Origin of the sequence: Streptomyces sp. NPDC046821 (assembly GCF_040645335.1) — a bacterium.
Lineage (GTDB): Bacteria > Actinomycetota > Actinomycetes > Streptomycetales > Streptomycetaceae > Streptomyces.
Window position 1 is genome coordinate 57672 of record NZ_JBEYYB010000011.1, and the last position, 56478, is coordinate 114149.

Below are 56478 nucleotides of genomic sequence, written 5' to 3' on the forward strand. Positions count from 1 at the left end.
CTCGGACTCGACCCCGCCGGTGTCGTGGCCGAGGTGGACCGCGAGGAGACCGCGCTGCGCGAGCTGTGGGGTGCCTTCGCGGAACAGTGGGGCTCGATCGTGGCGGATCACCGTTCGGCCGAGGCGCGTCCATCGGCGTAGTTCGGGAGACTCACGCGGGGCACACTGACCCCATGACCGCCTCGGATCCGAAAGACGACCTCCGCCAGTACCTTCAGTCCGCCCGGGACGCCCTTCTCTGGAAACTCGAAGGGCTCTCCGAGTACGACATCCGCCGCCCGCTCACGCCGACCGGTACCAACCTCCTGGGGTTGGTGAAGCACGTGGCCAGCGTCGAACTCGGCTACCTTGGCGACACGTTCGCGCGGCCGTCCGGTGAGCCGCAGCCGTGGCTGGAGGAGGGGGCCGAACTCAACGCCGACATGTGGGCCACCGCCGACGAGTCCCGCGAGGACATCGTGGGGCTCTACCGGCGGGCCTGGGCGCACGCGGACGCGACGATCGAGGCGCTGCCCCTGGACACGACCGGCAAGGTGCCGTGGTGGCCAGACGGGAAGGACGAGGTGACGCTGCATCACGCCGTCGTGCGCGTCATCGCCGACACCCATCGCCACGCCGGCCACGCCGACATCCTCCGCGAACTCCTTGACGGAGCCGTGGGGATGAATGAGGGCAAGGACAACATGGCGTCCACCGACGAGAGTTGGTGGACGGACTATCGGGACCGGGTCGAAAGCGCGGCCCGGGAAGCCGACGGGCGGGTGTGAGGCTCGGGGTGTGGGTGGGCACATGTCCACCCACACCCGGTGGGGACCGACCCCACCCCGGCGTCGCCCCCTAGTGGACCGAGAACCCGCCGTCCACGAAGATCGACTGCCCGGTGACATACGCGGACCCGCGCCCCGCCAGGAACACCGCCGCCCCTGCGAAGTCCTCCGCGAGGCCGTTGCGCCCGACCATCGTGCGGGCGGCCAGCGCCGCGACCTTCTCCGGGTCGCTCGACAGCCGCTGGTTGAGGGGCGTCATGACGAAGCCCGGGACGAGCGTGTTGGCCGTGACGCCGTGCGGCGACCACGCCTCGGCCTGCGAACGCGCCAGCGCTTCCAGAGCCCCCTTCGAGACCCCGTAAGCACCGCTCTGCACGAACGCGCGGTGTGCCTGCTGGGACGTGATGTGGATGATCCGCCCGAAGCCCCGCTCGGCCATCCCGGGACCGAACCGCTGGCCGAGCAGGTACGGCGCCTCCAGGTTCACCGCCATCGTGGTGTCCCACACCTCGTCGCCGATCTCGCTCATCGGAGGACGCAGATTGATCCCGGCGCTGTTGACCAGGATGTCGGGCTCCCCGAACACCGCGGCCGCCTGATCGGCCGCCGCGCGCACCCCGTCACGGGTACTGAGGTCCCCGCTCACCCAGGCCGCCCGGCAGCCCTCGGCCGTCAACGCGTCGACGGTGGCGGCGAGTTCGGCCTCCTTGCGGGCCACGATCACGACACTGGCTCCGGCCCGCGCGAGAGCTTCCGCGATGCCTCGGCCGATGCCGGAACTACCGCCGGTCACCAGTGCCGTTCGGCCGTCGAGCGAGAAGAGTTCGGAGAGATAGGTGTGCGTCGTCATACACGCACCCTAGTAGGCGTGATCACGATGACGGAGTCGGTCCCAGGGATCGGACACCGGCCGGCACCCTCAACCAGACGCCTCGATCGTCACCTTCACATGCTTCATGATGGGCTGGCCGCTCTGCGTGCTGTAGTCGGACAGCGCGCACAGCACGTTCATCTCGGGCATGTACCCGGCCGCGCAGCCGCGTGGGATGTCGTACGGGACGGCGAGGTACCCGTTGAGATTGCGGTGGGTGCCGTCCTTCGCGGTGCTGGTGATGTCGACGGGGTCGAACTCCGAGATTCCGCGTTCCCGCATGTCGTCCTTGTTCATGAAGACGAGCGTGCGCAGGTTCTTGATGCCGCGGTACCGGTCGTTGTCGGAGTAGATCGTGGTGTTCCACTGGTCGTGCGAGCGCATCGTGCCGAGAGCCAGCGTGCCGGGGGTGGGGACGACGTCGGGAAGCTGCGCGGCGGAGAACTCGGCGCCGCCGGACGGCGTGAGGAAGACCAACTCGCGGGCCGGCTGACGCAGGCGGAAGCCGAGCGGCAGGCGTACCCGCCGGTTGAAGTCCTCGAAGCCGTCCAGGACTTGGGCCATCGTGTCGCGGATACGGTCGTAGTCCTCGACGTACCACTCCCACGGTGTGGAAGTGTCCGGCAGGGCCGCGCTCGCGATGCCCGCGACGATCGCGGGCTCGGACAGCAACTGGGGCGAGGCGGGGCGCTTCATGCCGACGGAGAGGTGGACCATGCTCATCGAGTCCTCGACCGACGTGCTCTGGAGCCCCTTGCGCTGATCGTCCTTCTCCGTGCGGCCCAGGCACGGCAGGATCAGCGCCTGGCGGCCGTGGACGAGGTGGCTGCGGTTGAGCTTGGTGCTCACCTGGACGGTGAGGTCGCAGTTGCGCAGAGCCTCGTACGTGACCCGGGTGTCCGGCGCGGCGAGGGCGAAGTTGCCGCCCATGCCGACGAACACCTTCACATCACCGGCGCGCATGGCCTTGATGGTGCCGACGGTGTCCAGGCCGTGGGCGCGCGGCGGGTCGATCTCGCACACCTCGGCCAGCCGGTCCAGGAACGCGTCGGTGGGCCGGTGGTCGATGCCGCAGGTGCGGTTGCCCTGGACGTTGCTGTGGCCGCGCACGGGGGAGGGGCCCGCGCCCTCACGGCCGAGGTTCCCGCGCAGCAGAAGCAGGTTGACGATCTCGCGGACGGTGTCGACGCCGTGCTCGTGCTGGGTGAGGCCCAGGCACCAGCTGATGATGCTGCGGTCGGCCTCGCGGTACACACGCGCCGCCCTGAGGATGTCGGCGCGGCTCACCCCGGACTGCTGCTCGAGCTCCTCCCAGGGCGTGTTCCGGCACAGCTCCCGGTACGCGTCGAAGCCCGTGGTGTAGCGGTCGACGAACTCCTGGTCCAGCGCCTTGGGGTCCTTCTCGGCCTGCTCGAAGACGGCCTTGGCGATGCCGCGAAGGAGCGCCATGTCACCGCCGATGCGCGGCTGGAGGTTCAGGCTGCTGGTCTTCGTCTTCTTGTTCAGCGCCATGCCCACGAAGTCGTGCGGGACGATGGTGCGGGTGGCCGCGGCCTCGACGATCGGGTTGATGTGGACGATCCGGGCGCCCCGGCGGTGGGCCTCGGACAGGGCGGTCAGCATCCGGGGCGCGTTGGAGGCGGCGTTGACCCCGATGATGAACAGGGCGTCCGCGCTCTCCCAGTCTTTGAGGTCGACGGTCCCCTTGCCGGTGCCGAGTGACGCCTGCAGGGCGCGACCGCTGGCCTCGTGGCACATGTTGGAACAGTCGGGGAGGTTGTTCGTGCCCAGCTCGCGGGCCATCAACTGGTAGAGGAAGGTGGCCTCGTTGCCGAGGCGGCCCGACGTGTAGAACGCCGCCTGGTTCGGGTCGTCCAGCTCCCGCAGCGCACGGCCGGCCAGCTCGAACGCGTCCTTCCACTTGATCGGGACGTAGTGGTCCGTATCAGGGTCGTAGACCATCGGCTCGGTGAGGCGGCCCTGGTCCTCCAGCCGGAAGTCGCTCCAGCCGGACAGCTCGGTCACCGAGTGCGCGGCGAAGAACTCACGTCCCACGCGCTTGCGCGTCATCTCCCAGGTGACGTGCTTGATGCCGTTCTCGCAGATGTCGAGCTTGAGACCCTTGGTGTCGTCCGGCCACGCGCACCCGGGACAGTCGAACCCCGTGTTCTCGTGGTTCATCCGCATGATCGCCCGCGGCCCGTCGATCAACTCCCGCTCGCGCACAAGGAATTGCGTCACGCTCTTGGCAGCGCCCCAGCCGGCGGCGGGGTGGTGGTACGGGTGGAACTCGGGTTGCTCCTGGGGGACCGGCCCCATGCCGGGCCCCCGCTCTTCCTTCTTCTGCGCGTCGCTGTCGGTGGCCAAGAGTCTCAGATCCTTCGGCGGCATCGTTCAGGGCACAAGTCGACCGAGCAAACCTCCTCGGTAGGCTAGGTGCCCCGCCCGACGCCCGCCACTCGGCGCCGTTGCACCGGCGCGCTCACACCGACGTATGGCCTTTCAGGTAGTTCATTACGGCCGGAGGCAGCTCGGTGGCGGTCCTGACGGCTTCCGCGAGCGACACCCAGTGGATCTGCTCCCGGGCGAGGTGTGCCCCGTCCGACGGGTCCTCCGTCAGCAGCTGGCACACGACCGACGCCGCTCGCACCTCGGTGCCCTGCGCCGTCCGCCGTTCCAGCGTCGACGAACCGTCGACCAGATAGCCGGTGAGCTCGTAGACCAGGCGCGCCGCGCAGGCCTCGGCCGACTCGGCGGGCTGTGGAAGGCCGGACGGCAGGGCCGTGCCGCCGTTCTCCTGCCCCACCAACAACAGGCGTCCGTTGTGGATGACCACCGCCTGCACCCGGCCCTGGGCCGTCTGCTCCAGCGTCATGCCCCCACCGCCCTCTCCTCTTGTCAAACGCCCCGCCCGCACGCCGGGCCATGCGTTCATACCCGGGGACGGTCGTTTCACGCGGTCGGCGGGCAGCCGGAGTCGCTCTTGGTGTGTTGCTCGGTCTGGTCCATCGGGTCGTTGCAGAGGTCGGCGACTCTGGTGTGGACGCGCAGTACGGTCTGGGTGAGCGACAACTCGTAGTCGCACGGCCTGAGTTCGTCGTCCACGAAGCCGCCGGACAGCGTCGTCGCTGACCGGGCTCAGCCACAGCGGGTCGGCCTGGCCGATGGCCTCGTCGCCTGCGGCCCGGATTTGGTCGTCCGGGGGCCTATCTACCGGCCGGTCACGCAGTGCGAGAATGGCCCCATGGCAGGGGATGAGACTTTTGAACCCGAGTCGGAGCGGGTGACGCGCACGCTGCGCGATCAGATTCTCGACGGGGTACGCGCGCCGGGCAGCAAGCTCGTGGAGCGCGAACTGGCGGCGGAGCTCGGGGTGAGCCGGCTGCCCGTCCGCGACGCCCTCAAGGATCTCGTGAACGAGGGACTGGTCACTCCGCGTCCGCGGAGCTGGGCCGTGGTCCGCGAGTTCACCGCCTCCGACATCGAGGACCTCGACGAGGTCAAGGCGGTACTCGAGACACTGGCGTTCCGGCTGGCCGCCCAGCGGCGCACCCGGGCGGGACTCGCGCGGCTGCGCGCGGACCTGGACGCCGAGCTGACGGCGGCGGCCAAGGGGGAGGCCGTCCCGGCGCGGAGGGCCGCGGCCGACTTCCACGAGACGGTGACGGCGCTCGCCGACAACGAGCTCCTCAGCGAGCTGGGCCGCACGCTGAGGAGCCGGATGCGCTGGCTCCTCGGCCAGCACGACGACATCGCCGGCGTCGCCAAGGAGCACGAGGAGCTCTACGAGGCGATCGAGGCCAGGGACGTGCCCAGGGTCGATGAGCTGGCCCAGAAGCACCTGGCGACGGGACGCAGCGAGGCCGCCGCACACCGGAAGCGGGGGCCCGAGGAGTAGACGCCGCTCTCCTCGCGCACCGGCAAGGCGCTACGCGCGTCGCGACGTGATCGCAGAGGGGCCGGGAAACATGAAGGAGCCCCCTCCCGCCAGGCGGGAGGGGGCTCCTTCATGTTTATGCGTTACGACGTAGCCGTCGCGCTCTTCGCCGTCACACTTTCGAAGACGACGTAGGCGATCAGAGCGACCACGAGGCCGCTGACCGCGTCGGAGAACTGCGGCGCGAACCAGTGGACGAGTCCACCGGCCGCCGCGCCGACCGCCCACGCGGCGAACGCGGTGGGACGCACCTTCGAGGCGGCCCGGCCCTCGAGCTTGCCCCGCAGGACGACCTGGTCGGCGATCAGCACACCACCGAGCGGCGGAACGAAGACGCTGAGGACGACCAGCCAGTCGAGGAAGTGGTTCCAGACGCCGGCCAGCGCGGCGACCGTGCCGATGGCACCCAGGATGATCGTCATGATGCGCATCTTGGAGCCGGTCAGGTGCGACCAGCTGAGCGCACCGTTGTAGAGGCAGTGGCTGCAGACCGACCCGAGGTTCACGAACACGAAGATCGCGGCGAGAACCTGGAGCACGGCACCGTGACCGCTGGTGAGGATCGGCAGGAAGTTACCGCCCACCGTCTGGGCCGAGGCGATGGCGCCGGCCGCGACGATGACACCACCGGTGATCTGGGCGACGAGGCTGGCTATCGGGAACGCGGTGGCGGTCGCGATGACCGCCTCCTTGCCGTTCTTGGACCAGCGGGTGAAGTCGGCCGTCATCGTGCCGGAGTCGGCGAAGGTCGCCATGATGAGCGAGACCGCCGCACCGAAGGTGATGGCGGCACCGCCACCGACACCCTTGTAGCTGAACACCGCGCCGAGGTCGTGGTCCCGGGCGACGATCACCAGGGCGATGATGCCGACCAGGATGAACAGCGGGGCCGCGATCGCGCCCAGCCACGACAGGGCACGGATGCCCAGGAACGTGATGCCGATGAAGACGACACCGGCGATCGCCGCGACGAGCTGCTCCTGCCAGCCGAACGCCTGGTGGAGCGTGGCTCCGGTGGCTCCGGTGTTGAACGCGAACCACCCGACGACGACGGTCGCGAGGAAGCCCGCGGCCACCACGTAACCGACCTTGCCGAACGTCTTCGTCGCCTGCAGCGAGAAGCTCTCACCGGTGCTGCCCGCGCGGTGGCTGAGCAGACCGACGTAGACGAGCATCACGAGGTTGGCGGCGAGGATGGCGGCGAGTCCGTGCCAGAAGCCCATCAGCGCCACGACGACCCCGCCGGGGACGGCGTTGGTCAGGATCATGGGGAATCCGAACCACACTGCGGACACGGTGAGGAGGGACTTGCGGTGCTCCTGCGGAACAGCAGTGTGCTCGAACTCCGGGTCCAGCTCATGGCTGGCCTGTACCGGCTCCGCCACGGCGGGGTCCTGTCTGGTCATTGTTGGGTCTCCTGAAGGAACCTGGGCGCCGTCAGGCGACCGTGTTGGCGAGAGCGACCGCGGCCTTGGCGAAGGCCTCGGCCGGCGGGTGGGTGATACCGGCGCCGATCATGCCGATGCCCGCGTCCTTGTGGGCGATGGCGGTGTTGATGATCGGCAGGATGCCGGTGGCGAGGACCTTGCGGACGTCGATACCGGTGGGCAGGCCCTGGAAGTTGAGGGCCGGGATCGTCACGTTCGGGTTCTGCGCCGTCGTGATCTCACCCATGTCACGGGTGTAGCCCATGGCCTCCTGCACGGTGCCGCCGACGAGGGCGACGATCGCGGGCGCGGCCGACATCGCGAAGCCACCGAAGCCGTAGGTCTCGGTGATGGCGCTGTCGCCGATGTCGAGACCGGAGTCCTCGGGCTTGTAACCGGCGAACATCGGGCCGACGACCTTCTGCGCCGGGCCGGTGAACCACTGGCCGGGCAGACCGGCGACGCGGACACCGAAGTCGACGCCGTTACGGGCCATGGTCGTGACGATGGTCGAGTTCTCCACGCCGTTGGCGGCGTCGAGGGCGGCCTTGGCCACGGCCATCCAGGTCGGACCGGAGAAGTAGTCGGAGGACGCGACGAAGTCGAAGACCTCCTTCTTCTGCTCGGTCGTGAAGGACGACTGGAGCATGCCCGGGGCGAGCGCCTGGAAGAGGAGCAGCGTGCCGGCGCCGTTGCGGTTGTGGCACTCGTCGCCCATGTGGATGGCCTGCGAGAGCAGCAGACGCAGGTCGATCGGGCCGGTGAACTCGACGGCTTCCTTCAGCATGGGGCCGAAGACGTCGCGCATCCAGATCAGGCGGTCGACGACGCTCTGGTCGTTCGCACCCATCCGCAGGATCTTGGCCATCTGCTCGGACAGGTTGGTGTACGCGATGTTGCCGTGCGTCTCGTTCTTGACGATGTGCACGTACATCGACGCGGAGGTGACACCGGCCATCGAGCCGACCGAGTCCGCCTCGTGACAGGGCTTGAAGGTGATCTGGCCGGAGGCGGCGACCTCGGCGGCCTCGTCCAGGTCCTTGGCCAGGCCCTCGAAGACGATGGCACCGGTGACGGCACCCTTCATCGGGCCGTTCATCCGGTCCCAGGTGATGGGCGGGCCGGAGTGCAGGATCGTGGTCGCCGTCATGCCGGGCACCACGTCCAGGGCACGGCCGAAGCCGATGAGCATCGGACGGGCGGCCAGGATGCGCTCGACGGCCTCGGCGTTGGCGGCCTCGATCTTCTCGGCGACACCCGGTACCTCGAGCGCGTCGAGCGCGGCGAGGGCCTTCGCGTCACCGCCGGCCGGCGGCGCCCAGTCGAGGGTGGTCACCTGCGCACCCTGCGCGCTGATGTCACGGTCGAACATGGCGAGGCCGACGTTGACCACGCTCAGATCGCTGCCGAACAGCGCGGCGGCGGGCGTCAGTTCGGTGTTCTCGGTGCTCATGCCTGTGCCTTCTTCGCGATCTCACGGGCGAACTGGCCCGTCTCGGTGGAGCTGAGGGTGACGGTGACGCCGGCGGCGCGCAGGGCGTCGGTCTGGGCGACGACCGAGGGGGTGTCCAGGTCGGTGCCGAGGACGTAGGCGATGACCTCCAGGTGGCGGCCGGCCTCCTCGGCGATGCGCTGGGCCTCCTGGATGGCGGGCAGCGTCGTGCCGACCGGGTCCTCGTGGGAGCCGAAGCCGAGGACGAAGTCCATGACGATGGCGGCGACCTCGGGGTCCTTCGCCTCCTCGACGATGCGGCCGATGCGCAGGGCCGGGTCGATCATCGGGTGCGGACGACCGTTGGTGAAGTCGTCGTCGCCGAAGTCGAGGAAGGTGTGACCGCGCGAGGGGGCGCCGGCCGGGAGGCGGAAGTCCGCCTTCTTCTGGATGTTGGACCAGACGTCGAGACCGGCGTCGCGCACGGCGTACATGGTCTCGTCGCACAGGGTGCCACCGCAGAACAGGCCGCGGACGTACTTCTGGCCATCGGCGAGGCGGGCGACGACGGCGTCGGCAGCGGCCTCGGCGTCGAAGTCCTCGGCGGCGGACGGCGCGCCACCGGCGAGCTCGACGGCCTTGCGGGCGGCCTGGAGGCTGCCTGCGGCGAAGTGACCGCCGGCGGCGGTGACCGCCTCCTCGGAGCCGTCGATGAACCAGACGACGACGGGCTTGCCCGCGGCGGTGACCTCGGCGAGAACCTTCTTCTCGACGGAGGGGGCCGGCGGCTTGGAGACGAGGACGATGACGTCGGTGGCCGGGTCCGCGGCGAGCGCGCGGATGCCGTCGACCATCATGATGCCGCCGACCTGCTCGGACAGGTCACGGCCGCCCGTGCCGATGAGCTGGGAGACGCCGCCGCCGAGCGCGTGCACGCGGACGGAGACTTCCTGCGAGCCGGTGCCGGACGCGGCGACGATGCCGACGTTGCCGGGGCGCACCTTGTTGCCGAAGCACAGGGCGACGTTGTTGATGATCGCGGTGCCGCAGTCCGGGCCCATCATGAACAGGCCCTTGCTGTGGGCGAGTTGCTTGAGGGCGATCTCTTCCTCGACCGGGACGTTGTCGCTGAAGACCATGACGTGCAGGCCGTTCTCCAGCGCCTTGCGGGCCTCGCGGCCGGCGTAGGCGCCGTTGACCGCGATGATCGCGAGGTTGGAGTCGGGGTTGCCGGTCGCGGCGCTGTCGATCGTGCGGTACGTGACCGCGCCCTCACCGCTCGACGCGGGGGCCTTCTGGACCAGGAGCTCCTCGACCTCCTTCAGTAGCTCCTCGTTGTCGGCGCCCTCTTCCGCGTCGACGACGATCATGAGGTCGCCGGTGCCCGCGGCCTCGAGATCCGCCGTGAGGAGGCCGAGGCTGCCCAGCACGCCCTTGTTCATCTCGGTGCCCATGGCGACGAACGCCTGCTGCACGCCGGGCAGTTGGTTCGCCCGGGTCGAGATGGACATCAGCGATACCGAGTCGAAGTAGGTGTTCTTCTTGACGACTGCTGTGATGCTCACAGCGAACCTCGCAGTTCTTTCTCCAGGCGAAGCCCGGTCACGAGACCGGACAAGATGTCGGTGCCGGACGTGTGGCCGATGGCCAGCACGTTCCGTACCGGGATGCGAAGGGCTTGCGTAACCCGTGCCCCGTTATATCCGGAGGTGCGGGACAGCATGTGCACCAGGTCGAGGACAGGAGCGCGGGCTCTTCCCCGCAGTGCTTCCTCCAGTGTTACGGCACTCAGCCGTGTGGTGCGTCCGGCGTGCTCGCGCAGAACCTGCGCCAGCACCCGCCCGAGCGGGGTGAGCCCGCTGCCGGGTAGGGCGGACAAGAGAGCGGGCGCTGTAAGGAAATCGTCGCCTGCGGGCGTCAGTCCGGGGCCGAGTCCGAGAAGCGCGAGGATCGCGTGACGTATGCCGGATTCATCCGCGGATGTGACAGATCCCACGAATTTCTCGCGCCCGTCGGCCAGTGCCCGGGTGACGGCAACTTCCATGGGGGACGCGGCGGGTGAGGGGCCGAGCATCCCGCCCGGCGACCCGTGTTCCCGCACCAGCTCGTCGAGCGCGTCGGCCGCCACGGAGAGGTCGGCGGGGCCGAGAGCGGCGAGCGACGGGAGAATGGGATGCCATTCCTCGGCGCCCGCCACCTGTATGCGTGTGGGTGTCCCGGGCGCGCCGAGCGCGATGGCCTCCGGCGTGAACTCCACTGACTGGCCCGCCGAGATGGCGCGGTCCGACCAGTGCTCCACGTCGATGACGAGGGTGCGTGGCGCGTTGTCACTGCCGCGCGCGGAGAGGGAAATGAGCATGTCATCCGGCATGAGTATGTTGACGGTGCGACGGAAGACACCTTCCACCACACCCTGCCCGTGGAACGTGCGCAGGTGTGCCAGCAACGCGGCATCGCCCGAGCGTGCGCACAGTGTGCCAGTGGTACCCGTGGATGTCACTGCAACCTCCTCTCCTTCTACTGTGTACACCGAGCCGTCGATTCCCTTTGACGTGCGCTTACTGGTATACCATTTGACTATAGGAAGCGAACAAGTCTGTGGAGGGAATCTGATGCGCATCGTCGCGGCTCTCGGAGGCAACGCGTTGGCCCGGCGGGGGGAGCCGATGACGGCCGACCACCTGCGCGCGAACGTGCGGGCCACCTGTGAGGCTCTTGCTGGTCTCGCTCGTGAGCACGAGCTCGTCATCACGCACGGCAACGGACCGCAGGTCGGTCTGCTGGCACTGCAGAACCTCGCCTACCAGGATGTGGCGGCCTACCCGCTGGACATCCTCGGCGCCGAGACGCAGGGCATGATCGGTTACGTCATCCAGCAGGAGCTCTCCAACGCTCTCGCCGGTGAGCGCGAGGTGGCGGCCATCGTCACCACGACCGAGGTCGACGAGGCGGACCCCGCCTTCGACCGCCCCACCAAGCTCATCGGCCCCACCTACTCCGCCCAGGACGCCGCCGAGGCCGCGTCGGAGTACCGGTGGACCATCGCCCGTGACGGCGCCGCCTTCCGGCGTGTGGTCCCGTCGCCCGCCCCGAAGCGCATCGTGCAGTCGCCGCTCGTGAGCGAGCTGCTCGAGAACGGCAAGCTCGTCGTCTGCGTCGGTGGCGGTGGCGTGCCCGTCAAGATCGACAGCCGGGGCCACCAGATCGGTATGCAGGCCGTCGTCGACAAGGACGCCGCCAGCGCGACCCTCGCGGCCGAGCTGAAGGCCGACGTCCTGCTCATGCTCACCGACGGCGACTTCGTCAGTGAGAACTGGGGCACCCCGGAGCAGCGGGACATCCTGACCGCGTCCCCGGAGGGCATCTCCGAGCTGTCCTTCGCCGAGGGCTCCATGAAGCCGAAGGTCGAGTCCGCGGTGAAGTTCGCCAAGTCCGGCGGCAGCGCGCTCATCGGCCCGCTGGACCGGATCGACGACCTCATCGCCCGCCGCGTGGGCACCGAGATCCGCAACGACGTCCCCGAGGGCATCGTCTGGGTCTGACGTGACCCGGTCGGGTAGGCCTCGGCCGACCCGATGAACACTCTGGCCGCACCCGCCGAATTCCTCGACTTTCAATGGTCGAGGGTCCTGGATCCCTTGGATTCATCGGACTCAATTCGGCGGGTGCGGCCTTTTCCATGCCGCTATACCGCGTTTGTGTGCACGGCCCAAATTCAATGGGGACTTCTGCAATAGGTGAGCACGGGAAGTATTTGCGCACGCATAGAATGCACAAAGAAGGGGCCCGAGAGGCCCCTTCTACGTGTGATGCGCCCTTTTGGGGCGGGATTTCCTACTGCTGGAGGGGCTCCCGGAGCGCCATGTCAGGGCCCGACGACTGCGGCCGCGACGGCTCCGTCCCCGGGCGCTCACCGGCGCGGACCGGCGGCTCGGTGGACAGGTCGGGGCGGGGCGACTTCGGGGTGCGGGGGCCGGCCAGTGTGGCCGTACCGACGGCCGCCGCCAGGAGGACGACCAGCGGGACCCAGATCGCCGTGGCGAAGCCGTGCAGGGTGGCGGCCCGCGCACTGCCGCCGAACGTGGCGGCGGCGCTCGCGGCGACCGTGTTGAAGACGGCGGACCCGATGGAGCCGCCCATCTGCTGGGCCGAGTTCACCGTCGCCGAGGCGATGCCCGAGTCCTGGGCCGGCACGTCGGACGTGGCGCCCGTCATGATGGCCAGGAAGCTGCCGCCCATGCCGACGCTGAACGTGACGAGCGCGGGCAGGACGTTAGCGGCGTACGTCGAGTCGGAGTCCAGGAGCGTGAGCTGGAACAGGCCGCAGGCGGCGATGGTCAGGCCTGCCGTCATCATCACGCGCGGGCCGAGCCGGGGCAGCAGACGCGTGCCGAGCTGCGTGGCGGTCGTGGTGGTGACGAGGCTGATGGGCAGGAAGCCCAGACCGCTCGCGATCGCGGACCAGCCGAGCACGGTCTGCAGGTAGTAGGTGAGGTACAGCGCCACGGACAGCTGGCCCGCCATCAACGAGGCACCGGCCAGCAGCGCGGCGACGCGGCGCCGGTCGCGTACCAGGCGGGGCGGCAGCAGCGGGGACGCGGCGCGGGTCTGCCACCAGGCGAACGCCGTGAGGAGGACCGCGCCGCCGAGCAGCGTGCCGAGCACGGCGGGGGACGTCCAGCCCAGGGCCTCGGCCTGGCTGCACCCGTACACCAGCGTCGTCAGGCCGCCGCAGCCGAGGATCGCGCCGGCGATGTCGATGCGGCCTGCGAGGCGCTGCGTGAGGTCCCGGGGCGTCCAGGCCGTGCCCAGCAGGGTGAGGAGGGCGATGGGTACGTTCACGAGCAGACACCAGCGCCAGCCGAACCACTGCGTGAGCAGTCCGCCGAGGACGACGCCGAGCGAGGCGCCGGCGCCGCCGAGCGCGCCGAAGACGGCGATGGCCTTACGGCGCTCGCGCGGGTCGGTGAAGGTCGTGGCCACGAGGGCGAGCGCGGAGGCCGCCAGAAGGGCGGCGAAGGCGCCCTGGACGGCTCGGGCGGCGAAGAGGGTCTGCGCGGTGGGCGCGAAGCCGGCCGCCGCGGAGGCGACCGCGAAGCCCACCAGGCCGGCGGCGAAGGTGCGCTTGCGGCCCGCCTTGTCGGCGATGCGCCCGGCGAGGAGGAGGAGTCCTCCGAAGGCGACTGTGTAGGAAGTCACCACCCATGGACGGTCACCCACGGCCATGTGCAGTTGAGACTGCATGGAGGGCATCGCCACGTTCACGATGGTGCTGTCGAGCAGGATCATCAGCTGGGCGAGGCCGAGGACGCACAGCGCCCACCAGCGCCGTGGATCCGGGAGTTGCTCCTGAGGGGTTCGGGATGTTGGGGAAGACGCTGGCATGTACTTTTTGTATACCAAAGTTAGGCTGAACGTAAAGGTCAGGTCCAGGGGATGGACGTACTGGCAGTAATGGCATACAGAAGCTTGACTCGTCGGTAGCTCCCGTGTTGGCCTGAGTGTCGGTTTCGCCCGCGTGCGTGGGCAAATTTGCCCACGCAATGAATGCCGCATGAACACGAGGTGGCCCGGGTGTTGTCAAAATTTCAATTCACCTATTGACCGCCTGCCTACCCACCCGTAATCTCACTTTCCGAAAAGAGGAAGTGTTATTCCGCAATACGGAAAGCCGGGTGTGCCATGGCCGCCGTGCACGAAAAGCAATCTCTTGACGCGGTCGACGCGGGCCCGCGGACCAGTCCCGCGCTGTACAGCCCCGACCTCGCCCCCACCAAGAAGGAAGGGCGCAAGTGGGGCGCCTACAGCGTCTTCACCCTCTGGGGCAACGACGTCCACAGTCTTGGTAACTACGCCTTCGCGATCGGGCTCTTCGCGCTCGGCATGAGCGTCTGGAGCATCCTGGCGGCCTTCGTCATCGCCTCGGTGCTGCTGTTCCTGCTCCTGACCCTCTCCGGGTACATGGGGAGCAAGACGGGTGTCCCGTTCCCCGTCATGAGCCGCATCTCCTTCGGCATCAAGGGCGCGCAGATACCGGCCATCGTGCGCGGTGTCGTGGCCATCGCCTGGTTCGGCATCCAGACGTACCTCGCGTCGTCCGTGCTCGGAGCCCTGGCCAAGGTGCTCTTCCCCGGACTCCGCTCGCTCGACGAGAACTCGTTCCTCGGACTCTCCACCCTGGGCTGGGCGACGTTCCTCACCCTCTGGGTCGTCCAGGTCGTCATCGTCAGCTACGGCATGGAGCTCATCCGCAAGTACATGGAGTTCGCCGCTCCGACCATCCTCATCACGATGACCGCCCTGGCCATCTGGATGTTCGTCCGCGCCGGCGGCTCGATCGCCATCTCGACCGGCCACGCCCCGAGCGGCTTCGGCATGTGGCGCCAGATCTTCGAGAGCGCCGCCCTCTGGGTCGTCATCTACGGCACGTTCGTGCTCAACTTCTGTGACTTCACCCGCTCCGCCAAGAGCAACCGCTCCATCGTCCGCGGCAACCTCATCGGCATCCCGGTGAACATGCTGTACTTCGCCGTCATCGTGGTCGTGCTCAGCGGCGCCCAGTTCAAGCTCGACGGCAAGGTCATCACGGGTCCCGAGGACATCGTCCGGTCGATCCCCAACACGTACCTGATGGCAGCCGCCTCGCTCGCCTTCATCACCCTCACCATCGCGGTGAACCTCATGGCGAACTTCGTGGCGCCCATCTACGCCCTGGTCAACCTGTTCCCGCGCAAGCTCAACTTCCGCCGCGCCGGCATCGTGAGCGCGTCCATCGGCCTGGTCATCCTGCCGTGGAACCTCTACGACAACCCCACCGTGGTCAACTACTTCCTCGGCGGCCTCGGAGCCCTGCTCGGCCCGATCTTCGGTGTCGTCATGGCCGACTACTGGATGGTCCGCCGCACCAAGGTCAACGTGCCCGACCTCTACACCGACGAGCGTGACGGCGAGTACTTCTACCAGCGCGGATTCAACCTGCGGGCCATCGGCGCCTTCGTCCCCGCCGCGGCCGTGGCCGTCGTCGTCGCCCTGGTCCCCGCCTTCAAGTCCATGTCCGGCTTCTCCTGGTTCATCGGCGCGGCCCTCTCCGCCGTGATCTACCTGATCGCGGCCGACCGCAAGAAGCAGACCCTGGACGTGGACGGCGAAGCGATCGCCGTCGCCGCCGCCTGACCCACCGCACCACATCGGCCCCCACGCCGACCCTCAGCAAGGAACAATGCACAAATGCGTATCCTCGTCGTGAACGTCAACACCACCGCCTCGATGACCGAGAGCATCGGCGCGCAGGCCGCCTCCGTGGCCTCCCCCGGAACGGAGATCGTTCCCCTGACCCCGCCGTTCGGCGCGGAGTCCGTGGAGGGCAACTACGAGAGCTACCTCGCGGCCATCGCCGTGATGGAAGCGGTCCGCGCCTACCCGCACCCCTTCGACGCGGTCATCCAGGCCGGTTACGGCGAGCACGGCCGCGAGGGCCTCCAGGAGCTCCTGGACGTCCCGGTCGTCGACATCACGGAAGCCGCCGCCAGCACCGCCCAGTTCCTCGGCCACCGCTACTCCGTGGTCACCACCCTGGACCGGGCCGTGCCCCTCATCGAGGACCGGCTCAAGCTCGCGGGCCTCACCGACCGCTGCGCCTCTGTGCGCGCCAGCGGCATGTCCGTGCTCGAGCTGGAGAGCAACGAGGAAGCCGCGGTCGAGGCGATCGTGGAGCAGGCGGCCCTGGCCGTCGAGCAGGACAAGGCCGAGGTCATCTGCCTGGGCTGCGGCGGCATGGCCGGCCTCACCGAGCAGGTCGTGAAGCGCACGGGCGTCCCCGTCGTGGACGGCGTCGCGGCGGCCGTGACCATCGCCGAGTCCCTCGTTCGCCTCGGCCTCACCACCTCGAAGGTCCGCACGTACGCGACCCCGCGCCCCAAGAAGATCCGCAACTGGCCCCCGGCCAACCTGACGGACGGCGAGGCGTAAGTCCCACGCCCGCCGGTTCCAGGAATCGGCAGACGTCTCGGGCCGTGCGTCCGGGTGTGCGGGAGCACCCCGGGCGCACGGCCTTTTCTTCTGCCATGACCCGTGCGGACTACGCGCCGGGAAGCAGCCGCCGGATCGGGGAAGGGACGGAGGGTGCCTCTGGGATCCGAGCGGCTGAGCGAGCTGCTGAGCCGGGTGCCCGATGTCAGCCTGCGGGCTCTGGACCGGGTGCCCGGCGGCAGCGTGCTCGTGAAGGGCCTGCGGAACCCGGTCGTCGTCCAGATGCTGCGGGCCACCGCCGCGGCGACCATCGCCTACGTCATCGCGCTCCGCCTCAGCCGCGAGCCCGCCCCGCTCACCGCGCCCCTCACGGCACTCCTGGTCGTACAGGTGACCCTGTACGCGACCGTGAAGGTGAGCATCCGCCGTATCAACGCCGTGGTCGTCGGGGTGTTCATCGCCATCGCGTTCAGCGCGCTCGTGGGGCTGAGCTGGTGGAGTCTCGCGCTGATCATCCTGGCCTCGCTCACCATCGGCCCCTACGTCCGCGCCAACGAGTTCGTGCCCGAGGTCGCGATCAGCGCGATGCTCGTCCTCGGCGTCACCCGGGTGGCGGCAAGCGCCTGGGACCGCGTACTCGAAACGCTCATCGGCGCCCTGACCGGCCTCGCGTTCAACCTGTTCTTCGCGCCTCCCGTGTGGGTGGACACGGCGGGCGACGCGCTGCAGGACCTGGCCCGGCGGATGCGACAGCTGCTGCTCGACCTCGGCGACCAGCTCGTGGACCCGACGCCGTGGCCGCTCGCCGCGGAACGGCTGCACGAGGCCCGCCGCCTCGACCAGGACATCGCCGAGGTCGACGTCTCCCTCCGCCAGGCCGAGGACAGCCTCCGGCTCAACCCGCGCGTAAAGGAAGGACGGCTGCACCGCGTCGTCCTGCGCACCGGCCTCGACACCCTGGAGATCTGCACCGTCGTCCTGCGCGTCCTCGCCCGCACTCTGACGGACCTGGCCAAACAGCGCGAGGAGGAGTGGCTCCTCGAACCCGAGGTGTCCCTCGCGATGCGTGAACTGCTCGGCCGCGTCGCGGACGCGGTCATCAGCTTCGCCGTCCTCGTCGCCACCGGCACCAGCGAGGAGTCGGAACGGGCCGAGGAACACCTGGTGAGCAATCTCGCAGCGGCTGGGGTCCAGCGCGAACGGGTGGCGCGACTACTCGTGGACTCCCTCCGGGAGGACCCCAGCCACTGGCAGCTGCAAGGCGCCCTGCTCACCGAGATCGACCGCATCCTCGCCGAACTCGACACCGAACACCGCTCGCAGCGCCTGATGGAGGAACTGGACCGCAACAGCCAGCAACTGCACGACCGCTTTCCGGCTCTCGCCGGGCTGCGGAGCTGGGCGCGCAGGCACCGGCCCCGGGTACGCGGTCGCCGCTGAGCTACATGTCTCAGACGGACAGCTTGCGGATCTCGTCGTGGATGTGGGCGACGAGCGGTTGTGCCAGATGGCGATGGGTGTGGTCGGTGATCGCCGTGACGACCGATCCGCCGGCGTGCCGCATGAACGTGAGCGCGAGAGGGTGGCCGGGACCGAGCGGAGGAAGCCCCGCCATCGCGGTCAGCCGTGCGCGGCCGAGCGTGAGCTCACCCGCGTGTGTGGCCACGCTGCTGCACAGCAGGGAGAAGTAGCGCGGTGAGTCGACGTAGTGGCTCATCGCGCTGCCCAGGGCGGTCACCTTGCGCGGCTGCGACGCGACCATGGTGGCCTGGGCGCGCGCCCTGGCCCCGATCGCGCCCTGCCTGATGAAGGCGTCGACGGCGGCGAGCCGCGCCCGCGCCTCCCGCTGGGTGGGGAGCGGAACGCGCACGGTCGCGTAATGGTTGCCGAGCAGCTCCCTCTCCTCGTCGGTGCGTACGTCGACGGGGACCAGGGCGCACACTCCCGGCAGGTACGGGAAGCGGCCGGTGAGGCCCAGGGTGCGCAGGGCTCCGGAAGCGGAGGCGAGGAAGACGGCGTTGGCGGAGGCCCGAGAGGCGGGTCCGGAGGTGACGTAGTGGGGCGGCTTGCGCGCGGCCTCCAGGTCCTCGCTCGGTACGTGCCGGAAGGCGATGACGCGCTGCGGGTCCACGTCGCCATGGAAGGGCAGGGTCCGCGCCTTGGGGATTAAGTCGCCCAGATTCCAGGCGAGTTGACGGGCGCGTGAGGACGAGGCCGCGGGCGGCGGGACGGTCGCTTGGCGGTGCGCGTCCGCGGTTTCGTCGAACAGGGCGCGGAGCACGGTGGCGATGGACCGGCCGTCGAGGAGGGCATGGTGCGCGCGCAGCAGGAGGACGAAACCGTCGGCGGACGGGACGAGATGCAGGTGCCACAGTGGGCGACGGTCGTCGAGCGGTGCGGTGAACAGGGTGGCGATGTGTCCCTCAAGGCCGGGGGCCGGGACGTGGGGGCTTTCGCTGATGTGGTGGTCCGCGTCGAACTCCGGGCCGGTCGACCACTGGGGCCAGCTGTCGGAGTCGGGTACGTGGGGCATCTGACTCAGCCGCTGGTAGGGCGCGAGGCGCTTGCGGGCGAGGGCGCGCAGCGCGGCCAGGGTGGGAGGCGGGCCCTCGAACCAGGTGAGCAGCGCGCCGGTCATGTTGGAACCGCCCTCGCTCTGCTGACGATGCAGCCAGGCGTCCAGGGGAGGCATGGCGGTGACGGTCGACTCTGCCGGGGGTGCGGTGAGGTGTGGCGTCGCGGACTGGGTCACGAGGTTTCCTCAAGTCGATGGTCGATGGTTGATGTGTGTTGTCACGTGTGGGTGGGGGCTTACGGCAATTGGTATCCGCGTACTCACGCGAGCCGGGCGACCGCCTGGGCCACGGCGCCGGCACCGTCCTCGCGGGCCAGGCGCGCCGCCGCCGCCGTGGCGTTCCGGGCCAGCCCGTGAGCCCGCACGGTCCGCGTGAGCGCGTCGGCCAGCCGTGCCGCCGTCAGCTCCGTGCAGGGCAGTGCTCCCGCGCTGACCCCGAGCTGTCCGAGCCGGGCGGCCCACCAGGGCTGATCGGTCATCACCGGTACCGGCACCGCCGGTACGCCGGCTCGCAGCCCGGCCGCGGTGGTGCCGGCGCCCGCGTGGTGGACGACTGCGGCGGTCTGCGGCATCAGCCAGCCGTGCGGCACTTCACCGACCGTGATGACGTCGTCGTCGACCACGGAGAGCCCCGCCCAGCCCGACTGGACCACTCCTCGCAGCCCTGCGCGCCGCAGCGCCTGCGCAGCGATCTGCCCGAGCTGCTCGGGATCGCCGGGCATCATGCTGCCGAAGCCGATGAGGACCGGGGGAGGACCTGCCACGAGGAAGTCCGTTACCAGCGTGGGTGGTTGATAGTTCGGGCACTCGTGCGGCCACCAGTAACCGGGCACGTGCAGTCCCGGTCGCCAGTCCGACGGGCGGGGGACGACCCAGGGACTGTAGCCGTGCCAGATGGGCCACTGCTCGCGCTCACGCGCTGCTCGCAGCCGATGGCCGCTGCGGTGGGTGATGCCCAGGCGCTCGTGGGTGGCGCGGTGGGCCGTGCGGTAGAGCGTGTCGAAGAGCAGGTTCGCGGTGTGACCGCGCAAGCGGTTGGTGCGGGCCGGGCCGCGCCAGGCCGTCGTACAGGGCGAGAACTCGACGGTGGGAACGTCGGGTTGGAGGAAGACGCCCATGCTGGGGATGCCGTGATGGCGCGCGACGGCCGAGCCGATCGGGGCCGCGATCGTCGACAGAAGGATGACGTCGGCCTTCGGATCCACCGCCGTGAGCACGTCGTCGACCAGCGACAGCATGGCCTGCTCGGTGTCCCGGGCCAGTGACCGTAACGACCCGAGCGCCCGAACCGCGCCCGACGGGCGCGACGGAGACACGGCCGCTGCGGTGAGATGGGTGTGCGCGCCGATCAGCGCCTCGAAGGGGTCGGCCTGCAGCGGTTTCATGCGGAGGCCGCAACACTCCACCAGCGGGGCGAACTTGGCGTGCGTGACCAGCTCGACGTCGTGGCCCTCGGCGAGCAGCCGGTGCGCGAGACCGGTGTACGGGGCTACCGATCCGGTCGTGCCCACCGTGATGACTTGGATCCGCATCGAGTGGAGCTCTCCTGTGGGATGTCGGACGGGTCTGTGTGTGGGGGGACGGCTCTCAGGGTGTGACGCAGAGCCGGGACGTGCGCTCGACCTCGCGGCAATAGGCGAGCTGGTCCAGGGGCTCGCCCATCAGGAAGTGCGTGATCAGACCGGCGAGTTCGACCGGACGCTCCAGCGGAAGCATGTGGTCGGCGTCGGCCACCCGCGTGAACCAGCTGTCGGAGCACGTGGCAGCCAGCTCCCGGCACAGGTCAGGCGTCGTGAACGCGTCGTGCTCACCGGTGGTGACCAGCACCGGCATGGCCGGGGGCCGGCTGGTGTCGAGCATCTCGTGCCGGAGCAGGCGCATCGTATTGGCGAGGTGCTTCTCGACGTCCTCGTCACTGAGGTTGAGCAACCGGCGCACCAGGAACCGGCGTACGCGCGCGCCCGCGGCGACGGAGTCGATCCGGTCTGCGTTGACCATGAACGCGACGGTCTCCTGCGCGAACTCCTCCCTGCGCCCCTCGGCCAGCAGGTCCAGGGTTCTGCGCATGGCGACGCGGGCGTGTCCGGGAATGGACGTCATCGTGCCCACCAGCACCATTTTCTCGACCAGTTCGGGCCGCCGCTGCGCGAGCCGGTACGCGATCGCCGTACCGTACGAGCCGCCCACGAGATGGACCGAGGACAGACCCACCTCGTCGATCATGTGCGCCAGGGCGTCCGCGAGGAAGTCGGCGCCGTGCCGGTCCGGAAGGACGTTCCCCGCACCCCAGCCCGGCAGATCGACGGTGAAGACGTCGGCGTGGGCGAGCAGCTCACGCTCCAGACGCCCCCAGCTCTCCTTGGTCTGGAACGCGCCGCCGACCAGCACCAGGGGCGCCATGCGCGGGGAGGCCGCCGGCACCAGACGTGACTCGCAGCGGTAGCCCTCCCACTCATGGCGGGACACGACGGCGGCGGAACGGGTACGGGTGTTCGGGGCGGCCAGTACGGGATCCATCAGAGACACGGAGCGTTGACCTCCGCCCTATGAATTGCCGTAGCGCAGCAAGGGATCGACTCTGATGATGTCCTGACATAAACGTACATTGACATGCCATCAAGGTAGCGCCCGATAGAAACAATAGGTTCCATTCGCTGGAAATTTGCTGAACCATGACGGGTTGCCGGGTGAGCGGGCGCGGCGCGGCGGGCACGGGAGGCGGGTTGTGCGAGGTGGGAGGTGTCGTCAACTCCCGTATCGTTGGCAGACACTCTGAACTTCGGCCGTCAACCGTGCTTTACGCATGGGGAGTTGGGGCGGTTCGTCCGGCGGGCGCGGGAATGTGACAGCTGTTCTGGAGGCCGGCTTGGATCCGGCCCTCACCATGTGATCGCATGTGCGGATGCAATCGAACGAACCTTCCGTGGACGACACCGCGCAGATCCCGGCGACCGAGGACGCGGCGAGCGCGAGCGCGGACGAGGGAAAGAGCCAGGAGCCGAGCCCGAGCCAGGGCGAGACTCAGGGTCAGGACAAGACTCAGGACCAGAAAGCCCGCCCCAAGAGCCGTCGCCGCGTCATCGTCCGCCGGACCGCGAAGACGGTCGTCGGCCTCGGCGTCGTACTCGCCTTCCTGGCCCTCGGTGACCGTTGGGCCGTGCTCTACGCCGAGAACGTCGCGGCGAGCGAGGCGCAGAAGGCCCTGCACCTGCGTGCCGCGCCCGAAGTGCACATCGACGGCTTCCCCTTCGTGGCGACGGCCCTCACCGGCGACCTCGACCACGTCGAGGTGAACATCCCCGACATCTCCGCCGGGCCCGTCTCCGTCGCGCAGGTCAAGGCGAACGTGGACGACATCCACATCGACGGCCTCCCCACCTCGGTCAAGGGCGTGGTCCTGGGCAAGGTGCGCGGCGACGTGTTCCTCGACTTCGAGGACCTGAACCGTGAAGTCGGCGCCTCACAGATCCACTTGACCCCCGGCCGCGAGAAGAACACCGTGGACGCCCGCGGTGACATCCCGGTGGGCGGTACGCAGATGCAGGTCCGGGCGCGCGGCGAGGTGCAGCGCGTCGGCGACCGTGGTGTGGCGCTGACCGTGTCCGGCACCCGCCTGGTGATTCCCGGTGTCCTCACGTACACCCCGGGCAAGGGCGGCGGGCTCCAGCTGGCCGCGCCGGCCGCCGGCAAGGTGGACGAGGGCGACTTCAAGCAGACGACCGGGCAGCGTCTCGTACCGGGCCGGATGATGAAGGGCAAGGTGCTGGACACGCTGATCGACCACCCGGCACTGCTGAAGCCCGCCGGTATCGATCCGTCGCTGCTCAAGGGCCTGCAGAAGACGCAGGAGCCGAAGGTCGCCGAGGCGATGGAGTTCTCGGCCGAGCTGCCGAAGGACATGCCGGGCGACCTGGGCCTGCGTGACATCAGTGTCCGCAAGGACGGCATCGCCGTGCAGCTGACGGGCACCGACGTCCCCGTGGGTTAGTGCTTCGGCCGCCCGCCGCGTCCGGGCTCGGGTGTGCGTGTGGCGCCCGGGCGCGGGCGGGGGCGGCCTGCTGACGCCTCGTCCGGGCGGTCGTGTGCGGATCAGGAAGACCAGTGCCGCTGATCTTCCTGAGAGCCCGTCCTGCTAGCGTCTGCACCGTTGTTGAGGGTGTGTCACCGGCACGCCGGACGGGGAGGACGAACGCACCATGATGGGCCACTCGCACGCGATGAGCGGTACCTTGCTCTTCGCAGGCACCGCACCCTTTCTGCCACCCCTGGTGATGCACACTCATCTGTCTCCGCAGGAGATCCTGATGGGCACCGTGCTCTGCGCGGGCGCCGCGCTGCTGCCGGACCTGGACCACCACGACGGCACCATCGCCAACTTCCTCGGCCCGGTGTCCAAGACGCTGTGCCGCTTCGTGGCCTGGATCTCCGGCGGCCACCGCCACGCCACCCACTCGCTGTTCTTCGTGGTCCTGATGACCGTGGGCACCTGGGCCGGAGTGACGTACCTGGGCAGGCCGTTCACCCTCGGCATGACCTTCTTCCTCCTCGCCCTGGCGGTGCGGGCGCTCAACCTGTGCCCGCCCGGACACGGCTTCTCCGCCTGGGCCACGATCGTCGCCATGGCGGGGATAGGCACCGCGGTGATCGCCAAATTCATCCCCTCCGCCCCCGGTTGGCTCCCGTACGCCGTCGGGCTCGGCTGTGTGGCCCACCTGCTCGGCGACTCGATCACCAAGCAGGGCGCGCCGTGGCTCTGGCCGCTGAAGAACCGCTACGAGATCGTCATCATCAAGAGCAGTGGCAACAAGCTGGAGACGGAGATACTGGTCCCGATCATGGGGGTCGCCACCGTCGTCCTGCTGTGGTTCACGGCTCTGTCGCCGCACCCTCTTCATTTCGCAGGCCTTCACTAGCCCGCGTCACCGGATCGCCCGGCACGGCCCGGGTGATCCGGCTCTCGGCCCGCTCGGTCGAAGCGGCCCGCTCGGTCGAACCAGCCCGTTCGATCCGCTCGCCGTCCAGCGCCGCAGCCACCTCCGACAGCTCCGGCCTCGGGTCCAGGGCGGAACGGATCTCCTCCAGGCCGAGGCCGTCGCTGTCGCCGTCGAGGAGGTGCTTGCGCACGAACCTCTTCGGATGCAGGTCAGCGAGTTCCAGATCTTTGAACTCAGGGCCCAGTTCCGAGCGGGCCTCTTCCTTGGCCGCCTCGGAGAACGCGCGGACCTTCCGCAGGGACGCGGCCGCCTTCTGTATGACCTCGGGCAGCTTGTCCGGGCCGAACAGCAGAACGACCATGATGCCGAGGACGAGCAGGTCCGGGGCGCTCACGTCGAAGAACATCAGCGGGTCCGCCCTTTCGCTGAAGAGAAAGACGGAGGTGACGGGCTCATGGCCGCACGACCTGGGTCTCGTCCGCGCTGACGTCGGCGGCCGGCGCCGGCGGCGGCCGGCGGGCGGTGTCGCTCACCTTGATCAGTACGGCGACCAGCAACCAGTTGGCGACCATGGACGAACCGCCCTGGGCGAGGAACGGCAGGGCCTTGCCGGTGAGCGGGATGAGCCCGGTGACGCCGCCCACGACGACGAAGACCTGGAGAATGAGCGCCGAGGCCAGGCCGCCGGCGAGCAGCTTGCCGAACGGGTCGGCCACGGTCAGGGCGGTGCGCAGACCTCGCTCGGCGAGCAGCGCGTAGAGCAGGATGACGAGCGTCACGCCGGTCAGCCCGAGTTCCTCGCCGACCGTGGTGAGGATGAAGTCGCTGCGCCCGGCGAAGCCGATGAGCTCCGGATGGCCCTGGCCCAGGCCGCTGCCAAGGAGGCCGCCCGAGCCGAAGCTGAACAGCGCCTGGGCGGCCTGGTCCGACACGAGGCCCGGCGGGCGCTGGTTCGGCGGCAGGAAGATGTCCATGGGGTGCAGCCAGGCGACGACACGGCCGTGCACGTGCGGTTCGAAGGAACCGACCACGAAGGCGCCGATGGCGAACATCACGACACCGAACACCACCCAGCTCGTGCGCTCCGTGGCGACGTACAGCATGATCACGAACACGCCGAAGAAGATCAGCGAGGTGCCGAGGTCCCGCTCGAAGATCAGGACGAGCAGGCTCAGGATCCACACGGCGGCGACCGGCCCGAGCTGGCGGCCGCGCGGCAGGTACATGCCCATGAAGCGCCGTCCGGCGAGCGCGAGGGCGTCCCTGCGCATCGTCAGGTACCCGGCGAAGAACACCACGATGACGATCTTCACGAACTCGCCGGGCTGGAAGGACAGCGGCCCGATGAAGACCCACCGCTTGGCGCCGTAGACGTCGCCGGGAGAGAACGTCGGCGCGATCAGCAGGACCATGCCCACGGCGATCGTCACGTACGGATAGCGCTGCAGCCTGCGGTGGTCCTTCAGCAGCACCACCACCCCGGCGAACACCGCCACCGCGATGGCGCACCACATCAACTGCCCCGGGGCCGAGGCCGACGCGTGGTGGTAGTGGGTCTGGTACGCGATGTCGAGACGGTGGATGAGGACGAGCCCGAGGCCGCTCAGCAGAGTGGCCAGCGGCAGGATCAGTGGATCGGCGTGCTGCGCGAACCGGCGTACGGCGACGTGGCACACCAGCGGCAGCACGGCCGCGGACGCGCACGTCAGGGCCATGCTGGGCGGTAGCTTCCCGGTGAGGGCGAGGGCAGTCTCGGCGTAGCCGTAGCAGCAGATGAGGATGGCGCCGATCAGCGGCACCAGCTCCATTCCCCGGTCGCTCAGGTGCCCCGGCCGGCCCGTCCGCACAGCCAGTTTCGCCGGTCTGCGGCGACCACTCATGCCTTCTCCCTCGGTGCTCGTTCGGGTGCGTCGCTGTGCGACCCGTTCAGGGAGACGGAGATCGGATTTCGTTGGTTGCGCAATGGCGCAAATGAAATGTGGCCGAGGGTGGGCGGGGTCCCGCTGAGAAGCGCGGGGATCAGCGGCGTAAGGGCGTCACCGCACCGCGGTCACCCCGGACATGACCGGCGCCGCTGTGGACGCGCGGATGACCGGGCGGGACGGCAGGTGGGACGTCACCGTGAGGCGCCGGCCCGCGAGCAGGTCGATGAGGCGCGTGAACGCGAGCGCGCCGACCTCGTCGAGCGGGACGTCGAGCGCGGTCACCGGGGGAGTCGTGGCCCGCAGGCTGCTCAGATCGTCGGCGGCGGCGAGGCTGATGTCCTCGGGGACCCGGCGGTTCACCGCCAAGAGCCCGTGCAGCAGGCCCAGGGCCAGATAGCTGTTGTAGGCGAGGACGGCCGTGGCGGTCCGGGGGAGATCACGCGCCGCCGCGATGCCCGCGTCGAACGTCGGAGGCAGCGGACCGAGGACATGCAGCCGGGCCGCCGCCTGTGCGGCCCGCTCCGCGAGGGCCGCACGCCGTTGCTGGTCGGCCCAGGAGCCGGCGGGCCCCGAGATGTAGGCGATGTCGTGGTGGCCCAGGTCCAGCAGGTGGTCCAGGAGCTGGGTCAGGCCCGTCGCCGTGTCGGCCACCACGGCGGGCAGCCGGCCGACCTGCCGGTCGACCAGGACGAGGGGCAGGCGCTGCGAGCGCTCCCGCAGGGCCGAGTCCGTACCGACCGGGGTGACCATGATCAGTCCGTCGGCCTGCTCCGCGAGACGGTCCGCAAGGGCGGCCTCGCGCGCGTCGTCGTACTCGGACACGGCGATCAGGAGGTGATGGCCGGACTCCTCGGCCTCCCGCTGCGCGCCCGTGACAAGCGGGGCGAAGAACGGGTTGGAGAGCGTCGGAACGATCAGGCCGACCATGCCCGTCCGGCCCGTGGTCAGCGCGCGGGCGGCGGCGTTCGGATGGAAGCCGAGGCGCTCGGCGGCCTCGCGCACCCGCAGCCGGGTCGACTCCGCGACCAGCTCCGGGCGCTGCAGCGCCCGAGAGGCCGTGGCCTTGGAGACCCCCGCCGCGCGCGCCACGTCCATCAGCGTCGCCATTCCCGTCCCCCTGTCCGACGTGCCCGCCCCGTGCTCACGAGCCCCAGTGTTCACGAGCCCCAGTGTTCACTTTCTCTTTATGGCGTGTCATGATACCTGCAACCGGTCTCTGCAACCGGTTTCAGAGAACGGTTGCAGAGACTGGAACAAGCCGGGTGCCCCCACCGCCCACGCCCCTCCCCGCGTCGATGCCGCCGCAGGCAGCCCTGCCCGACCCCTCATCCCCGCAGAGGTCCCGTATGCCATCCCCCGTCCCCACGGCCGACGAGCAGACCGTCGTCCCGAACGAGCCGCCCGCCTCTCTCGTCGAGCGACTCTTCAGCGTCCGCGGTCGCGGAAGCACCCACCGCACCGAACTCGTGGCCGGCGCCTCGATGTTCATGGCCGCCGCCTACGCCGTGGTCGTCGTCCCCGGTCAGCTGGCCGAGGCCGGTGTCCCGCACGGCGCCGCGACCACCGCCGTGATCATGGCGATCGCCCTCGCCACTCTGGCGATGGGCCTGTTCGCCAACCTGCCGTTCGTCGTCGCGCCCGGTCTCGGCGGCGTGGCGCTGATCGCGTTCACCATCGTCGGCCAGGACCACGTCCCGTGGGACACCGCGCTCGGCATGGTGTTCTGGTCCGGCGTGGCCTTCCTCGTACTGACCCTGCTCGGCATCCGTGACCTGGTCACACGCCTGATGCCGATGAACCTCAAGTACGCCATCAGCGGCGGCCTCGGCCTCTACATCGCCCTGATCGGCTTCCGGGGCGCGAACCTCGTCGTCGGCAACGCCGACCGCGCGGCCCTCAACGTCGGCGACCTGTCGAAGCCGGCCGGTCTGCTGGCCCTCGCGGGCCTGCTGCTGCTCACGGTCCTCGTGTCGCGGAAGGTGCCCGGCGCCTTCCTCATCACCATCGCGGTCGTGACGATCGCCGGCATTCCGTTCGGCGTCACCCACGTGCCGGACAGCCTGTTCTCGGCGCCGGACTCGCCCGGCCCGATGCTGTTCCACATCGACATCCTGGGCGCCCTCAAGCCCGAGTACTTCCCGTACATCTTCGCGTTCTTCGTGTCGGAGTTCTTCTCCATGACCGGGACGCTGCTGGCCGTCTCCGGGCGGGCCGGGCTCCTCAAGGAGGACGGCTCCATCCCCGGTTCCCGTCGTCCCTTCATCGTCGACTCCGTGTCGGTGATGGGTGGCGCCGCGGTCGGCGCGCCCTCGATGACCGCCTACCTGGAGTCGACGGCCGGCGCCGACTCGGGCGGCAAGACCGGTCTCTCCTCGGTCTGGGCGGCCTGCGGCTTCGGCCTCCTGCTGCTGGTCACGCCGTTCGCGACGCTGATCCCCTCGGCGGCCACCGCGCCCGTCCTGATCTACATCGGTCTGACCATGCTCGGCGCGCTCAAGAACGTCGACTTCAAGGACCCGACCAACGCGATCCCGGCCGCGCTCACCGTGGCGACCACGCTGTTCTTCGGCAACTTCGGTACGGGTATCGCGGTCGGCCTCGCCGCCCACGTCCTGGTCAAGACGGCCGCGGGCCGGATCAGCGAGGTGGCCTGGCCGCTGTGGATCGTGATGATCCCGCTCGGCTACTACTTCTACACGCTCGTCCCGTAAAGCGGCCGGGGCACAACCCCGTTCCGCGGAGCCGCCGGGGCGCATCCCGCCCCGCTCGCCAGGTGATGACCACGTCCGAAAAGGAGCACGACGACATGAGTGAACAGCACGACCTCCGGATCTTCGGTGGGACCGTGGTGTCCACCTTCACCGGCGAGGAGTTCGCCGCGGACGTGTACGTCCGGGGGAACGAGATCAGCGCGGTCCTGCCGCCGGGCACCCCCGCCGAGGCACGTGAGGACATCGACGCCACCGGTATGCGGATCGTCCCCGGGTTCGTGGACGCCCACATGCACATCGAGAGCGCGTTCCTCACGCCGCAGCAGTTCGCCGCGGTGACGCTCGCCCGGGGCACCACGACCGTCCTCGCCGACCCGCACGAGATCGTCAACGTCGCGGGCCGGGACGCCATGCGCTGGATGATCGAGGCCGGCGAGGACACGGCGCAGACGCAGCTGTGGGGCGTGCCGTCGTGCGTCCCCGCGCTCGAAGGCCTCGAGCACGCCGGTGCGTCCCTGTCCGCCGACGACATCGCCGAGATGCTGCGGTGGCCCGGCGTCGCGGCGCTCGGCGAGGTCATGGACTACCGGGCGGTCGTCGCAGGGGACCCGAAGATGCGGGACGTGACCGCGGCGGCCCGCGAACAGGGCACGATCCTCGACGGCCACTGCCCGAACCTCAGCGGCGCCGAACTCAGCGCCTACCTCGCCACGGGTGTGGACTCCGACCACACCAAGAACCGCACCGAGGTGGTCCTCGAGAAGGCCCGTATGGGCATGACGATGATGCTCCAGGAGAAGTGCCTCGACGAGGAGATCGCCGAGGCGCTGCTCGCCCTGCCGCAGCTGCCGCCGCTCTGCCTCGTCACCGACGACCTGGCGGCCGATCACATCGTCACCAAGGGACACCTGGACCACATCGCCCGCGTGGCGGTGGCGGCCGGGTTCCCGGCCCACGTCGTCCTGCGCGCCCTGACGTGGACCCCCGCGCAGCGGCTGCGGCTGTACGACCGGGGCGTCGTCTCGCCGGGCAAGCGGGCCGACCTGGTCCTGCTGCGCGGTGAACTCGCCGCGTTCGACCCGGCGCTCGTCCTCGCGGGCGGCCGCCTTGTCGGCCGGGACGGGGCGGCGGTGCACGAGACCCCTGCCACGGACGCCGGCACTCTCGCGAGCCGTGTCGACGTCGAGCCCCAGGACGCCGACGGCTTCCGCTGGCGCGTCGACCTGCCGGACGGGACCCACACGTTCCGTGCGATGCGTGTGAACGCCCGCGACACCTACACCGAGGCGGCAGAGGTCGAACTCCCCGTGGCCGACGGTGAAGTGGACTGGGAGGGCAGGACGGTACTGGTCCGAGTCCGCAACCGCCACGGGCGTGACGGAGTCGTCTTCGCGCCGCTGCTCGGCCGGGACCTGGCCCACGGCGCCGTCGCCACGACGTACGCGCACGACAGCCACAACCTGGTGACGATCGGTACGTCCCGTGCCGCGATGGCCGCCGCGTCGGCCACCGTGGTCGCCGACGGCGGCGGCGTCGCCGTCGTCCGCGGCTCCGCCGGCGAGGACGTGGCGGCCCGGATGCCGCTGCCCGTGGGCGGCGTGCTCTCGGACCGGCCGGCCGCGCGGGTCGCCGACGAGGCGGGCGCTGTGCGCTCCGCGCTTGAGGCGTGGGGGTGGGAGCACCTCAACCCCTTCATGAGTGTCTCCACGCTGACGCTCGCGGTGTCGCCGGCGCTGAAGATCACGGACCGCTCGCTCGTGGATGTGGTGCGGCGGGCGCCGGTGGGGGCGACGGTGTCGGCCTGATCGGCAGGCCCAGGCGTTGAGTTGACGGGGGTGGCACCGGGTGGGTGCCGCCCCCGTCAGGCATTCCGCATGTGGGCGGGGACCCGGGTGCCGGAATACGGCGTACCCAGCCGCAAGTTGACCCGCCCCAACGTGCGCAATGATCAGCCGCGTGTGCGCAACGAATGCGCGTTGGCGCGGAGGCGCCACCCTCGTAGCCTCCTTGCAGCCCCCCCGCACGACGCTGGTTCGCCGATACCTCCAAGGAGCAGCAATGACACTCTCCCGACGTGCCGTCGTCACGGGAATCGCAGGTGGGTCGGTCATGGCGGCCGCAGGCAGCGCGTACGCCGGTACCGGGGACGACGCCGTGCAGAACATCCTGAGCGCCGCCGGTGCGTGGCGGCAGACCGCGGCCGAGCGCGACATGCTGTACCGGCAGGCCTTCAACATCGCGCGCGACCGCATCGACTCGGTGCTGCGCGGGCGGGGTCAGGAGCGCCGCGGCCGCAGACCCCTCGCGATCATCTCCGACGTCGACGACACCGTACTGTCCTCCGACACCTACTGGGCGCGGCTGATCTCCGCCGGCAAGCAGGCCTTCGACGACGACATGTGGGACGCCTGGGTACGCGAGAACGGCCCGACCGCCACCCCGGGCGCCGTCGAGTTCACGCGCTACGCCGAGAGCAAGGGCGTCGAGATCTTCTACGTCTCCTCCCGCGATCAGGGCCCGGACACACAGGAGTTGGGGATCGCCAACCTGCGTCACGCAGGTCTCGCCTTCGCCGACGACGCACACGTGACCATGCTGCGGGAGTCGTCCAACAAGGAGCCCGCACAGCAGGCCGTGGCCAGCGGGCACGAGGTGATCGCCTACCTCGGCGACAACCTCAACGACTTCCGCCGCCGCTACTACGTCACGTCTGTCTCGCAGCGGAAGGCACTGGCCGCCGAGGACGCCGAGCACTTCGGGCGCGACTTCATCCTCTTCCCCAACAACACCGACGGCCACTGGATGCGGGCCGTCTTCGGGGAGAGCGAGCCCGCCGACACCCCGGCCTACCGCGCCCGCATGTTGCAGGCCGCGGAAGGACTCGTGCGCTGACCTCGCCCGCAGCGGTCGCCGATCACGCCGTCAGAGGTGATGGTGGAGTCATGGGGGACCGCCCCGAGGAGGTTGCACATGTCCATGATGGACAAGCTGAAGAACATGGTGAAGGGCCACGAGGACCAGGTGGAGAAGGGCATCGACAAGGCCGGCGACGCCGTCGACAGCAAGACGGAGGGCAAGTACAGCGGCCAGGTCGACCAGGCGCAGGACAAGCTCAAGAACGAGTTCGGCAGGCAGGGGGACCAGGGTCAGCCGCCGCAGTCCTGACCGCAGTCCTGACCTCTGAGGCCCGGTCGCGGCCGAGAACTCACGCGTACGACCGTGCTCGCGGAGCGCGACGCCCCACCGGCGTCGCGCTCCGCCGCGCTGTTCCGGCACGCTGTTCCGGCACGGAACGGACGCGAGAGCGCGCAGGAGCTTCACGATCGACGGGCACTCGACGGGCACATTGTCTGGACAGCGTCGTCGCCGGGTCGTACCTTGACGCATCTTCGAGTGGACGTCAGCAGGGGTGCGGGCACGCACCCGTGCCGAAGACGTGGGAGGAACCCCGCATGGGTCCGTACCTGCCGGACACCGTTCGTCAGTACGCCACCGAACGCCCCGAAGCACCCGCGGTCACCGAAGGCGACCGCACCCTCACCTACGCCGAGCTCGACGATCGCGCCAACCGCGCGGCCCAGGCCCTGCTTGCCCTGGGCCTCGACGAGGGCGCCCACGTCGGCTGCCTGGCCCGGCCGGGCACGATGTCGGCGGAGATCGTACTGGCCTGCGCCAAGACCGGACTCGTGGCGACGCCGCTCAACTGGCGCCTCACGGAAGGCGAGTTGACCGCCGTCGCCCGCGACGCGCAGTTACGGGCGGTGGTGACCCAGGGCGAGTTCCTCCCGGGCGCACGCGCCGTCCGAGCCGTGCTCCCCGGCATCCCGCTGATCGTCGACGGCGAACCGGCACCCGGTGAACTGGCCTACGGGACATGGCTGAAGGACGCCTCCGACAGCGACCCCCTCCACGCCGGCACGGGCGGCACCGTGTTCCTCCAGCTGTACACCTCCGGCACGACGGGCCTGCCCAAGGGCGTGCAGCTGACGCTCGGCAACGTCGAATCCGGGCCGTCCCAACTGGCGGAGATGGGCTGGTCCGACCGGAGCGTCTCGCTGAACGCGATGCCCGTCTTCCACATCGCCGGCACCGGCTGGCTGCTTGTCGCACTCAGCGCGGGCGCGCACTCCGTGACCGTTCCGGACCTAGTGCCGCAGCGGGTCGTGGACCTGATGGAGCACCATCGGATCACCCACGCCTTCTTCGTCCCGGCGGTGCTGCACCTGCTGACACAGCTGCCCGACATCCGTGAACGCGACTTCTCCGCACTCCGAACGATCGTCTACGGCGCCTCACCCATCACGCCGGTACTGCTCCGCCGCTCGATGGAGATCTTCGGCTGCGGCTTCTATCAGAAGTACGGGCAGACGGAGACGGCCGGCGCGGCGACCCGCCTTCTCCCGTCGGACCACGACCCGGACGGCCCGCGCGCCCATCTGCTCCGCTCGGCGGGCAACGCCCTCCCGGGCGCCGCCGTAGCGATCGTCGACCCGGTGACGGCGGAGCCGCTGGCCTCCGGCGAGGTCGGCGAGATCGTCACCCGCTCCCACCACGTGACGCCCGGCTACTGGCAACGGCCCGACGAGAACGCCAAGCTCTTCACGCCGGACGGCTGGCTCAGAACAGGCGACGCCGGCTACCTGGACGCCGACGGATACCTGTTCATCACCGACCGCATCAAGGACATCGTCATCACCGGCGGGGAGAACGTGTACCCGGTCGACGTCGAGTCCGCCCTGGCCGAACACCCGGCAGTCTGCGACGTCGCCGTCTTCGGCACCCCGGACGAGACCTGGGGCGAGGCGGTCACCGCGGCGGTGGTGCTGCACGACAACGCCGACGAAGTCACCGCCGCCGACCTCATCGATTTCACCCGCACCCGAATCGCTTCATACAAGAAGCCCCGCATCATCCACTTCGTCAAAGAACTCCCACGCAACCCGAGCGGCAAGATCCTCAAACGGGTCCTGAGGGAGAGCCTGGGCGGCTGAAGCCCTCACCCATCGGGTGCCGTCCGGCGAACTCGTTGGCCAGTATGCCCATCAGGACGACATCGTGATGCCGACCGGCGAAGAACACGTGGTCGCGGAGACGTCCCTCCTCGACAAAACCGAGCCTGCGGTGAAGCGTCAAAGACGCCTCGTTGTGGGCGAAGACCCGCGCCTCGCACTTGTGGTAGCGCCGCTCGGCGAACATGAAGCGCAGCAGCATCACCACGGCTTCCGACGCGTAGCCCTTGCGCCGTTGTCCAGCACCCATCGTCACGCCGTACTCGAAGCGGCCGGCGCTGGGGTCCGCGTGGTTCGAGCCGACGGCACCCACCGCCTCCCCGGTGTCGACGGCCTCGATCACCATCCGGAAGCTATCGCCGTCGGTCCCCGCGGAGGCCTGCTCCTTTGCCCAGAGGCGGAAGGCCTCGGCTGAACGGGGCGGGCGCAGCAGGTCGCCGTGTCGCTCCTCGTCCTCGGCGAAGCGCATGAACGCGGGCCAGTCGTCGGGCTCGACACCACGAAGGCGCACCCGTTCACCCGTCCAGAAGGAGGTCATCCCGTATTCGATCACGCTGCTTCGCAAGCGGTCCACAGGGCGCGTTCCAGCGCCTCACCACCTTGATCGTCAAGCCGAACAGCCGCCCTCCCCCACGGGCCTGGCCCTGCTCGGCGCGCTGTCCGGCAGTCTCGCCAGGACTGTCGCCGACGAACGCGACCGCGAGGCCTCCGTCGTCACCTTCCTGGGGACCGCCTCCGGAGTGGCCATCGCCGGGATCGGCTCACCGTTCTTGGGACTCCTCGTCGGTGTTCTCGCTCACGTAATGCTCAATGTCGCCCTCGCCCGCCGAGAGCCGGCCGGCCCGCACGGCGAGGACCGCGACCGTGACCTGGAACCGGCCGCCGGCGCCGAGGCGCGTCACGCGTGAGAATGCTCTGCGGGCCGCCACTCCCGTGCGGGGAGTGGCGGCCCTTGTCACAGCGGGGGAGTCATGCTGAGGGAACTCCCCATGGTTTCACTGGAGTTGGGAGGCGTCAGCCGTCCGACTCAGCCGACGGGATGTACGCACCCGGCACGTCCTGCGGAGCGTAGAGCTTGCTCTCGCCGGGGTACGGCTTCGACCACTCGTGCGTCTGGTACCACGTGAAGTGGTTCATCTGCGCGGGGTTGGCGAAGTCCGGCTTGGCGTCGCGGCCGCTCAGGCGCTGCTTCGACTGCCAGGCTTCCCACGTCGCCGCGAGCGCCCGCTTGTCCGCCGGGACGGTCGCCTTGGGCGCGGGCGCCGCCTGCGGGTTCTGCGCCGCCGGGGTGTCCGTGCCGCACGAGGGCGGCGTCTTGAGGCCGTCGGTCAGCGAGGTCCGGTTCGGCAGGGCCTTGAACGGGGTGAAGTCCGCGTTCTTCGTGAACGCCCCGCGCATCGGGCTGGCCGCGCTGTCCTTCTGGTTCATCGGGCGGATGCCCAGGATCTGCTCGATGGTCCGGATCATCGTGATCTGGGAGTAGTAACGGCTGTCGACGACGCCGTGGCGCGCGTACGGGCTGATGATCTGGATGGGGGCGCGGTGGCCGTCCACGTGGTCGAGCCCCGCCTGCGAGTCGTCCTCGACGATGAAGATCGCCGAGTCCTTCCAGTACTTGCTGTGCGAGATCTCCTCGACGATCCGGCCGGTGGCGAGGTCGTTGTCGGCGACCTGGGCCGCCGCGTTCGCCGGGCCGCCGGTGTGGTCGCTGGAGAGCCAGAACATGTTGAAGTTGGCCGGCCCGTTCTTCTCGAAGTCACGCTTCCAGATCTCGGACCGGTAGACGTCCGGGACGCTGGTGTCGAACTGCGGGAACCCGTGCACCGTCACGTCGTTGAGCGACGGGATCGGCGACGACGAGTTGAGCTGGTAGGCGGTGTCCTGGCCGGTCGCCGCCATGTTCTTGCTGTCGCAGTACAGGTTCTGCCAGCTCGCGCCGGCCGGCTTGGTCAGGAACTGCTGGAACTCGCCGAAGTTCCGCACGGACTTCCCGGCCGCCTGGGCGCCGGTCCAGATGAAGCCGGTCCGCTGGTGGCCGAGCGCGTCGTCCTCGGTGTCGTAACTGCGGGCGTACTCACCGGCCGTGGACTCGGTGTACTCCGGATTGTCCGCCTGCATCAGCCAGTTGTGGCCCTCGGCGGAGTTTGTGCCGATGTCGTACGTGTTGTCGTACAGGCCGAACTGCTTGGCCATCGCGTGCTGGTTGGGCGTCACGTTCTCGCCGAACTGCGCGAGGGACGGGTCGCCGTTGCCCTCGGGGACGTCGCCGAAGACCTGGTCGTAGGTGCGGTTCTCCTTGACGATCATGAAGACGTGCTTGATCGTCGAGGGGTCGCCGAGCCGCAGCGGGACCGGCACCGGCTTCGCGTCGCTCTTGCCGTCGGCCCGCGCGACCGAGTTGCCGTTCCAGCCGTTCTGCTGGAACACCTTCCCCGTCTGGGACTTGATGACGTCGTCGCTCGGCAGCTTGAACCGCTGGAGGCTGGACGTCGTGTCGTGGGTGGCGTGGCCGGCGGCCTTGGTGGGCCGGCGGGCGTCGATGCCACGGGTGTTGGACACGACCACCTGATCGCCGACGGTGGTGATCTCCGAGGGGAAGTAGTCCGTCGGGAGCAGACCGACGTAACTCACCGGCTCCTGCGGGCTCTTGTACCGGTACACGGCGACGGCGTTCGCGCGGCCGAGCGTCACCAGGAGGTGGCCGTCGTCGGTCAGCGTCGCCGCGTCGGGCTCGTAGCCGACCGACGCCTCGGGCCACGGCTGGGTGGCGATCGTCTGGACGACCTTGTCCTTCGTCGTGTCGATGACCGACACGTCGTTGGTCGCCGTGTTGGTGACGAACAGCGCGTTCTTCTTCGCGTACAGGGCGGTCGGGTGCAGACCGACATTGATGCTCTGGACGGCGGCCGCCGGGTCCGCGAGGTCGATGACGCTGACCGTGCCCGTGGTGGTGGAGGCGGTCTTCGGGTCGGCCGGAACCTGCGTGTTGTACGAGTTGATCGTGCTCTCGCCGGGCTTCGCCGGGCGCCCGCCCTCGTTGCTGACGTAGAGCTTGCTGCCGACCTTCGCGAGGTCGCGCGGCGCGTTGCCGACGGCCCAGCTGCGCTGGATGGCGCCGGTCGCCGCGTCGATGGCGACGACCTTGTTCTGGCCGTTGACGGCCGAGTACACGGTCGAGCCGTCGGGGGAGAAGACCGCCTCGCCCGCCAGCGCGTGCCGGGGTCCGTCCGCCGGGATCTTGACGGCCGTCGGGTCGGCGAGACTGCCGTCCGCCTTCACGGTGAACCGGGTGTAGCCGTCGATCTGACCCAGCCACAGCTGCGATCCGTCGGGCGAGTACGTCGGGCCTTCCTGGCCCACGTCGTTGCCGCTGATCTTAAGGTCCGCGTCCGCGGCCTTGCCGACGTACTGCTGCACCTTCCACGTCTTCAGGTCCACGATCGACAGCGCCACTCCGCCGTCCGTAACCGAGGCCGCGAGGTGGGTGCCGTCCGGGCTCACCGAGGACGACATGATCTTGCCCCGGTCGAGGACGAGACGGTCGCCGTACGGAGCGATGTACTGGTTGCTGGAGACGACCTGACCGCGATCGGTCACCTGGCCGACCTGGTCCGTGCCGAACTGCTGGGTCTGGGCGAAGGCGGTGCCCGCGGCGGCCACGGCGAGCGCGGTGACGCCGGCCACTGCCAGAGGTATCCGACGTCCGGTGCGTCTGACGGGAAGGCCGGAGAGGGCTCCCGCAGGACGCCTGCGACGGCGCGTTACCTGCATTGACGTGTCCCTTCTGGACGGGGGTGATCTCCGGGAGGTGGAGATCTCAGGGGTGGAGCGGTGCGGGGGGTGGGGTCTTTGGGGGTAGCCCGGGGGATCTGGGGTGGCCCGGGCTGTGCGGTGGCCGGGGGCTACTTGGACAGCAGCTCGACCGTGCCGTCGAACTGCCAGAGCGGGTTGGGCTCGTCGCCTGTCGGGGTGCGCACCAGGAAGTAGCCGTTGACTTCCTTCGGGCCGTCGCCGTCGGCCATGTACCGGCCGTCCGCGGTGACGTCGAGCTGGTATATGGCCGAACCGGTGGCCTCGATGCCGGGGAGATGCCACGACACGACGCAGCGCCAGTCGTTGCCCGGCCCTTCGGCGCCGTCGCTCACATCGCCCTTGGTGCACGCCGCCGAGGCCTTCAACTGCTTCTCGGTGACGTCGGGGCGGTTGAGCTGCGTGGTCTGGAGGCGGTACAGGTGGGCGAAGGCCGTGGCGACCGAACGCTGCACCTTCTCCTGCCCGATCCCGGAGCCCGTCCCCGTACTCGTCGGCATGAGCGCTGCGACGGTCACAGCGGTGAGGCCGATGAGAGGGAGTGCGGCGGTGGTGATCGCGCGGCGCCCCGCACCGTCGTGGGCCGGGTTGGTGAAGTCCCGCCGCAGGAAGATCCAGTACGCCAGTGCCGTCGCGGTCACGGCCCACAGCAGGCTCACGGCTACGGCGATGAGGAGCGGGCCGAGCTGCGCCGGAGCGGTGAACAGGCCGTTCCAGGCGATGAACGCGTAACCGGGCAGGGCGAAGCGTACGGCTACGGGCAGCGGCAGCATCTGGGCGAGCTGCATCGCGAGCGCGAGGAGCGCGGGCAGCAGGAGGCCCATCGGCGAGCGGCCCAGGGCGACCGAGCCCAGGAGCCCGACGGCGGCCAGGGCCAGGGTCGGCGCGAGGACGCTCACCCACGCGAGGAGCACCTTGACCGCCGCGTCCCCCGGCGCCAGCAGGTGGCCGTCGAGACCGGGCAGCCGCTGGTCACCCACCGCGAGCAGCCCACCGGCCGTGCTGGAACAGGCGAGCCCGGCGACGAGCAACAGGATGACGCTCAGGCTGGCCAGCGCCTTCGCCGCGAAGATCCGCCGTGGCGACCGGACCGCCACGAGCAGATGGCGCCAGGTGCCGAGCCGGTCCTCGCACGCGAACACATCACCGGCGACCATCGACGTCAGCAACGGCAGCGCCCACGAACCCGCGAAGCCGAGCGTCACCAAGGGCCCGGCCCACCCGGTGGCGTGCATCCAGCGGCCGAAGAGGGTGTCGACGGGCAGCGAACTCTGGCGGCTCACGGCGGCGACGAAGAGCGCGGGAGCGATCCAGCAGACGAGGAGCAGCAGCCGGATGCGCCACTGGGAGACGAGTTTGACCAGCTCGAAGCGGTAGGTGTGAGCCGTGGATACGCTCCCTGCGTAAGGGAGTTGGGGTCTGGCGGCGGTGGGCGTGGCGTCGGTCTCGGTGGGCGTGGCCGTGTCCGTCACTGTCTCGTCTCCTGCTGCTCGGTGAGGGTGAGGAACGCCGCTTCGAGGGGCGACACCACGGGGGCGAGTTCGCGCAGGGCGACGCCGGCCTGGACGAGCCGCACCACGAGGGCGTCGAGGGCGGGCGTGGGTGCGCGGACGACGAGCGTCCCGGTGCCGTCGACGACCTGGACTCCGGGGGTCTCGGCCGCGATGCGACGGGCTTTCGCCGGGTCACCGGTCAGCAGCCGGTAGTCGAGTTCGCCGTTCTCGGCGGCCAGCTTGGCCAGCGGGCCGGAGAAGACGACGCGTCCCGTGGCGACGATGGTGACCTCGGAGCACAGTGCCTCCAGGTCGTCCATGCGGTGGCTCGACAGCACGACCGTCGTCCCGCGCTCCGCGAGCCCGGTCAGCACGCCGTGCACGTGCTTCTTGCCCGCAGGGTCAAGGCCGTTGGCCGGTTCGTCGAGCACGAGCAGCCGGGGCCGGGTGAGCAGGGCGGCGGCGAGTCCGAGCCGCTGACGCATTCCCAGGGAGAAGCCGCGGGTCCGGTCGTCGGCGACATCGGTGAGACCGACCTGGTCCAGTACGTCGTCGATGCCCGCCGCCCGCGCGTCGTGGCCGCGAAGTGAGGCAAGGGCGGCGAGGTTCTGGCGGGCGGTGAGCCAGGGGTAGAGACCGGGACCGTCGACGAAACCCGAGACACCCTCGGCCGCGGCGAGCGAGCGCCCGGCCGGCGTGCCCAGGATCTCCAGGCTGCCGCCGTCGGCGACGGCGAGACCGAGCAGCAGACCGAGGAGTGTCGTCTTGCCGGCGCCGTTCGGCCCGACCAGACCGTGGATCTGACCCGGCGCCACATCGAGATCGATGCCGTCGAGTGCGACGACGTCGCCGAAACACTTGGTGATCCCACGAGCCCGTACGGCGTGCGTTGCGTCCATGAGTCCCTTCCCCTCGAAGCCTCCGAAGCCTGAAGACTCCGAGGACGTTAGGGGCGGCACACGACGTGGGCAGAGACAGCTACTGGCCGTTCATGGAACGAAAGACGACGGCAATTCGACTGGAAACCGAACTGGCGGACATACGAAAGGAGTTGTAGCGGAATGTCCGAGTGTCCCCGGCGGTGGCAGTAGGGGGGCGCGGGGCCCGGTGGATAGGCTGGCGCGATGTCGACGCTCGGCTACACCGGCGCCGTCGTCGTCGAACCAGCCTGCGCGAGGATCCCGGTGGACCGGGGGACACTCGACGAGGACGGTGTGATCACGGACCCGGCCGTGCGTGCCCAACTGGCTGACGTGCTGGACATGTTGGCGAAAGCCCGCTGACGCCTCAGGGACGCCTCGGCGATTCCCCGCCGACGCATCAGTGACGCCCCCAGTGATTTCTCAGGGTTTCATTCACTCGCGGTCCCGATCCCTTCCATGATCTCCCGCTGGTGCCGGTGCCCCACCGTCTCGTAACCGACCACGGTGACGACCGGCGCGAGCATCACGATGAGGAGGCATACGGCGACGGGGACACCGGCCGCGGCCAGCAGTACCGCCGCGAGCAGTACGGCCAGCGTCAGCGAGATCAGCAGTACGTGGAACGGGTCTGCCGTCGACACCAGGAGCGTGTGCAGGAGGTAAATCATCATCAGGTACAGGCCGACCGGGATGGCCAGGGACAGCACCACGGCCACGTCGCTGATCTCCGAGTGGTGTTCCAGTTGCAGGCCGGCCACGTGCAGCCCGGCCCCGGCTCCGGCCACGCCGATGAACAGCGGGATGTGCCCGTAACCGAAGAGGTATCCGCGGTTGCGGCGGTGGGTCAGGATGTCGCCGAACGGGGCCGAGAAGTACACCCACCACATGCCGAAGGTGAGCCCGACACCCGCGACGACCACGGCGATCGCGTTGCCGGTCCAATGCGTTCCGGCGACGCCACCCAGCAGATCACCCGACGACGCGACCGTGCCGACGACCCCCTCCCCGAGCACGATGATCGCGAACAGGCTGTACCGCTCGGCGACATGATGAGGATGCCAGGGGGTGCCGCCCGCATTGCCCTGGGCCAGGACCGGCAGGACCAGTTCGAGTACGCCGAGCACCATGAACGCGGTGAACACGACGCCGAGCGGGAGACGGACGAACGCGACCACGCACCAGCCGAGTTGGACGAAGACCGTCCAGCGGATCATCGAGAAACCCACCGTGCGGAACGCGGGCGATTCCCGGGCCGCGCGCCACCACTGCGACATCATCGCCAAGCGCATCACGACGTACCCGAGCACCATGATCCGTACGTCGAGGTGTCCGCCCACGTCGATCGAGTGGAACATCGCGGGCAGGCCGAGCGAGAACACGACGACGCCGATCATCTGCACCATCGTCAGGACGCGGTAGAGCCAGTCGTCCGTGCCGAACGCCGACGCGAACCAGCTGAAGCTGATCCACGCGACGGAGATGGCGAACATCGCGAGGACGAACGCCTCCACCGCCTGCCAGGAGTGTCCCTCGGCGACCATCTCGGCGAAGTGCAAGGCGGCGGTGCCCACCGCGACCACGAAGGTCAGGTCGAAGAGCAGTTCCAGGGGAGTGGAGACCCGGCCGAGTTCCTCGGGATCGCGTCCGGTCATGGGCACGCGGCTGTGCGCCAGGTTCCCGCCCGAGCCGGAGGTGCTGGGGGAGTCGTCGTCGCTCATGCGAGGCATGATGCCGCACGCCGATCCATGGTCCTGGGCTCGGCGAGGATATAGGCGTCGGCGCCGCTACGGGGGGAACGGCGCCGACGTCTCCGAGAGTGTGGCATATGCCGACGCCGCGACGGAAGCCTCGGTCAGGTGTGAGGGCAGGGGGTCTAGCCGGTGACCGGACCGATGGTGAAAACGTTCGAGCACACCCGCAGTGCCGCCGGGACGAGCATGGCGTGCGTGGAGGCCGGCGGATACACCCGCACGTACGTGCCCGTGGTGCGACAGGCGCCGCCGATGGGGCCGTTGGTGGTGTGGATGACGGCCGTTGCCGTGTGGGCGGGCTGGATCGTCACCGTGTTGTACGTCTGCCCGGAGCGCGCGGCCGCCGCACCGATCTGCTGGTGGGCGGTGTTCAGGACGCTCACCCCGGGGTAGCCGCGCAGCGCGCACGCGGTGGTGCTGGTGTTGGTGAACTTGACGGGCCAGTACAGCTGGCCGGCCCCGAAGTCCTTCGCGCCCATCGACGCGTACAGGTCACCGGCGGCGCAGGTACGAACGCTGCTCGCGGCCTGCGCCTGGACGGTCCGGGCCGTGGCCCCGGTGGTGGTGCTCCCGGTAGTGGCCATCGCTGTGGCCGCGACGCCCGCGGTGGCCAGGGCCACGGCCGCGCCGATCGTCGTGAGTTTGCCGAGGAGAGGGAGTTTGGAAGGCTGGAACATGGCAACACGCCTCCGTCGCCGTATTCCGACAGATTGTCGGCTATGAACAGTGACCCGTGGCAGCCCCGAATGGTTGCACGGGAACCGTCGGAATCTCCCGCCTACGCACCGCGGGCGTCACCGGAAAGGGCCACGCCGATCCGCCGACCGCCCACCGTGAACGCTGCGCCGCGAAAGTCGTGCGAATCTTCCGGCGGAAGATGTCAAGAAGACGCCCGCGGCTCCGACCAACGGTCGAAGGGGCCCCGCCGGGGCCCGCGAAACCCCGAGGAGTACGAGATGAAGTTCCTGATCAGTATGCACATCAACCCGGCCGTCCTCGACGCGCTCACGGACGAGGAGAAGACGGCGATCGGCGACGGCCACGGCAGGTTCATCGCCGAGCTGAAGGAGTCCGGCGAACTGATCAACACGCAGGCGCTGGTCGACCCGTCGCAGGCCGCGGTCGTGACCGTACGCAACGGCCAGCCGGTGGTCACCGACGGCCCCTTCCTGGAGTCGAAGGAATTCCTCGGCGGCTTCTACCTGATCGACTGCGAGAACAAGGAGCGCGCGATCGAGCTGGCGACGCGGGTTCCCGACGCCGCGATCGAGGGTCTCGGCGTAGAGGTGCGCCAGGTGATGTTCTACGACGGACAATTGGAGGCATGACCGCCCCCGCCGTCGAGGACCTGCTGCGTGAGCTGACGCCTCAGGTCCTCGGCGCCCTGGTGCGCCGGCACGGACAGTTCGAGGGGTGCGAGGACGCCGTACAGGAGGCGTGTCTGGCCGCCACCGTGCAGTGGCCGGCCGAGGGGGTGCCCGACAATCCGCGCGGCTGGCTGATGACGGTCGCCTCCCGGCGGCTCATCGACGAGATGCGCAGCGACCACGCGCGCCGCGAGCGGGAATCGGCAACGGCCGCCGAGGAGGTCGTGCCCGAGGACGTTCCGGCCACCGACGACACGCTCGTCCTGCTGTTCCTGTGCTGTCATCCGACGCTGACCCCGGCCTCCCAGACCGCGCTGACGCTGCGTGCGGTCGGCGGGCTCACCACCGCCGAGATCGCCCGCGCGTTCCTGGTCCCGGAGGCCACGATGGCGGCCAGGATCAGTCGTGCCAAGCAGCGCATCAAGGCGGCGGGCAGCTCGTTCACCCTGCCCGGCGGCGAGGAGCGCGAGGCGCGGCTGCGCGTCGTCCTGCACGTCCTCTACCTGATCTTCAACGAGGGTTACACCGCCTCCTCGGGCAGCGAGCTGCACCGCACGGACCTCGCGCAGGAGGCGATCCGGCTCACCAGGACCGTGCACGCTCAGCTGCCCGAGGACGGCGAGGTCACCGGGCTGCTCGCGCTGATGCTCGTGACCCACGCCCGCAGGCACACCCGTACGACGCGGGCCGGTGACCTCGTGCCCCTGGACGAGCAGGACCGCACGCTATGGGACCGCGCCCTCATCGACGAGGGCATGGAACTCGTCAAGGTGTCACTCGCCGGCCCGGCCCTCGGCCCCTACGCACTCCAGGCGGCCATCGCCGCCACCCACGCCGACGCGGCCACCGCCGAGGACACCAACTGGCAGCAGGTGCACGCCCTTTACCTGATCCTGGAAAGGATCGCGCCCAACCCGATGGTCACCCTCAACCGGGCGATCGCCCTCGCCGAGACCGAGGGCCCGTCCGCCGGACTGGCCTTGTTGTCCGGCCTCGACAGCGACGACCGGATGGCAGGACACCACCGGCTGCTCTCCGTACGGGCACACCTGCTGGAGAAGACGGGCGACACCGCAGGCGCGTACGAGAACTACCGGCGCGCCGCGAAAGCCACCGCGAGCATCGCCGAACAGCGCTACCTGGAGTCGCGGGCGCGGCGGCTGAACACGTAGAACCAAGGCTGGAAATGCGGCCTCAGCTCGTGAGGATGACGAGTTGCTGGGTCGCCCGGGTCATCGCCACGTAGCGGTCGACGGCCCCCTCGATGCCCCCCCCGAATTTCTCCGGGTCGACGAGGACGACCAGGTCGAATTCCAGACCCTTCGACAGCTCCGGGGTCAGCGACCGGACGCGTGAAGTCGACCGGACACGCGAAGTCGACCGGGCGCGCGAAGTCGCCTGGAACGTCGGATCACCGATGACGCACGCGATGCCTTCGGCGTGCGCGGCGAGCCAGCCGTCCAGTACCGCCTCCAGGTCGGAGACGGGACCGCGGACGACGGGGATCCCGCTGCTGCGGACCGACGTGGGCACGTTCGCGTCGGGGAGGGCGGCCCGGATGACCGGCTCGGCCTCCGCCATCACCTCTTCCGGTGTGCGGTAGTTGATGCTCAGAGAGGCCACGTCGATCTGGTCCAGGCCGATCCGCTTGAGCCGTTCCTCCCACGACTCGGTGAACCCGTGCCGTGCCTGCGCGCGGTCCCCGACGATCGTGAAACTGCGGGACGGGCAACGCAGCAGCAGCATCTGCCACTCGGCATCGGTCAGTTCCTGCGCCTCGTCCACGACGACGTGGGCGAACGGGCCCGCCAGGCGGTCCGGTTCGACCGTGGGCAGGGCGCTCTCGTCGATCAGGCTGTCCTGAAGGTCCTTGCCGCGCAGCATCCGCACCGCGCCCTCGCTGTCGTCGCCGGCCGAGGAGAAGTCGGCGGCCGAGAGGATCTCGTCGATGACACCGGCCATACGCTCACGCTCGGCGGCGACAGCGGCGTCATGGCGGCGCTTGCGCCGTGCTGTCTCCGGGTCGCCGAGCCGCTGCCGCGCCGCGTCGAGAAGCGGCAGGTCGGACACGGTCCAGGCCTGCGCGTCCGCCCGCCGCAGCTTCAGCACGTCCTCGCGGCCGAGCCAGGGAGCACACAGCCGCAGATACGCGGGCACCGTCCACAGATCGCCCACCAGGTCGGCGGCTTCGAGGAGCGGCCACGCGCGGTTCAACGCCGTGACCAGCTCCCTGTCCTGCCGCAGCGAGCGCAGGAACAGCTCGGGCGAGACGCCGTCCTCGTCCTCGTCCATGCCCAGCTTGTCCATGAGGATCGCCGCGAGCTCCTCCCAGATCTGCTCGCGCGCCTCGTTGTGCGGGGTGCCCGGATCCGGGGCCCGGAACGCCTCGGACCAGTCGGCGGCGCTCACCCGCACATCGGACCAGGCCGTCGTGACGGTCATCGCTTCCGTAGGCGGTTCCTCGTAGATGCTGACCGCCTTCTCGATGGCCTTCACCATGCTCGCGGACGACTTCAGGAGCGCCACGTCAGGATCGGCCTCGACCGCCGCCCCGGTACCCTCGGCGACGAGATCCCGCAACGTGCAGGTCTGGACACCCTCCTCGCCGAGGCTGGGCAGCACGTCGGCGACGTACGCCAGATACGGCTCGTGCGGGCCGACGAACAGGACGCCGCCCCTGTTGTGGCTGAGGCGCGGGTCCGAATAGAGCAGGTACGCCGAGCGGTGCAGGGCGACGACCGTCTTGCCCGTGCCGGGACCACCGTCCACGACGAGCGCGCCGCGCGATCCCGCGCGGATGATGGCGTCCTGGTCGGCCTGGATCGTGGACAGCACGTCCCGCATCCGCTCGGACCGGTTGGTGCCCAGGCTGGCGATGAACGCGGACTGGTCGTCGAGCGCCGCGTGCTGTTCGAGCCCGTCCGGGGTGAACACCTCGTCCCAGTAATCGCTGATCAGGCCGCCGGTCCAGCGGTACCGGCGGCGGCTCGCGAGGCCCATCGGGCGGGCGTGGGTCGCCGCGAAGAACGGCTCGGCCGCAGGGGAGCGCCAGTCGACGAGGAGCCGGCGGCCTGCGCTGTCGGTGAGCCCGAGCCGCCCGATGTACAGGGGGCCCGAGCCGTCCGCACCGACCACGCGTCCGAGGCACAGGTCGAGACCGAAGCGCCGCAGCGTACGCAGGCGACTCGTCAGCCGGTGGATCTCCGCGTCCCGGTCCATCGCCTCACGGCCGATGCCGCCGGGCATCCTCCGCTGGGCGGCGAGGCGGTCGGACAGTTCGTCGATCGACTGCCTGAGGCTGTCCGCGATGGCCGCGAAATGCCGTTCGTCGTCGGCGATCAGCGCCGGATCGGCCTTGGGGGAGAGGCCCTCGGGAAGGGCGAACGCGCTGACGGTCAGGGGATCCACCTCATCAGCTCCACTGCACGAACTATCGACAGCTGCACTGCACGAACCATCGACGGACAACTGCACACGCACCTCGTGAATCTCCGTTTTCCGCAGGTTATGGCCTTGGAGCGAGGATTTTGCAGCACGATGGGGGCCTTGCCGCAAGCCCCCTGTGAGCTATAAGTTGAAAGTGGCAAGGAGTGGGTATGCCTCCGGCCCGTCACCTCAACCCATGAGCCGCTGACCTCGGCTGACAGTCCCGCCTGCGTGTAGGCGGCGATGACCTGAGTGGGCGTTTTATCGTGGATTGATGCGAGACGTTCCGAAATGGGCCTTATTCACGTCCGGCTGCGCCCCCGTCCTGCTGGTCGGCGGCTGGACGATGGCGGCCAGACTCGAAGGGCACGCGTACAACCCCGTCACGCAGACCATCAGCGTTCTCGCGGCGTACGGCGCCGCCGGGTTCTGGTGGATGACCGGAGCGCTGCTCGCCCTGGGCGTGTGCCATCTCCTGACCGCGTGGGGCCTGCGCGCGGCGGCGCTCGCCGGGCGCATCGCGCTGGGGGCCGGCGGGCTGACGGCACTGGTGGTCACGCTCGTCCCGGCGCCGGTCAGCGGCGGTTCTTTAAGACACGGCTCGGTGGCCGCGGTCGGCTTCACCCTCCTGACGGTGTGGCCCGTCCTGGCCGCCGCCCGGGGCGGGACCGCGCCCTGGGGACTCCGCCTGAGGTCCGCTGTCGCGGCGACGGTCTGCATGATCGCCGCCGCGGTCTGGTACCTGATCGAGACGCAGAGTCATGGCGCCGCGGGCGTCGCCGAGCGCATCGTCACGATCCTGCAGTCCGTGTGGCCCTTCGTCGTCGTCGCCTCGTGCCTCCGCCACCGCGTCGACACCGGTCTCCCGCCGCCCAGCTGACGGAATGTCAGACGCCGTACCCGGTCAGCGCATCAGCATGTCGCGTACGGCGATGTTGTGGTGCACGCGGAGCCGGTGGATCTCCCACACGGCGACGGCGGTCACGGACAGGGGCGCCCCGAGTACGAAGAGGGTCTGCAGAGGCCCGGGCATACCCGCGTAGGCACCGGTGACCAGGTCGACCACCGCCATCTCCCACACCAGGATCGTGGCCAGCAGCGGTGGCGCGGTCTCGTGGATGTCGGCCGTGCGGAAGACATGCAGGAGCGCCAGACCGACGCCCCAGACGATGAACGGAAACACCCACACCAGAATCAGCGCGAGCGTGGTGTACGTGACGACGGCCATCACGGCGTTGGTGGCGAACTTGCCGTTGAAGAAACCGGTGAGGATGGTCGCGGGGAAGGTGGCGACCGCGGAGATGAGTGCGACGATCGCGCCGAAGGGCTTGGCGGCGCGGCGCAGCAGTTCGAAACGGGCCCGGGGCGCGGCGAGGACCAGCAGCACGGCGACGGCGAGCGGGAAGGTCACGGACAGCATCAGGACGCTGAGCCAGGACTGGTCGGTTCGTTCGTTGGCGACGTCGGCCAGCGATCGCGCCAGGTTGTACGAGAGCGACACCCAGACCACGGCACCCACTCCTACCAGGGTGCGGATCTTCTGCGCACGGACGACGAGGGGATCGTGGACGATGCCGGACCGCGAAGGCCTGAACACCCGGCGCGCGACATGGATGGGACCGATCCGCCACAAGAACCCACCGCCTGCCGGAGGCGGGGACGGGACCGGAGGGTACGGCCGCGGCGGGTACGGGTGCGGAGGGAACGGCTGAGGGGAAGGGTGCGGGATCTGCGGCGGCCGGCCCCCGTTGGGAGGTGGCGGGGGCGGCGGGTACGGTCCGGGCTGCGGCTGTGGCTGGGGTCCGCCGTTCGGGCCGAGTGGCGGCTGCCCGCCCGGGTTCCATGCGTTCATCGTCGATTCCCCCGAGGTGTGCTGATGGAGCGCGAGCGACAACAGGATAGGCCGCCCTCTGCCCCGGGTCACCGTGCGCGGCAGCGCCCCCGGTGGTCCGCGCAAGAACTGATCCGGCGTCAACTCACCGTCAGGACGCCGTGCATGTTCGGGTGGATGGTGCACGTGTAGGCGTACGTCCCTGACTTCGACGGCGCGGTGAAGGTGGCCGACTTCCCTGGCGCGATGTTGCCTGTGTCGAACGACTTGTCGTTCGCGGTGAGGGTGTGGGGGGTCGAGTCCTGGTTCGTGACGGTGATCGTCGTGCCGGGGCTGACCTTCAGCGCGGACGGGTGGTAGATGAAGTTCTGGATGGTCACCTTCACCGCGCCGTTGCTCGTCGCGGCGGTGGTGTTGGACGAGGACCCGCCGCCCGAGCTGGAGCAGCCGGTGAGAGACGGGAGGAAGCACAGGGCGGCCGCGAGCAGGGCGGCTTGTGTGCGACGGTGACGGAACTTCGTCAGAACGCGGAACTTCGTCAGAACGCGGAACTTCATCAGAACTCCGAACGGCTGGGGACTTCCTGCGGCCACAAGACGACGCCGGAGCCGGCGGGGTAGGTCCGGTTCCGGCGTCCCTATGAGACTTCGGCAGGAGGGCGCCCGCGCGCGAGCAAGGCGGCCCGAATGGCGTACAGCGGGGTCGCCCGCGCCGCGGCGAAGCACCCGAGTGGGCGCCCGCGCGGGCGCCGGTGTCGACGCCGGTGCGGACGCCCCTGTGGGTGAGCCCCCGCTCGTCCGGCCCCTACTTGTTCGGGTCCCTGAACCGGCCGAACGCCTTGGTCAGCGCGCCCAGCGGCGAGCCGTCCTTGGCGGACGCCGACACCGGCGGCCGGGGCACGCCGTTGCCGCCCGTCGTCTCCGCGAGCGCGGCCTGCGCCGCCTCGGCCGCCTGCTGGTACAGGTCACGCGACGTCGTCATGGCGGCGAGCGCCTCCGCGTACTTGGTGACCATGCCCTGGGCGTGGACCAGCTCCTCCTCCGGAGTGAGCAGGTGCCAGCCCCGGCGCAGCCGCATCAGGGCCTGCTCGGCGTCGGCCGGAAGCGGGCGGGGCAGTACGGCGAACTCCCTGATCCTGTCGAGGAGTTCGGTCGGCTCGGTGCCGTCGAGGAAGACGTTGCGCACCGTGAACCGCTCGGGCTCGTAACCCTGGACCTGGGGCGGCGCGGGCAGGACGACGGCGCCGCCGCGCGGCATCCGTACGCTCAGCTCCCGCTTCATCGCGAAGTCGGCGATCTGCGCCTGCTCCGGCGTGGCCCGGTGCTCGACCACCCGGTGCCGCAGGCTCGGCGGCAGGAACGATGACACCGGCCGCGCCCCCAGCGCGTCCGGCGTCATCGCCTCATGCACCACGACATGGATGAACCAGCTCTTGCGGGTGCACTCCCGCAGCCGCTGGCGCAGCTCGTCGTCGTCCTTGGGCAGGTGACTCGTGCCCCGCAGCCGCACGCCGGGCACGGTGTCGTGGCCCCAGTCGACCTGGTCGCTGTCGGGCCAGAACATGGTGGCGGGCGAGGGCCAGTGCGCGTCCCACGCCCGTTCCGCCTCGGCGGCCAGCACCCAGACGACACCGGTCTCGCCGTCCTTTCGGCGGGCGTCCGGGTCGTACGTGGTGAGCTGCGCGCGCACCGTGACGCCGTCGGCCACGCGCCAGCGCGCCTCGAAGAGGCGGCGGGCGGACGGGCCGGGGTCGGAGAATTCGTCGCGCGGGTGCAGGACGGTGGAACGGGCCGCTTCGACTGGGTCGAGGTCCAGGAAGTCGTCGAGCACGCCGGCCGCCTTGAGGGCGATCAGGTTGCGCCGGACGTCCTGCTCGGGCTCGGGCCCGAGGTGGCGCCCGCGCCCCAGCCACGCGGTGTCGGGAGCGATGGTCGAGGAGCTGCTGTTCTTGGCCATGGATTCGTTCTGTGGGGGGTCAGGGCCCGACCAGTATGGTGCGTCGACCTTGTGATCGAAACGGTGCCCCGTCCACAAAATATCTACGATTCATGTATGGCCAGAACCGATCGCGCCAGCCGGGTGATCGACGCACCCCCGGCGGCCGTCTACGAAGCGCTGCTCGACCGGGAGTCCGTCGAGGCCTGGCTGCCGCCGGACGGGATGCACGGGCGGATCGAGCGATGGGATCCCCGGCCCGGTGGCGGCTTCCGGATGGTCCTCACCTACCTCGATCCGGCCGGGAGCCCCGGAAAGTCCTCGGACGCGACGGACGTCGTCGAGGTCGGCTTCGCCGAGCTGGTGCCGTCGGAGCGCGTGGTGCAGCGGGGGGTGTTCGAGTCGGACGACCCGGCGTACGCGGGCACCATGACGATGACCTGGCAGCTGACTGCCGCCGGCGCCGGGACGGCCGTGACCGTCACCGCCACCGACGTACCGCCGGGCATCGACCGCGCGGACCACGAGGCCGGGATCGCCTCGTCACTGGCCAACCTGGCGTCGTACGTCGAACAGGCCGGCTGAGCCCTGGGTCAGGGAGCGATGGGCAGCTGACCCTTGTACTCAGGGAGCGATGGGCAGCCGGCGCTTGTGCTCGGTCAGGCGGTAGCGGCGCACGATCGAGTCGAACGCGGACTCGCTGACGGGCTTGCCCTCCAGGAAGTCGTCGATCTCGTCGTAGGTCACCCCGAGGGCGTCCTCGTCGGGCTTGCCCGGGTCGAGCGTCTCCAGGTCGGCCGTCGGCACCTTCCACACCAGCTCGGCCGGGGCACCCAGCGCGTCGGCCACCCCGCGCACCCGGCGCTTGGTCAGCCCCGTCAGCGGGACGACGTCCGCCGCGCCGTCGCCGTACTTGGTGAAGAACCCGGAGACCGCCTCGGCCGCGTGGTCCGTGCCCACGACCAGACCGGCCTGCGCGCCCGCGACCGTGAACTGCGCGATCATGCGCTGCCGCGCCTTGATGTTGCCGTGCACGAAGTCCTCGTGGTGGGCGTCCCGGAAGGCGACCCCACCGGCCACCGCGGCGGCGAGGGAGGCGTCACTCGCGGCCTTCACGTCGACGGTCAGGACCTGGTCGGCCTGGATGAAGGACAGCGCGAGTTGGGCGTCCTTCTCGTCGGCCTGGACGCCGTACGGCAGGCGCATGGCGTAGAACACCGCCTCGTGCCCGGCGGCGCGGGCGCGCTCCACCGCGAGCTGGCACAGCCGTCCCGCGGTCGTGGAGTCCACACCGCCGCTGATTCCAAGGACGAGGGAGCGCAGGCCGGTCGAGGTCAGGCGCTCCGTGAGGAAGGCGACCCGGCGTTCGATCTCCAGCTGCGCGTCGAAGGTCGCGGACACCTGGAGATCCCGGGCGATCTCCTCCTGCAGGGCGCGGGACACCGGCTCGCTCAAGGCTGCTCCTCGTGGTCGTAGTGATACGGCAAGTCGTTCGAACCAACTGTATGCGGAGCGCCCGCGTCGCTGATCGCGGAGGTGTTTCCGGCAGTGCCACAGCCGAGTAACCCGGATCACACCACCGAGGTGTCACAGCCCGGGGCCGGGCGGCGTCCAGTGTGCGACAGCAACTGTCGGGAGCAGACCGTCGGGACCAGGCCGTCGGGACCGTCGGGACCAGGAGGAAGCATGAAGATCGTGGTGGTGGGCGCCGGCTACGCGGGGACGATCGCGGCGAACCGGCTGGCCAGGAAGGTGCCGGGCGCGGAGATCACGGTGCTCAACCCGCGCCCGGAGTTCGTCGAGCGGGTGCGGCTGCACCAGCACATCGCCGCGAGCGGAGCGGTCGCGGCGCCACTGACGCGGATGCTGGGCGACGGCGTCACGCTGCGGCAGGGCACCGCCGACAAGATCGGCGACGGCACGGTGACCCTCGCCGACGGCGAGAGCCTCGACTTCGACCACCTCTTCGTCGCCGTGGGCAGCACCGTCGTACCCATGCCGGGCACGGTCCCGATCGGTACGTGGGAAGGGGCCGAGGAGGCGCGCGAGGCGCTCGCCGGACTGGCGGCCGGCAGTCGCGTCACCGTCGTCGGCGGAGGCCTGACCGGCATCGAGACGGCGGCCGAGGTCGCCGAGGCCCGCCCCGACCTGAGCGTCCGACTCGTGGCCGACTCCCTCGCCCCGAGTCTTTCGACGGGTGCGCGGGACCAGGTGCGTACGACCCTGGGGCGGATGGGCGTGGACATCGTGACGGGCACGGTCACGGAAGTGGTGGACGGCAGTGGTGCCGTACGTCTGGACTCCGGCGCGGAACTCGACTCGGACCTCACCCTGTGGGGCATCGCGGCGAGCGTTCCCGACCTGTGCGCACGCAGCGGACTCGAAGTGAACGCCGAAGGACGCGCCCTCGTGGACGAGTTCCTGCGCAGCGTCAGCGATGAACGGATCTTCGTCATCGGCGACTGCGCCGCCGTCCCGGGCGCCCGGCTGTCCTGCGCCACCGCCATGCCCCAGGGCGCGCACGCGGCCGACAACCTCGCCCGGATCGTCAACGGCCGTGCGCCCGAGCCGTATTCGATGGGCTACACCGGACAGGCCGTCAGTCTCGGTCGGCGCGACGGGGTGTTGCAGGTCAGCCGACGCGACGACACGGTGCGGCGACTGTACTTCGCCGGGCGAGTCGCCGCCCTCACCAAGGAAGGTGTGTGCCGCGTCGTGAAGTACGGTGCCCGGACCGCCAACTACGCCTGGCTGCCGGGGAAGAAGTGACTCACGTGCCGAAGCCGACGGATGTCTTCACGTCCCACCGGCCGCTGCTGTTCTCGATCGCCTACGAGATCCTGGGGTCGGTGGCCGATGCGGAGGACGTGCTTCAGGAGAGCTACCTGCGCTGGCGGACCGTGGACGAGGAGACCGTCCAGAACCCGCGCGCCTACATCGCGCAGATCGTCACACGGCAGTCCCTCACCGCCCTGCGCTCGGTCGCCCGCCGACGCGAGGAGTACGTGGGCCCCTGGCTCCCCGAACCCCTCGACACCGACCCGAACCGGGCCCCGGACGGCGTCGCCCACCTGCTCACCGGCGAGGCCGTGACCACCGCGATGCTCCTGGTCCTCGAATCCCTGACGCCCACCGAGCGGGCCGTGTTCGTCCTGCGCGAGGTGTTCGACTTCGGCTACGCGGAGATCGCCGAGGCCGTCGGGAAGTCGCAAGCCGCGGTACGGCAGGTCAACCACCGTGCCCGCAACCATGTGCACGCGCGGCGCCAAGTAGCGGTGGCCGCACCGAAAGAGGCGCAGTCGGTCGCCGAGCAGTTCATGCTCGCGGCGGCCACCGGCGACGTCCAGTCACTCATGGACGTACTCGCCCCCGAGGTGGTGTTCATCGGTGACGGCGGTGGCAAGGTGACGGCGGTCATGCGGCCGGTGGTGGGGCCCGACAAGGTGGCCCGGCTGGTCCGGGGTCTGCTGGAGAAGGGCTCGCGGATGGGCGAGGTCGATGTGCGCGTGGGTGTCTACAACGGGATGCCCGCGATCATCGCCCTCCTCGACGGCGAACTCGACCAGGTGACCTGCATCGAGGTACGCGGCGGCCAGGTCACGGCCCTGTACTGCACCCGCAACCCGGACAAGCTCAGGACGGTACGGATCTGACGCTACCGGCCGCCGTGCAGCCAGACCCGTAGACCGCCGACCGGTTCGAAGCCGTGCCGGACGGCCGCCGCCAGGTCCTCGCCCTGCTCGTAACCGACCACGGGCAGGGCGGGGAACAGGGTGTGCGCCGCTTCCAGGATCACCGGCCAGGCGGCGTCGGGGCCGCTGTCGGACGCGAAGACGTTGGAGATTCCGAGCGCCTCGTCGCTCCTGCTGGCCACCGCGCCCGCCACCACGTGACCGGTGGCGGACCGTGCGGCGAGGACGAAAGTCCTTGCGTCATCGAGGAGTTCGGGCCGGAACAGATCCGCGTTGCCCTCGTCCCAAGCCAGTGCCCACGTGCGCAGGGTTTCCCGGTCGTCGACCACGTCCCAGCTCAGCTCCGAAGGGAAACTGGGCGGACCCGCCGGGCGGTGGATCCACTGGGCCTCGAACAGCACCTGGAAGCCGGCCTGCGTGAGGTCCAGGTCGGCGAAGCTGTCCTTCACGGTGGCCCCGGCCGTGGCGTCGATCGCGGCGGTCACGCCGGATGCCGTGACACCCGGTACGAGTGTCACGGCATCCGGATAGAAGTCCGGCGTGCGAGTGGGAGCGGTCCAGGCCCGCACGCCGAACTTCCCGTCCAGGCCGTGAGATCGGCACATCGCCGCGCACCACCCGGCGTTGTTGCGCGCCGCGGCCTGGACCAGTTGTTGCTGCGTCGTCATCACAAGCGGCGATCATGACGCTTCCGCGCGGCCGCGTCGAGTGAGTTTTGGCGGCCTCGGGTTCCGGGGTCTACAGGGCGGTCCCGAGCGACGGCCTGCGGTGGGCCCACGGCGCTGCTTCCTCGTAGGCCGTACAGGCGTCGAGGAGCAGGTCGTCGGCGAGGTGGCGGCCCACGATGTGGAGTCCGACCGGGCGCCCGTCCTCCGTCCAGCCCGCCGGCACGTTCGCGGCGGGCAGGCCCGCGAGGTTGGCGATCGGCGTGAAAGCGGTCCAGTGGTCGGCGTCGACCATGCGGCCGTCGATCATCTCGGGCCCGTGGAACCCGATCGGGAACGCGGCGGTGGACACCGTCGGGGTGACGATCAGGTCGTAGTCCGCGAGCAGGCGGGCGAGGCGGTTGACGACCCGCTTGCGCACGATGTTCGCGTCGGTCAGCTGCTCGGCCGTCCACGGGGTGCGCACGAAGTCGAGCAGGCGCGGCGACATCTCGTGACCGAACCGGTCGGCGAGCGCGCGCAGGCCCGTGAGGTCGGTGTCCGCCGCGATGATCGCGCCGAAAATCTCCTCGTAGTGCGGGAGTTGGAGGTCCGGCTGCTCCACCTTGGCGCCCAGGTCGCGCTCCAGGACCGACACGGCGGCCTCCGTGATGCGGCGGACCTCGGGGTCGACGGCGATGCGGCCCAGGTCGGGGCTGTACGCGATGCGGAGTTCGGAGATGGGGCGGCGGCGCGTCCAGTCGATGTCACCGGCGGGGATCGTGTGCCGGTCGCGGGGGTCGGGCCCGGCGAGAACGGACAGGGCGAGTGCCGCGTCCGCGACCGTGCGGGTCAGCGGGCCGATGTGCTCGATCGACTCCCAGCCGGAGACGCCCGGGTAGCGGTCGTCGCGGCAGCCGGGGTACACCGGCACGCGCCCCATGGACGCCTTGAAGCCGAACAGGCCGCACAGCGCGGCCGGGATACGGACGGAACCGCCGCCGTCACTGCCGAGGGCGATCGGGCCGAGACCCGCGGCGACAGCCGCGCCCGATCCCGAACTGGAGCCGCCCGGCGTCAAGTTGGTGTTCCAGGGGTTGCGGGTCGTGGGGAAGAGCGGGTTCTGGCCCACGGGCCCGAAGCCGAACTCGGAGTTGTTGGTCTTGCCCAGCACGACCGCTCCCGCGGCGACGGCACGCTCGACGACGATGTCGTCCTCGTCGGGCACGAAGTCACGGTAGGCGGGGGAGCCGGAGGTCGTACGGATGCCCTTGGTGCAGATCAGGTCCTTGATCCCCATCGGCACACCGGCGAGCGGGCCGGGGTCCTTACCGGCGGCCACGTCGTCGGCCACGCGGCGGGCCTGGGCGCGAGCGTGCTCGGGTGTGACGGTGCAGAAGGCGTGCAGTTGCGGGTCGACGGCCTCGATGCGCGCCAGGACCGCGTCGGTCACCTCGACGGGGGAGAGTTCACCGGCACGCACCTTGGCGGCGATGTCGGTGGCGGTCAGTGCGCAGATCTCGTCGCGTTCCGCGGCGTTCACGTCGTACTCCTTCTGGAATGGGATGAGTTGGGGCGGCGGGGGCCCGCACCGGCCCGCCCTGCCGGGCCGGTGCGGGAGTCGGTGCCGCCGGTTCGGCGGATCGGGTGCTACGCCGACAGGGCGCCGTCGGGGATCTCGGCGACGTCAGGGATTTCGGCCGCCCGGCGCCGCAGGAGCAGCTCGACCGCCGCGTACACGACCGCCGCCGTGATCATGCCGATCACCGGGTCGACGAGCTCGGGCAGCGCGTAGTGGGCGATGCCCGCCGCCGTGGCTCCGGACGCCCAGGAGACGAGCGCGGTGACGCGGATGGTGCCGGCCGGACGGTCGCCCGCCTTGGCCTTCAGTACTCGGTCGGTGATCAGAATCGCGCCGATCGGCGGGACGAAGACGCCGAGCAGGTTGAGCCAGTCGAGGAAGTAGCCCCACACGCCGGTGAGGGCGAAGGCCACGCCGACCGTGCCCAGGATGACGGTGAGGGTGCGCATCCGGAGCGGGGTGAGGGCC

Annotated in this window: 50 protein-coding genes and 2 pseudogenes (2 of these 52 running past the window's edge); 22 read left to right on the plus strand and 30 right to left on the minus strand. The window is 69.8% G+C overall.

The window, feature by feature from the left end; translation table 11 throughout:
* Both ABZ893_RS22940 and ABZ893_RS22945 read left to right on the plus strand, forming a co-directional pair.
* Nucleotides 1–141: the 3' end of a type 1 glutamine amidotransferase gene (locus tag ABZ893_RS22940; protein ID WP_361406796.1), read on the plus strand. It extends 612 nt beyond the left edge of the window; only the last 141 of its 753 coding nucleotides appear in the window; its start codon lies beyond the left edge, outside the window; its stop codon occupies nt 139–141.
* A gap of 32 nt (nt 142–173) precedes the next feature.
* Nucleotides 174–767 carry a DinB family protein gene (locus ABZ893_RS22945; RefSeq protein WP_361406798.1) on the plus strand — a complete coding sequence of 198 codons (594 nt, stop codon included), beginning with the start codon at nt 174–176 and terminating at the stop codon, nt 765–767.
* A 70-nt stretch (nt 768–837) separates the two neighbouring features.
* On the opposite strand, the gene ABZ893_RS22950 is transcribed toward ABZ893_RS22945, so the two are convergent.
* The 4 genes and pseudogenes from ABZ893_RS22950 to ABZ893_RS22965 all read right to left on the minus strand — a co-directional run.
* The gene (locus tag ABZ893_RS22950; protein ID WP_361406800.1) at nt 838–1617 is read right to left on the minus strand and encodes an SDR family oxidoreductase; all 780 of its coding nucleotides are present in this window, start codon (nt 1615–1617) and stop codon (nt 838–840) included.
* Between the two features lie 69 nt (nt 1618–1686).
* Complete coding sequence (locus tag ABZ893_RS22955) at nt 1687–3957, minus strand: FdhF/YdeP family oxidoreductase (RefSeq protein ID WP_361407255.1); 2271 nt, start codon at nt 3955–3957, stop codon at nt 1687–1689.
* Between the two features lie 163 nt (nt 3958–4120).
* Nucleotides 4121–4513 (minus strand): NUDIX hydrolase, encoded by a 393-nt coding sequence (locus ABZ893_RS22960; protein WP_361406802.1) that lies wholly within the window; start codon nt 4511–4513, stop codon nt 4121–4123.
* A gap of 116 nt (nt 4514–4629) precedes the next feature.
* Nucleotides 4630–4761 (minus strand): annotated as a pseudogene (locus tag ABZ893_RS22965) (hypothetical protein); the annotation flags it as partial.
* A 121-nt stretch (nt 4762–4882) separates the two neighbouring features.
* Here ABZ893_RS22965 and ABZ893_RS22970 point away from each other — a divergent pair.
* Entirely contained in the window at nt 4883–5536 is a 654-nt protein-coding gene (locus ABZ893_RS22970) for a GntR family transcriptional regulator (RefSeq protein WP_361406804.1), read from the plus strand.
* A 122-nt stretch (nt 5537–5658) separates the two neighbouring features.
* Here ABZ893_RS22970 and ABZ893_RS22975 read toward each other — a convergent pair whose 3' ends face one another.
* From ABZ893_RS22975 to ABZ893_RS22990, 4 genes are read right to left on the minus strand one after another with little or no spacing between them, the layout of a single operon-like run.
* Nucleotides 5659–6981 (minus strand): cytosine permease, encoded by a 1323-nt coding sequence (locus tag ABZ893_RS22975; protein ID WP_361406806.1) that lies wholly within the window; start codon nt 6979–6981, stop codon nt 5659–5661.
* A gap of 31 nt (nt 6982–7012) precedes the next feature.
* The gene (locus tag ABZ893_RS22980; RefSeq protein WP_361406808.1) at nt 7013–8455 is read right to left on the minus strand and encodes a DUF1116 domain-containing protein; all 1443 of its coding nucleotides are present in this window, start codon (nt 8453–8455) and stop codon (nt 7013–7015) included.
* Nucleotides 8452–9999, minus strand: a complete 1548-nt coding sequence (fdrA, locus tag ABZ893_RS22985) for an acyl-CoA synthetase FdrA (protein WP_361406810.1) — start codon at nt 9997–9999, stop codon at nt 8452–8454. The genes ABZ893_RS22980 and fdrA overlap by 4 nt, the downstream gene beginning before the upstream one ends.
* Complete coding sequence (locus tag ABZ893_RS22990) at nt 9996–10964, minus strand: DUF2877 domain-containing protein (RefSeq protein ID WP_361406812.1); 969 nt, start codon at nt 10962–10964, stop codon at nt 9996–9998. The genes fdrA and ABZ893_RS22990 overlap by 4 nt, the downstream gene beginning before the upstream one ends.
* An 82-nt stretch (nt 10965–11046) precedes the next feature.
* On the opposite strand from ABZ893_RS22990, the gene ABZ893_RS22995 reads away from it, so the two are divergent.
* Nucleotides 11047–11976, plus strand: a complete 930-nt coding sequence (locus tag ABZ893_RS22995) for a carbamate kinase (RefSeq protein WP_361406814.1) — start codon at nt 11047–11049, stop codon at nt 11974–11976.
* A 292-nt stretch (nt 11977–12268) separates the two neighbouring features.
* On the opposite strand, the gene ABZ893_RS23000 is transcribed toward ABZ893_RS22995, so the two are convergent.
* On the minus strand, nt 12269–13819 hold the full coding sequence (locus ABZ893_RS23000) for an MFS transporter (protein ID WP_361406816.1): 1551 nt from the start codon (nt 13817–13819) through the stop codon (nt 12269–12271).
* 297 nt (nt 13820–14116) lie between these two features.
* Here ABZ893_RS23000 and ABZ893_RS23005 point away from each other — a divergent pair, with 297 nt between their 5' ends.
* The 3 genes from ABZ893_RS23005 to ABZ893_RS23015 all read left to right on the plus strand — a co-directional run bounded on the left by ABZ893_RS23005 (nt 14117) and on the right by ABZ893_RS23015 (nt 17842).
* On the plus strand, nt 14117–15607 hold the full coding sequence (locus ABZ893_RS23005; protein ID WP_361406818.1) for an NCS1 family nucleobase:cation symporter-1: 1491 nt from the start codon (nt 14117–14119) through the stop codon (nt 15605–15607).
* A gap of 54 nt (nt 15608–15661) precedes the next feature.
* Nucleotides 15662–16402 carry an aspartate/glutamate racemase family protein gene (locus ABZ893_RS23010; protein WP_361406820.1) on the plus strand — a complete coding sequence of 247 codons (741 nt, stop codon included), beginning with the start codon at nt 15662–15664 and terminating at the stop codon, nt 16400–16402.
* 282 nt (nt 16403–16684) lie between these two features.
* On the plus strand, nt 16685–17842 hold the full coding sequence (locus ABZ893_RS23015) for an aromatic acid exporter family protein (protein ID WP_361407257.1): 1158 nt from the start codon (nt 16685–16687) through the stop codon (nt 17840–17842).
* A gap of 10 nt (nt 17843–17852) precedes the next feature.
* On the opposite strand, the gene ABZ893_RS23020 is transcribed toward ABZ893_RS23015, so the two are convergent.
* The 3 genes from ABZ893_RS23020 to ABZ893_RS23030 all read right to left on the minus strand — a co-directional run bounded on the left by ABZ893_RS23020 (nt 17853) and on the right by ABZ893_RS23030 (nt 21494).
* Nucleotides 17853–19154 (minus strand): wax ester/triacylglycerol synthase domain-containing protein, encoded by a 1302-nt coding sequence (locus ABZ893_RS23020; protein WP_361406822.1) that lies wholly within the window; start codon nt 19152–19154, stop codon nt 17853–17855.
* Nucleotides 19155–19237: 83 nt separating this feature from the next.
* Complete coding sequence (locus ABZ893_RS23025) at nt 19238–20509, minus strand: glycosyltransferase (protein ID WP_361406824.1); 1272 nt, start codon at nt 20507–20509, stop codon at nt 19238–19240.
* A gap of 55 nt (nt 20510–20564) precedes the next feature.
* Nucleotides 20565–21494, minus strand: coding sequence for an alpha/beta hydrolase (locus ABZ893_RS23030; RefSeq protein ID WP_361407259.1), 930 nt, complete (start codon nt 21492–21494; stop codon nt 20565–20567).
* Between the two features lie 385 nt (nt 21495–21879).
* Between ABZ893_RS23030 and ABZ893_RS23035 the strand changes: the two genes are divergently transcribed.
* On the plus strand, nt 21880–22965 hold the full coding sequence (locus ABZ893_RS23035) for a DUF2993 domain-containing protein (protein WP_361406826.1): 1086 nt from the start codon (nt 21880–21882) through the stop codon (nt 22963–22965).
* A gap of 211 nt (nt 22966–23176) precedes the next feature.
* Nucleotides 23177–23890 (plus strand): metal-dependent hydrolase, encoded by a 714-nt coding sequence (locus tag ABZ893_RS23040; protein WP_361407261.1) that lies wholly within the window; start codon nt 23177–23179, stop codon nt 23888–23890.
* Here ABZ893_RS23040 and ABZ893_RS23045 read toward each other — a convergent pair.
* The 3 genes from ABZ893_RS23045 to ABZ893_RS23055 form a co-directional block, all read right to left on the minus strand.
* Complete coding sequence (locus tag ABZ893_RS23045; RefSeq protein ID WP_361406828.1) at nt 23844–24317, minus strand: sec-independent translocase; 474 nt, start codon at nt 24315–24317, stop codon at nt 23844–23846. The genes ABZ893_RS23040 and ABZ893_RS23045 overlap by 47 nt on opposite strands.
* 46 nt (nt 24318–24363) lie before the next feature.
* A complete protein-coding gene (locus ABZ893_RS23050) occupies nt 24364–25719 on the minus strand; it encodes an FtsW/RodA/SpoVE family cell cycle protein (protein ID WP_361407263.1) in 1356 nt (451 codons plus the stop codon).
* Between the two features lie 228 nt (nt 25720–25947).
* Complete coding sequence (locus ABZ893_RS23055; RefSeq protein ID WP_361406830.1) at nt 25948–26943, minus strand: LacI family DNA-binding transcriptional regulator; 996 nt, start codon at nt 26941–26943, stop codon at nt 25948–25950.
* 239 nt (nt 26944–27182) lie between these two features.
* On the opposite strand from ABZ893_RS23055, the gene ABZ893_RS23060 reads away from it, so the two are divergent.
* From ABZ893_RS23060 to ABZ893_RS23080, 5 genes are all read left to right on the plus strand, one after another.
* Nucleotides 27183–28547: an NCS2 family permease gene (locus ABZ893_RS23060; RefSeq protein ID WP_361406832.1), complete on the plus strand. Its 1365-nt coding sequence runs from the start codon at nt 27183–27185 to the stop codon at nt 28545–28547.
* Between the two features lie 95 nt (nt 28548–28642).
* Entirely contained in the window at nt 28643–30352 is a 1710-nt protein-coding gene (locus ABZ893_RS23065; protein ID WP_361406834.1) for an adenine deaminase C-terminal domain-containing protein, read from the plus strand.
* A gap of 253 nt (nt 30353–30605) precedes the next feature.
* Nucleotides 30606–31439: an HAD family acid phosphatase gene (locus ABZ893_RS23070; RefSeq protein ID WP_361406836.1), complete on the plus strand. Its 834-nt coding sequence runs from the start codon at nt 30606–30608 to the stop codon at nt 31437–31439.
* Nucleotides 31440–31517: 78 nt separating this feature from the next.
* Entirely contained in the window at nt 31518–31712 is a 195-nt protein-coding gene (locus ABZ893_RS23075) for an antitoxin (protein WP_361406838.1), read from the plus strand.
* 287 nt (nt 31713–31999) lie between these two features.
* Complete coding sequence (locus tag ABZ893_RS23080) at nt 32000–33538, plus strand: long-chain-fatty-acid--CoA ligase (protein WP_361406840.1); 1539 nt, start codon at nt 32000–32002, stop codon at nt 33536–33538.
* Here ABZ893_RS23080 and ABZ893_RS23085 read toward each other — a convergent pair.
* Nucleotides 33504–34094 (minus strand): GNAT family protein, encoded by a 591-nt coding sequence (locus ABZ893_RS23085; protein WP_361406842.1) that lies wholly within the window; start codon nt 34092–34094, stop codon nt 33504–33506. The two genes, ABZ893_RS23080 and ABZ893_RS23085, sit on opposite strands and share 35 nt — an antisense overlap.
* Between ABZ893_RS23085 and ABZ893_RS23090 the strand changes: the two are divergent.
* Nucleotides 34024–34299: pseudogene (locus ABZ893_RS23090) on the plus strand (benzoate/H(+) symporter BenE family transporter); the annotation flags it as partial. The gene ABZ893_RS23085 and the pseudogene ABZ893_RS23090 sit on opposite strands and share 71 nt — an antisense overlap.
* An 18-nt stretch (nt 34300–34317) precedes the next feature.
* Here ABZ893_RS23090 and ABZ893_RS23095 read toward each other — a convergent pair.
* The 4 genes from ABZ893_RS23095 to ABZ893_RS23110 all read right to left on the minus strand — a co-directional run bounded on the left by ABZ893_RS23095 (nt 34318) and on the right by ABZ893_RS23110 (nt 39758).
* Nucleotides 34318–34458 (minus strand): hypothetical protein, encoded by a 141-nt coding sequence (locus ABZ893_RS23095; RefSeq protein ID WP_361407279.1) that lies wholly within the window; start codon nt 34456–34458, stop codon nt 34318–34320.
* 112 nt (nt 34459–34570) lie between these two features.
* Entirely contained in the window at nt 34571–37327 is a 2757-nt protein-coding gene (locus tag ABZ893_RS23100) for a bifunctional YncE family protein/alkaline phosphatase family protein (RefSeq protein ID WP_361406844.1), read from the minus strand.
* Between the two features lie 131 nt (nt 37328–37458).
* Nucleotides 37459–38838, minus strand: a complete 1380-nt coding sequence (locus ABZ893_RS23105; RefSeq protein WP_361406845.1) for an ABC transporter permease — start codon at nt 38836–38838, stop codon at nt 37459–37461.
* Complete coding sequence (locus tag ABZ893_RS23110; RefSeq protein ID WP_361406847.1) at nt 38835–39758, minus strand: ABC transporter ATP-binding protein; 924 nt, start codon at nt 39756–39758, stop codon at nt 38835–38837. The genes ABZ893_RS23105 and ABZ893_RS23110 overlap by 4 nt, the downstream gene beginning before the upstream one ends.
* Nucleotides 39759–39983: 225 nt before the next feature.
* Between ABZ893_RS23110 and ABZ893_RS23115 the strand changes: the two genes are divergently transcribed.
* Entirely contained in the window at nt 39984–40142 is a 159-nt protein-coding gene (locus ABZ893_RS23115; protein WP_361406848.1) for a hypothetical protein, read from the plus strand.
* 68 nt (nt 40143–40210) lie between these two features.
* On the opposite strand, the gene ABZ893_RS23120 is transcribed toward ABZ893_RS23115, so the two are convergent.
* A complete protein-coding gene (locus ABZ893_RS23120) occupies nt 40211–41500 on the minus strand; it encodes a low temperature requirement protein A (protein ID WP_361406850.1) in 1290 nt (429 codons plus the stop codon).
* A gap of 155 nt (nt 41501–41655) precedes the next feature.
* Entirely contained in the window at nt 41656–42210 is a 555-nt protein-coding gene (locus tag ABZ893_RS23125) for a DUF4232 domain-containing protein (protein WP_361406851.1), read from the minus strand.
* 279 nt (nt 42211–42489) lie between these two features.
* On the opposite strand from ABZ893_RS23125, the gene ABZ893_RS23130 reads away from it, so the two are divergent.
* Both ABZ893_RS23130 and ABZ893_RS23135 read left to right on the plus strand, forming a co-directional pair.
* Nucleotides 42490–42861, plus strand: a complete 372-nt coding sequence (locus tag ABZ893_RS23130) for a YciI family protein (protein ID WP_361406853.1) — start codon at nt 42490–42492, stop codon at nt 42859–42861.
* Nucleotides 42858–44072: a sigma-70 family RNA polymerase sigma factor gene (locus tag ABZ893_RS23135; RefSeq protein WP_361406855.1), complete on the plus strand. Its 1215-nt coding sequence runs from the start codon at nt 42858–42860 to the stop codon at nt 44070–44072. Before ABZ893_RS23130 ends, ABZ893_RS23135 begins: the two co-directional genes overlap by 4 nt.
* A 22-nt stretch (nt 44073–44094) precedes the next feature.
* Here the strand turns inward: ABZ893_RS23135 and helR are convergent, their stop codons facing one another.
* On the minus strand, nt 44095–46308 hold the full coding sequence (gene helR / locus ABZ893_RS23140; protein WP_361406857.1) for an RNA polymerase recycling motor ATPase HelR: 2214 nt from the start codon (nt 46306–46308) through the stop codon (nt 44095–44097).
* 292 nt (nt 46309–46600) lie between these two features.
* Here helR and ABZ893_RS23145 point away from each other — a divergent pair, with 292 nt between their 5' ends.
* Nucleotides 46601–47206, plus strand: coding sequence for a DUF998 domain-containing protein (locus ABZ893_RS23145; protein ID WP_361406859.1), 606 nt, complete (start codon nt 46601–46603; stop codon nt 47204–47206).
* A 24-nt stretch (nt 47207–47230) separates the two neighbouring features.
* Here ABZ893_RS23145 and ABZ893_RS23150 read toward each other — a convergent pair whose 3' ends face one another.
* The 3 genes from ABZ893_RS23150 to ABZ893_RS23160 form a co-directional block, all read right to left on the minus strand.
* A complete protein-coding gene (locus tag ABZ893_RS23150; protein ID WP_361406861.1) occupies nt 47231–47923 on the minus strand; it encodes a hypothetical protein in 693 nt (230 codons plus the stop codon).
* A 374-nt stretch (nt 47924–48297) separates the two neighbouring features.
* Nucleotides 48298–48714 carry a cupredoxin domain-containing protein gene (locus tag ABZ893_RS23155; protein WP_361406863.1) on the minus strand — a complete coding sequence of 139 codons (417 nt, stop codon included), beginning with the start codon at nt 48712–48714 and terminating at the stop codon, nt 48298–48300.
* Between the two features lie 247 nt (nt 48715–48961).
* Nucleotides 48962–50113: a hypothetical protein gene (locus tag ABZ893_RS23160; protein ID WP_361406864.1), complete on the minus strand. Its 1152-nt coding sequence runs from the start codon at nt 50111–50113 to the stop codon at nt 48962–48964.
* A 96-nt stretch (nt 50114–50209) separates the two neighbouring features.
* Here ABZ893_RS23160 and ABZ893_RS23165 point away from each other — a divergent pair, with 96 nt between their 5' ends.
* On the plus strand, nt 50210–50677 hold the full coding sequence (locus ABZ893_RS23165) for an SRPBCC family protein (RefSeq protein WP_361406866.1): 468 nt from the start codon (nt 50210–50212) through the stop codon (nt 50675–50677).
* 39 nt (nt 50678–50716) lie between these two features.
* Here ABZ893_RS23165 and nadE read toward each other — a convergent pair whose 3' ends face one another.
* Nucleotides 50717–51547: an ammonia-dependent NAD(+) synthetase gene (gene nadE, locus ABZ893_RS23170; RefSeq protein WP_361406868.1), complete on the minus strand. Its 831-nt coding sequence runs from the start codon at nt 51545–51547 to the stop codon at nt 50717–50719.
* Nucleotides 51548–51778: 231 nt separating this feature from the next.
* Here nadE and ABZ893_RS23175 point away from each other — a divergent pair, with 231 nt between their 5' ends.
* Entirely contained in the window at nt 51779–52861 is a 1083-nt protein-coding gene (locus ABZ893_RS23175) for an FAD-dependent oxidoreductase (RefSeq protein WP_361406870.1), read from the plus strand.
* Nucleotides 52862–52866: 5 nt separating this feature from the next.
* Nucleotides 52867–53745, plus strand: a complete 879-nt coding sequence (locus ABZ893_RS23180) for an RNA polymerase sigma-70 factor (protein WP_361406871.1) — start codon at nt 52867–52869, stop codon at nt 53743–53745.
* Nucleotides 53746–53747: 2 nt separating this feature from the next.
* On the opposite strand, the gene ABZ893_RS23185 is transcribed toward ABZ893_RS23180, so the two are convergent.
* From ABZ893_RS23185 to ABZ893_RS23195, 3 genes are all read right to left on the minus strand, one after another.
* Nucleotides 53748–54452, minus strand: a complete 705-nt coding sequence (locus ABZ893_RS23185; RefSeq protein ID WP_361406873.1) for a hypothetical protein — start codon at nt 54450–54452, stop codon at nt 53748–53750.
* A gap of 70 nt (nt 54453–54522) precedes the next feature.
* Nucleotides 54523–55971, minus strand: a complete 1449-nt coding sequence (locus tag ABZ893_RS23190; protein WP_361406875.1) for an amidase — start codon at nt 55969–55971, stop codon at nt 54523–54525.
* Nucleotides 55972–56078: 107 nt separating this feature from the next.
* Nucleotides 56079–56478, minus strand: the 3' portion of a protein-coding gene (locus ABZ893_RS23195; protein ID WP_361406877.1) for a cytosine permease. 965 nt of this gene lie beyond the right edge of the window; 400 of the gene's 1365 nt are visible here — the last part of the coding sequence; its start codon lies beyond the right edge, outside the window; its stop codon occupies nt 56079–56081.

Bases quoted from the DNA above. Each gene is read 5' to 3' on its own strand.
- ABZ893_RS22945 (WP_361406798.1), top strand. From the start codon at position 174: ATGACCGCCTCGGATCCGAAAGACGACCTCCGCCAGTACCTTCAGTCC.
- ABZ893_RS22950 (WP_361406800.1), bottom strand. From the start codon at position 1,617: ATGACGACGCACACCTATCTCTCCGAACTCTTCTCGCTCGACGGCCGA.
- ABZ893_RS22955 (WP_361407255.1), bottom strand. From the start codon at position 3,957: ATGGGGCCGGTCCCCCAGGAGCAACCCGAGTTCCACCCGTACCACCAC.
- ABZ893_RS22960 (WP_361406802.1), bottom strand. From the start codon at position 4,513: ATGACGCTGGAGCAGACGGCCCAGGGCCGGGTGCAGGCGGTGGTCATC.
- ABZ893_RS22970 (WP_361406804.1), top strand. From the start codon at position 4,883: ATGGCAGGGGATGAGACTTTTGAACCCGAGTCGGAGCGGGTGACGCGC.
- ABZ893_RS22975 (WP_361406806.1), bottom strand. From the start codon at position 6,981: ATGACCAGACAGGACCCCGCCGTGGCGGAGCCGGTACAGGCCAGCCAT.
- ABZ893_RS22980 (WP_361406808.1), bottom strand. From the start codon at position 8,455: ATGAGCACCGAGAACACCGAACTGACGCCCGCCGCCGCGCTGTTCGGC.
- ABZ893_RS22995 (WP_361406814.1), top strand. From the start codon at position 11,047: ATGCGCATCGTCGCGGCTCTCGGAGGCAACGCGTTGGCCCGGCGGGGG.
- ABZ893_RS23000 (WP_361406816.1), bottom strand. From the start codon at position 13,819: ATGCCAGCGTCTTCCCCAACATCCCGAACCCCTCAGGAGCAACTCCCG.
- ABZ893_RS23005 (WP_361406818.1), top strand. From the start codon at position 14,117: ATGGCCGCCGTGCACGAAAAGCAATCTCTTGACGCGGTCGACGCGGGC.
- ABZ893_RS23010 (WP_361406820.1), top strand. From the start codon at position 15,662: ATGCGTATCCTCGTCGTGAACGTCAACACCACCGCCTCGATGACCGAG.
- ABZ893_RS23015 (WP_361407257.1), top strand. From the start codon at position 16,685: ATGCTGCGGGCCACCGCCGCGGCGACCATCGCCTACGTCATCGCGCTC.
- ABZ893_RS23025 (WP_361406824.1), bottom strand. From the start codon at position 20,509: ATGCGGATCCAAGTCATCACGGTGGGCACGACCGGATCGGTAGCCCCG.
- ABZ893_RS23030 (WP_361407259.1), bottom strand. From the start codon at position 21,494: ATGGATCCCGTACTGGCCGCCCCGAACACCCGTACCCGTTCCGCCGCC.
- ABZ893_RS23035 (WP_361406826.1), top strand. From the start codon at position 21,880: ATGCAATCGAACGAACCTTCCGTGGACGACACCGCGCAGATCCCGGCG.
- ABZ893_RS23040 (WP_361407261.1), top strand. From the start codon at position 23,177: ATGGGCCACTCGCACGCGATGAGCGGTACCTTGCTCTTCGCAGGCACC.
- ABZ893_RS23045 (WP_361406828.1), bottom strand. From the start codon at position 24,317: ATGTTCTTCGACGTGAGCGCCCCGGACCTGCTCGTCCTCGGCATCATG.
- ABZ893_RS23050 (WP_361407263.1), bottom strand. From the start codon at position 25,719: ATGGAGCTGGTGCCGCTGATCGGCGCCATCCTCATCTGCTGCTACGGC.
- ABZ893_RS23055 (WP_361406830.1), bottom strand. From the start codon at position 26,943: ATGGCGACGCTGATGGACGTGGCGCGCGCGGCGGGGGTCTCCAAGGCC.
- ABZ893_RS23060 (WP_361406832.1), top strand. From the start codon at position 27,183: ATGCCATCCCCCGTCCCCACGGCCGACGAGCAGACCGTCGTCCCGAAC.
- ABZ893_RS23065 (WP_361406834.1), top strand. From the start codon at position 28,643: ATGAGTGAACAGCACGACCTCCGGATCTTCGGTGGGACCGTGGTGTCC.
- ABZ893_RS23070 (WP_361406836.1), top strand. From the start codon at position 30,606: ATGACACTCTCCCGACGTGCCGTCGTCACGGGAATCGCAGGTGGGTCG.
- ABZ893_RS23075 (WP_361406838.1), top strand. From the start codon at position 31,518: ATGTCCATGATGGACAAGCTGAAGAACATGGTGAAGGGCCACGAGGAC.
- ABZ893_RS23080 (WP_361406840.1), top strand. From the start codon at position 32,000: ATGGGTCCGTACCTGCCGGACACCGTTCGTCAGTACGCCACCGAACGC.
- ABZ893_RS23085 (WP_361406842.1), bottom strand. From the start codon at position 34,094: ATGACCTCCTTCTGGACGGGTGAACGGGTGCGCCTTCGTGGTGTCGAG.
- ABZ893_RS23100 (WP_361406844.1), bottom strand. From the start codon at position 37,327: ATGCAGGTAACGCGCCGTCGCAGGCGTCCTGCGGGAGCCCTCTCCGGC.
- ABZ893_RS23110 (WP_361406847.1), bottom strand. From the start codon at position 39,758: ATGGACGCAACGCACGCCGTACGGGCTCGTGGGATCACCAAGTGTTTC.
- ABZ893_RS23115 (WP_361406848.1), top strand. From the start codon at position 39,984: ATGTCGACGCTCGGCTACACCGGCGCCGTCGTCGTCGAACCAGCCTGC.
- ABZ893_RS23120 (WP_361406850.1), bottom strand. From the start codon at position 41,500: ATGAGCGACGACGACTCCCCCAGCACCTCCGGCTCGGGCGGGAACCTG.
- ABZ893_RS23125 (WP_361406851.1), bottom strand. From the start codon at position 42,210: ATGTTCCAGCCTTCCAAACTCCCTCTCCTCGGCAAACTCACGACGATC.
- ABZ893_RS23130 (WP_361406853.1), top strand. From the start codon at position 42,490: ATGAAGTTCCTGATCAGTATGCACATCAACCCGGCCGTCCTCGACGCG.
- ABZ893_RS23135 (WP_361406855.1), top strand. From the start codon at position 42,858: ATGACCGCCCCCGCCGTCGAGGACCTGCTGCGTGAGCTGACGCCTCAG.
- ABZ893_RS23145 (WP_361406859.1), top strand. From the start codon at position 46,601: ATGCGAGACGTTCCGAAATGGGCCTTATTCACGTCCGGCTGCGCCCCC.
- ABZ893_RS23155 (WP_361406863.1), bottom strand. From the start codon at position 48,714: ATGAAGTTCCGCGTTCTGACGAAGTTCCGCGTTCTGACGAAGTTCCGT.
- ABZ893_RS23160 (WP_361406864.1), bottom strand. From the start codon at position 50,113: ATGGCCAAGAACAGCAGCTCCTCGACCATCGCTCCCGACACCGCGTGG.
- ABZ893_RS23165 (WP_361406866.1), top strand. From the start codon at position 50,210: ATGGCCAGAACCGATCGCGCCAGCCGGGTGATCGACGCACCCCCGGCG.
- ABZ893_RS23175 (WP_361406870.1), top strand. From the start codon at position 51,779: ATGAAGATCGTGGTGGTGGGCGCCGGCTACGCGGGGACGATCGCGGCG.
- ABZ893_RS23185 (WP_361406873.1), bottom strand. From the start codon at position 54,452: ATGACGACGCAGCAACAACTGGTCCAGGCCGCGGCGCGCAACAACGCC.